Below are 55,908 nucleotides of genomic sequence, written 5' to 3' on the forward strand. Positions count from 1 at the left end.
GCTCCAGGGATTCCAGGGCGCGGTCGGACAGGGTGGCGAAGCCGGTCGACCATCCGGCGCGCAGCCATTTCTGGCCGCCTGCGACCACCACGTCGGCGGCGTCCCAGGGCAGGGAGGCGACACCGAACGCCTGGATGGCGTCCACGATCAGCAGCCGGCCGGGGCCGATCGCCTCGCGCAGCGCCGCCAGGTCGGCACGGAACCCGGTGCGGAAGTCCACGGCGCTGACCGACACGGCCACGACGTCGTCGGTCAGCGCGGCGCGGACCAGGTCGGGGGTGACTCCGGAGCCGGGTGCGGGGTCGATCCAGCGCGGCGTGGCCCGGCCCAGGTCCGCGGCGCGGCGCCATGGGTAGTGGTTGGCGGGGAAGTCGGTGCGTGGCGCGAGCACCACGCCCTCCCGTATGCCGAGCGCGGCGTGGAACAGACCCGTGGACGCGTTCGGGAGGAGCACGGTGTGCTGCGCGTCGGCGCCCGCGAGGCGGGCGGCCGCTTCCAGCGCGGTTTCCTCCGCGCGCATCAGGGTGTCCACGGTGGTGTGGTCGGCGCGGGCGGACGCGTCCAGGGCCCGCGCGGTGGCCGTGACGGCGTCCCGGGAGGGCGGCCCGAAGCGCGCGAAGTCGAGGTACCCGGCGGGCGTGTCGAAGTGGGCGGCGTACGACGTGAGCACGGGGCTCGTCCCTCCGGGGTGGTGCGTGCGGATCGAGTGGCGCCATGGGCGGTGGAGCAGAGTTCGGAGGCGCTCACAGCGCCCCTCGCATCTGCTCCGGCAGGCCCGAGGTGGCTTGGTGGCTCAGAGCCTGCCCGCGCATCCTGCCATAGCGCTGGAGCATCTGACTTACGGCTTCCGGGTCGCTGACGATCAGGCTTGTGCCGTGGTGGGGGAAGCGGTCGACGGTTCGGTGGAGAAGATCACGCCCGGGGGGCGCGGTCTTGGCCGGGCGGGCGGCACGCGATACGGTCTGTCCGATATCGACGACGGCGAGACGGAAGCCGGTGGGAATCCGGCACGGTCGCGCCACTGTATGCGAACGCCCCCGGGGTGTTCGTGAGTCAGACCCGTGGCTGTCGTCCTGTGTACCACCGAGATGGGACGCGAACTCCCAGAGGAGGTTCTGCCATGGCGCAGACCGTCGCCCAGCCGACCGCCGCCGCCCCCGCCCCGATGCTGCTGAAGGCGATAGCTCCCTGGGCGGTGTTCTTCGGCGTTCTCATGCTGGTCCTGCTGTACTTCGTCGGCGCCGAGCAGGGCGCCACCTCCGTGTTCAGCGGCACGGACGTCCACGAGTGGGTGCACGACGCCCGCCACCTGCTCGGCTTCCCCTGCCACTGAGGCGCGGGACGCCGCACGCTCATGAACTCCGCAACGGTAAGGAACCTCCTGGTACGGGGCATGCTCGCCGGTCTCGCCGCCGGTGTGCTCGCCCTGGTCGTCGCCTACTTCCTCGGGGAGCCGTTCGTCGACAAGGCGATCGGCCTCGAGGAGGCGCACGCCCACTCCCACTCTCATGACGAGGGGGAAGTCGTCACCCGTTCCCTGCAGTCCACCGCCGGTCTCGCCACCGGCGTCCTCGTCTACGGGGTCGCCTTCGGCGGCATCGCCGCGCTCGCCTTCTGCTTCGCGCTGGGCCGCGTGGGCCGTTTCTCCCCGCGGGCGACCGCGCTGCTGCTGTCCGGCTGCGCGCTGCTGGCCGTGTACGTCGTGCCGTTCCTGAAGTACCCGGCCAACCCGCCCGCGGTCGGCCAGGAAGACACCATCGGCAGGAGGACGACCCTGTACTTCCTGATGATGCTGCTCAGCGTCCTCCTCGCGATCGCCGCCACCATCCTGGGCAAGCGCCTCGCGCCCGCGCTGGGCACGTGGTACGCGACGGTGGCCGCGGTGGCCGCCTTCGCCGTGGTGATCGGGCCGGCGTACGCCTTCCTGCCGGCCGTCAACGAGGTGCCGGCGGGCTTCCCGGCCACCCTGCTGTGGCGGTTCCGGCTCTCCGCCCTGGCCATGCAGACCGTCCTGTGGGGCGGTTTCGGGCTGCTCTTCGGCGAGTTGGCCGAGCGGCTGCTGAATCCCAGGCCCGCGACCGCCGCGTCCGGACGGGCGGTGCCGACCGCGCACTGAACCCCTGGGGATTCAGGACACGACAGGGCCCTTCGGAACCTTCCGGGGGCCCCTGTCGCGTTCCTCAGGGCGCCGTCAGGGGCTGTCCGAGCCGCAGGTTCCAGCGGCCGGCCCGTCCGCTGAGCTCCGTGGCCGTCAACGGCGGTACGTCCAGGCGCCAGAAGCCGGCCGCGGGCAGGCCCAGTACGTGGACGACCGCGGCCCGTACGACCTCCGGCTCGACCACGGCGAGCGTACGGCCGTCCGTGTCCCGTGCCGTGTCCAGCCAGCGCCCGATCCGCTCGCACACGTCCCGCACCGACTCCCCGCCGTGCGGGGCGCAGCCGGGGTCGGCGAGCCAGCGGCCCACCGCCTCCGGCTCGGTGGCCGTCACCTCCTCCAGGGTCCGGCCCCGCCAACGGCCCGCGTCCTGACCGGCCAACTCCCGTACCACCACGCCGTCGAGGCCGAGCGCCGAGGCCGTCTCCCGGCAGCGCGCGCTCGGGGACAGGAGAACCCGGGAAGCCGAGGGCAGCGACCCGGCCGCCGAACGGGCCCTGGCCGCCCCGACGTCGTCGATCGAGTCGGTGTCGTCGAACCGGGCCTGCCGCAGCGACGGGTTCGTCGCGGGCGAGATGAGAGTGACACGACTGGTCAACGTCCCTCCTGTCGCGCGGTGTTGACGGCCGTGCCCGCGGCGCGGATCGCCTCGACCTCGCCGGGTGGCGCGGAATCGTCGGTGACCAGGGTGTGCAACCGCGTGACCGGCGCCACGAAGGCGTGTGCCGTCCGGGACAGTTTGGTGCCGTCGGCCACGGCGAGCACGCGCCGGGCGGAGCCGATCGCCGCCCGCTTCACCGCCGCGTCGTCCAAGTCGTAGGCGGTCAGGCCCTGTTGTGCCGTCAGCCCACAGCAGCCGATCACTGCGGTGTCGAAGCGCAGGGCCGCCAGGGAGGCCAGGGTCAGGGGACCGGTGAGGGCCCCCTCGCCCGGACGGGGCCGGCCGCCGGGCACGAGGAGGGTGGTCTGCCCGGGACTGTCGGCGAGCGCGTTGACGGCCTGGAGCGACAGCGGCATCACGGTCACCCGCCGGCCACGCAGCGCCCTGGCCACTTCCAGGCAGGTGGTGCCGCTGTCGAGGACGACCGTCTCCCCGTCGGCGATCAGCGCGGCCACGTCCGCGCCGATGCGCTGCTTGGCCCGGGTGCCCTCCTGCGCGCGCAGGGTGAAGGGCGGCTCCTCGCCGCGCAGCAGCAGGCTGCGGGCGCCGCCCCGGAAGCGTTCCAGCACGCCTTGGGCGGCCAGGGCCTCCAGGTCGCGGCGGATGGTCATCTCCGAGGCTCCGGTGAGTTCGGCCAACTGGCCGACGCCGAGGCTGCCCGCCTCGCGCACCGCGTCCGTGATCTGCCTCAGACGGCCCGTGTTACCCATGCCCGCGATTGAACACCATGCGTCGACGAACAGAAATACCGTGAGAACGGGTGCTTTTCAAACAAGCATCATGTTCGATACGTTCGCTCCATGCAGCGATCACTGCGCGCCGCGCGTCTGGCGACCTTCACTTACTTCATCCTCAACGGGACCTTGCTGGGGATGTGGATCGTGCAGATCCCGCCCATCGAGCACCGCGTCGGCGTCAGTCACGCCGTCCTGGGCGGCTTCCTGCTCCTGCTCGGGGCGGGCGCCTTTGTGGGGATGCAGCTGGCCGGACCGGTCGCCGACCGCCTCGGCACCCGGATCGTCGTGCCCGCCTCCGGTGTCCTGTGCAGTGCCGCCCTGGCGCTGCCCGGACTGGCCTCCAAGCCGTGGATGCTCGCCGGTGCCCTGATCGCTCTCGGTTTCGGCAACGGCTGCCTGGACGTGAGTATGAACGCCCACGCCGTCCAGGTCGAGAAGGCGTACGGACGCCCGGTGATGTCCGCGTTCCACGCCACGTTCTCCGTCGGCGGCGTGGTGGCCGCCCTCGCGGGTGCCGCCGTCGCGAGCGCGGGCTGGACCCCGGCGGCGACGCTCGGCGCGGCGGCCGTACTGGGAGCGGTGGTCTCCGTGTGCGCCGCCCCGGGTCTGCTGCCCACCACCGCGGGACCGGCCGCGGACGCCGGGTCCGAGTCCGGCGGGCCGGCCAAGCAGGCAGCCCCGGATCGTACCCGTATCTGGATCCTGGCCGTCCTCGCGCTGATGGTCATGCTGTGCGAGGGGGTCGCCAACGACTGGAGCGTGCTGCACCTGCGGACCGTCCTCGGCGCCTCCGACAGCACCGCGGCCTTCGCCTACGGTGCGTTCGCCGCGACGATGACCATCGGCCGCCTGCTCGCCGACCGTCTCTCGGCCCGCTTCGGCCCCGCCGCGATACTGCGCCACGGCGCCGCGGTGGCCGCCGTCGGCATGACGGCGGCCGCCCTGTCGCCGTGGATTGCGCTCGCCCTGGCCGGCTGGGCGCTCTTCGGCGCCGGGCTCTCCGGATGCGTTCCCCAGCTCTTCAGCGCCGCCGGTCACGCCGATGCCGACGCCGCCGGCGCCAACGTCTCCAAGGTCGCCGGACTCGGCTACCTCGGCATGCTCGCCGGCCCGGCCGTCATCGGCTGGCTCACCCGCGTGGTCCCGCTGAACCTGACCTTCTTCCTCCCCGTGGCCTGCTGCGCCGTCGCGGCCGCGACGGCGGGAGTGCTGCGGCCACGAGCGACCGCGGTCGCGGGCCGGGGGCCTGTCCCTCCGGCCGGGAGTCCGGCCGTGTCACCCCTCCGGGGTGAGCGGGGTGCCGCCGAGGGGCGAGGCGCGGGCCACTAGGGCGTGTTTCGAAAGTCCCGCCTGCCCCGCGGCGCCTGGCACGGCGCCTGTGCGGCGGACCACCGGGGTCAGCACCGCGCAGACCAGGATCGAGGCGTAGCACGGGCAGATGACGCCGGCGACGGGGAGCAGACGGGACGCGGCCAGCGTCCACACCGCCCGGGTACCGATGAAGAGACTGACGACGGCCGGCAGCGTCCGGACGCGACGCCACTGGGCCGGAGGTTCCGGGGCGGACACCGCCGACAGTGTCCGCCGACCGGGTGCCACCAGCTGCTGTTCCGCCCAGTGCACGACACGCGAACGTAATCGGATCCGGTGAGCGGCGCGCGGCGGGAGGTGAAGAGTCCGGTGTGGACGCGGTAAGAAGCCGCTTTCGGGCAGGAAGCGGTCAAGTCGCGTGGCGCGGGCGATCCTGATGTGTCGAGACGATGTCTCTTTCGGGCAGTCTCGCGACCTCTTGTCGTGCACCGTGTCGCTGTTGGGCCGAAAGGGTGACATGGCGTAAGAATTGGCTGGTGCAGGTGAGGGAAGCGAGTCAGGGCAGGGGAAGCCGGTGAACGGTCACGACGTCACTGATGAGCAGTGGGAGGGGCTCGCCCAGGTCGTCCCGCTGCGCGGCCGCGACGCCTGGCCGTCCGCGGTGAACCACCGCGTGCCCCCGGAGGCGACGACGGAGGCGCGCCGCCGCTTCGTCGTCCTGCGGGTGAATGTGTTCGCGGACGCCCGTGACGTCGCCGAGACCCTGATGGCGGGCGTCCCGGTGCTCCTCGACCTCACCGGTGCCGAGGGTGAGGTCGCCAAGCGGGTCCTGGACTTCAGCACCGGCGTCGTCTTCGGGCTGGGCAGCGGGATGCACCGCGTCGACCGCAATGTGTTCCTGCTCACGCCGCCCGGCACCGAGGTGAGCGGACTCATGCCGGGCGCGGCGGTTCCGGGCGGGTGAGCCCCGGGTTCCGCGCCGGTGGGCCCGGGGGCCGCACCGGTGGGGAGTCGCGGGTGGTAGACCTGGTGCCGTGACTGAGGAATCCGAGCGTCCGGATCTGGCCGGGTTGCAGCGGCGGCTGGCGGAGTTCGCCGCGGCGCGCGACTGGCAGCCGTACCACACGCCGAAGAACCTGGTCGCCGCGCTCAGCGTGGAGGCGTCCGAACTGGTCGAGATCTTCCAGTGGCTGACCCCGGAGGAGTCGGCCGGCGTCATGGCGGACCCGGAGACCGCACACCGCGTGCGCGACGAGGTCGCGGACGTCCTCGCGTATCTGCTGCAACTGTGCGAGGTGCTCGGCGTCGATCCGCTGGCGGCGCTGGCGGCGAAGATCGACCGGAACGAGCGGCGGTTTCCGGTGCCGGGGGAATCGGCGGAATCGGGGGAGTGAAGGGGGAAGCCCACCCTCCGTTGTCACTCTCCGAAACCATTCCCCCGACCGAAACCGTTTTGTTGTCCGCAGATTTCCGTCTTCCTCTGGCTTTTCGCCCCACGCACCTTCACTCTGGGTAGTGGACAATGGAGTTCGGGCGGACGTGCGAACAGCACGTCGTGACAGACAGGGGGCAGCGCATGGACGCGGTGCGGCTCATCCTGGCGAGCAGGCGTGCCCTGGCGGGGAGCGGCGAGGCCCCCGCCATCCTGGCCGAGGTGTGGCAGGCGCAGGCCCTGGCGCAGGCGATCGGCAGCCGCCTCGCCGTCTCCGGACCGCCCGAACTACGGGGCGAGGCATTGGGGTTGACCGAACTGGCGGGCCGGGGCTGCGGGGTCCTCGACGCGCCGGACCTCGATCCTGAGGACTTACGGGCGGCCCGGCTCACCGCACTTGACGACGCCCGGCAGGCGTTGCTGAGCCTGGACCTCCTGCTCGGCGAGGCCGGCATCGCGCTCGTCGGCATCGCGAGCTCGGCCGCCGACGAGGCCACGTACTGGCAGTGCATGGAGGCGATCGACGCGGCGGACGAGTCCCGGGACCGGGTCCGCGAGATGGTGCGGAAGCTGGCCGCGCGGGAGGAGGCGCCGCCGGAGCGGGAGGCGATTTCACCCGACCGGGGACGGGAGGGCGGCGGGCCCCGGTGAGGTCCCTGCGCCCGTGGGTCCGCCGGCGTGCAGGATGGAGGGCATGGATCTTCGCATCTTCACCGAGCCCCAGCAGGGGGCGACCTACGACACCTTGCTCACCGTGGCGAAGGCCACCGAGGACCTCGGGTTCGACGCTTTCTTCCGCTCCGACCATTTCCTCCACATGGGCGACGTGGACGGCCTGCCCGGACCCACCGACGCCTGGATCACCCTCGCCGGACTCGCCCGCGAGACCAAGCGCATCCGGCTCGGCACGCTGATGACGGCCGCCACCTTCCGGCTGCCCGGCGTGCTCGCCGTCCAGGTCGCCCAGGTGGATCAGATGTCCGGCGGCCGGGTCGAACTGGGCCTGGGCGCGGGCTGGTTCGCGGAGGAGCACAAGGCGTACGGCATCCCCTTCCCGAAGGAGAAGTTCGGCCGCCTGGAGGAGCAGCTGGCCATCGTCACGGGGATGTGGGCGACCGAGGTCGGCAAGACCTTCGACTTCCGTGGGACGTACTACGAGCTCACCGGGTCGCCCGCGCTGCCGAAGCCCGCACAGGCGAAGATCCCGGTGCTGGTCGGCGGGCTCGGAGCGACCCGCACGCCGCGGCTCGCCGCCCAGTACGCCGACGAGTTCAACATCCCGTTCGCCTCCGTCGAGGACAGCGAACGGCAGTTCGGCCGGGTCCGGGCCGCCGCGGAGGCGGCCGGCCGGCGCGCCGACGAGCTGACGTACTCCAACGCCCTCGTCGTCTGCGTCGGCCGGGACGACCGGGAGGTCGCCCGCCGTGCCGCCAAGATCGGCCGTGAGGTCGACGAACTGAAGGCCAACGGCCTGGCCGGCTCCCCGGCCGAGGTCGTCGACAAGATCGGCCGCTACGCCGGGACCGGCTCCAGCCGGATCTACCTCCAGATCCTCGACCTGTCCGACCTGGACCATCTGGAACTGATCTCCACCCAGGTGCAGTCGCAGCTTTCCTAACAGTCACGGCGGGCCGGAGGTGCGGGCGGGCGGAGGCGTGGGCGGGCCGGGCGTGACGCTGGGACTGCCCTCCCGCAGGCACACCACCGAGGCGCTCAGCGCCGCCTCGTGCAGCGCGGTGAGAGTCCGCGCACCGGCGGCGAGCGGCGTGCCGTGCGGATCGACCGGGGCGAACCAGCCGTGCCGGTCGTGCTCGGCGCTGAGCCGAACGGTCGTGTGAGCGCCGTCGGGCAGCGTGCCGCCGTAGAAGAAGCGGTCCAGGACCGGCCCGGTGCCCAGCACGTCCACGCGGTGGTCCACGCCGATCAGCCGGGGCACGGGGCCGAGTTCGACGCCCGTCTCCTCGCGCATCTCGCGCCGGGCCGTGGTCCAGGGCCCTCGCCGCGGTCCAGCACCCCGCCGGGCAGCCACCAACTGCCCGCCCCCGGATGACCGGAGCCGTAGCGCGGGAGCAGGGCGCGGCCGTCGGCGTCCAGTGCCACCACACACGCGGCGAGGAGCGCCTGCGGCTGCGTCCTCACCCATTCCTCGCGGGGCATACCCTCCACCACTGATCGCCCTCCCGGACGGTCTCGGCCGGCACCCGCGCGGCACGGGCTCGGCTCGGCTGCGCCGGGCCGGCTGTTCCCCCTTCATCCTGGCAACGACGCCCCGGCCCGCGGGAAGCGGCCGGCGAATATTGGAAGGCGCAGCTCCGGCCCCCTGTGCGAAGGTGACTGCGTCGTCCTGCCGAGCCCCCGGGATCACCGTCCTCGGGGGCTTTGGCGTACACGGCACCGCAGCCGTCCATCCAGCCGGAGAGGCCCTCCGCATGTTCCTGACCATCACCACCACCGGCACCCCCGAACACCCGGCGACCGACCTCGGTTTCCTGCTGCACAAGCACCCGGGCAAGGCTCAGGCGTTCTCCACCTCCTACGGCACCGCGCACGTCCTCTACCCCGAGGCGGACGATCAGCGCTGCACGGCGGCGCTGCTGCTGGAGGTCGACACGGTGGCCCTGGTCCGGCGGAGCAAGGGCAAGGGACGCGGCGGCGCCCCGGACGCGGCGCTCGCGCAGTACGTCAACGACCGCCCCTACGCGGCCTCCTCACTGCTCGCCGTGGCGCTGAGCGGTGTGTTCTCCAGCGCCCTGCGCGGGGTGTGCCACGCGCGGCCCGAACTCCCGGCACGGCCCCGCCCGTTGCGCATCGAGGTACCGGCGCTCCCGGCCCGCGGCGGCCCCGCCCTCGTACAGCGCCTGTTCGCGCCGCTCGGCTGGGCGGTCACCGCCGAACCGGTGGCGCTGGACGCGGAGTTCCCCGAGTGGGGCGACTCGCGGTACGTGCGGCTCGTACTGGAGTCGGAGGCGACGACCCTCGCCCAGGCCCTGCGCCATCTCTACGTCCTGCTCCCCGTCCTCGACGACGCCAAGCACTACTGGGTCGCCCCCGACGAGGTCGACAAGCTGCTCCGGGCAGGCGAGGGATGGCTGCCCGAGCACCCGGAGCAGAAGCTGATCACCAGTCGCTACCTCTCGCGCCGCTGGTCGCTGACCCGGCAGGCGATGGAGCGCCTGGAGCTGGTGCGGCTGGCCGAGACCGACGACAGCGGGGTCGAGGAGCTCGACAACGCCGTGGCGGCGGAGACCGAGACCGAGGAGAAGCCGACGCCGCTGGCAGTGCAGCGGCGGGACGCGATCGTCGCGGCGCTGCACGAGTGCGGTGCCGCCCGGGTGCTCGACCTAGGTTGCGGGCAGGGGCAGTTGGTGCAGGCGCTGCTGCGGGACGCGCGGTTCACCGAGATCGTCGGCGTCGACGTGTCGGTACGGGCCCTCACCATCGCCGCCCGGCGGCTGAAGCTGGACCGGATGGGGGAGCGGCAGGCCGCCCGCGTCACGCTCCGGCAGGGCTCGCTCGTCTACACCGACAAGCAGCTGAAGGGCTACGACGCCGCCGTGCTCAGCGAGGTGATCGAGCACCTCGACCTGCCCCGGCTGCCCGCCCTGGAGTACGCGGTGTTCGGCGCGGCCCGCCCCCGCACCGTCCTCGTGACCACCCCGAACGTCGAGTACAACGTCCGCTGGGAGGCCCTCCCCGCCGGGCACGCCCGGCACGGCGACCATCGCTTCGAGTGGACTCGCGAGCAGTTCGGCCAGTGGGCGCACACCGTGGCCGGACGCCACGGCTACGACGTCGAGTTCCGCCCGGTCGGCCCCGACGACCCCGAGGTCGGACCGCCCACCCAGATGGCCGTGTTCACCCTCACGACCACCAGGGACAGCAGAGACAACGAGAAGGAGGCGAAGGCGGCATGACCGAGACACAGACCCCCACACGACGAGGACGCGTCCTGCCCGTGACCGACCTCTCCCTCGTCGTCCTCGTCGGCGCCTCCGGCTCGGGCAAGTCCACCTTCGCCCGACGTCACTTCAAGCCCACCGAGGTCCTCTCCTCGGACTTCTGCCGGGGACTGGTCTCCGACGACGAGAACGACCAGGGCGCCACCCGCGACGCCTTCGACGTGCTGCACTACGTCGCCGGCAAGCGCCTGGCGGCCGGCCGCCGTACCGTCGTCGACGCCACCAGCGTGCAGCAGGACGCCCGGCGCCGGCTGATCGACCTGGCGAAGAGCCACGACGTGCTGCCCATCGCCATCGTGCTCGACGTGCCGGAGGAGGTGTGCGTCGAGCGCAACGCGGCCCGCACCGACCGGGCCGACATGCCGCGCGGGGTGATCCGGCGGCACACCCGCGAACTGCGGCGCTCGCTGCGGCACCTGGAGCGCGAGGGCTTCCGCAAGGTGCACGTACTGCGCGGAGTCGACGAGGTCGAGAACGCGTCGGTCGTCACCGAGAAGCGCTTCAACGACCTCACCCACCTCACCGGCCCGTTCGACGTGATCGGCGACATCCACGGCTGCTCCGCCGAACTGGAGGCGCTGCTCGCCAAGTTGGGCTACACCGATGGGGCGCACCCCGAGGGCCGTACCGCGGTCTTCGTCGGTGACCTGGTCGACCGCGGCCCGGACAGCCCGGGTGTGCTGCGCCGGGTGATGTCCATGGTGGAGGCGGGCAACGCGCTGTGCGTGCCGGGCAACCACGAGAACAAGTACGGGCGCCACCTCAAGGGGCGCAAGGTCCAGCACACCCACGGACTCGCCGAGACCATCGCGCAGATGGAGGGGGAGGGCGAGGAGTTCAGGGCGCGGGTGCGGGAGTTCATCGACGGTCTGGTCAGCCACTACGTCCTCGACGGCGGGCGGCTGGTGGTCAGCCACGCCGGTCTGCCGGAGAAGTACCACGGCCGCACCTCGGGCCGGGTGCGCTCGCACGCGCTCTACGGCGACACCACGGGGGAGACGGACGAGTTCGGCCTGCCGGTGCGCTACCCGTGGGCGGAGGACTACCGCGGCCGGGCGGCCGTGGTCTACGGCCACACCCCGGTCCCGGAGGCCACCTGGCTGAACAACACCATCTGCCTGGACACCGGCGCGGTGTTCGGCGGCAAGCTGACCGCACTGCGCTGGCCGGAGCGGGAGCTGGTCGACGTACCGGCCGAGCGGGTCTGGTACGAGCCGGCCAGGCCGCTGCGCACCGAGGCACCCGGCGGGCACGACGGGCGTCCGCTGGACCTCGGTGACGTGCACGGCCGCCGGGGCGTCGAGACGCGGCACGCCGGCCGGGTCGCCGTGCGCGAGGAGAACGCGGCGGCGGCGCTGGAGGTCATGAGCCGCTTCGCGGTCGACCCGCGGCTGCTTCCGTACCTGCCGCCCACCATGGCGCCGACGGCGACCTCGAAGGTCGACGGCTACTTGGAACACCCGGAGGAGGCGTTCGCCCAGTACCGGGAGGACGGGGCGGCCCGGGTCGTGTGCGAGGAGAAGCACATGGGCTCGCGGGCGGTGGCCCTGGTCTGCCGGGACGCGGACGCGGCGCGCGGGCGGTTCGGAGTGGACGGCCCGACCGGTTCGCTCTACACCCGCACCGGCCGTCCCTTCTTCGACGACCCGTCGGTCACCGAGGAGATACTCGGCCGGCTGCGCACGGCGGTCACCGAGGCCGGCCTGTGGGCGGACCTCGACACCGACTGGCTGCTGCTCGACGGCGAGCTGATGCCGTGGTCGCTGAAGGCCTCCGGGCTGCTGCGCTCGCAGTACGCGGCGGTCGGCGCGGCCTCCGGCGCGGTGTTCCCGGAAGCGCTGGCCGCCCTGGAGGGCGCCGCGGCGCGCGGTGTCGACGTGACGGACCTGCTGGACCGCCAGCGCGAACGGGCCGCCGACGCGGCCGCGTTCACGGCCGCGTACCGCCGCTACTGCTGGCCGACCGACGGCCTGGACGGCGTCCGCCTGGCACCGTTCCAGATCCTGGCCGTGCAGGGCCGCAGCCTGGCCGGGATGCCGCACGACGGGCAACTGGCGCTGATCGACCGGCTCGTGGAGCACGACGCCACCGGTCTGCTCCAGAGCACCCGCCGCCTGTACGTCGACGTGGCCGACCCGGAGTCGGTGCGGGCGGGCGTCGACTGGTGGCTTGAGATGACCGGCCGCGGCGGCGAGGGCATGGTCGTCAAGCCGCTGGGCGCGCTGGTGCGCGGAGAGACGGGCCGTCCGGTGCAGCCCGGCATCAAGTGCCGCGGCCGCGAGTACCTGCGGATCATCTACGGTCCCGAGTACACCCGCCCGGACAACCTCGCCCGTCTGCGTCACCGCTTCCTCAACCACAAGCGCTCCCTGGCGATCCGCGAGTACGCCCTCGGCCTGGAGGCCCTGGACCGCCTGGCCGACGGCGAACCGCTGTGGCGGGTGCACGAGGCGGTGTTCGGCGTGCTCGCGCTGGAGTCGGAGCCGGTGGACCCCCGACTGTGACGGGGACCTCCCGCCGGGGCCCGGGGGATTGCTCCCGGGCCCCGGCCGGCCCGGCGGTCCTGCCCCCGAGCGCCACAGCGCTTCCTGGCTCTCGTCAAGGTGACGAAAAAAGGAGGTGCTGGAAACAGGCGCGCGGAGGGTGAAATCGGCCGCCGTTGGCCAGGATGGAGGCATGGGATTCCATGTCGACTCCGAGGCCGGGCGGCTGCGCCGCGTCATCCTGCACCGGCCCGATCTCGAGCTCAAAAGGCTCACCCCCAGTAACAAGGACGCCCTCCTCTTCGACGACGTGCTGTGGGTGCGCCGGGCGCGTGCCGAGCACGACGGGTTCGCCGACGTGCTGCGCGACCGCGGAGTCGCCGTGCACCTCTTCGGCGATCTGCTGACCGAGGCGATGGAGATCCCGTCGGCCCGCTCGCTCGTCCTGGACCGCGTCTTCGACGAGAAGGAGTACGGGCCGCTCGCCACCGATCACCTGCGGGCCGCCTTCGAGACCCTCTCCGCCGCCGAACTGGTCGAGGCCCTCGTCGGCGGCATGACCAAGCGGGAGTTCCTGGCCGCCCACGCGGAGCCGACGTCCGTGCGCTTCCACGCCATGGAACTGGACGACTTCCTGCTCGGCCCGCTGCCCAACCACCTCTTCACCCGCGACACCTCCGCCTGGATCTACGACGGCGTGTCCATCAACGCCATGCGCTGGCCCGCCCGGCAGCGCGAGACCGTCCACTTCGAGGCGATCTACCGGTACCACCCCCTGTTCCGGGGGGAGACGTTCCATGTGTGGTCCGAGGGGCAGGCCGACTACCCGTCCACCATCGAGGGCGGGGACGTGCTCGTGATCGGCAACGGCGCCGTGCTCATCGGCATGAGCGAGCGGACCACGCCCCAGGCCGTGGAGATGCTCGCGCACAAGCTGTTCGCCGCCGGATCGGCCCGGACGATCGTCGCGCTCGACATGCCCAAGCGGCGTGCCGTGATGCACCTCGACACCGTGATGACCATGATCGACGGCGACACCTTCACGCAGTACGCCGGGCTCGGCATGCTCCGCTCGTACACCATCGAACCGGGCTCCGAGGAGAAGGAGTTGAAGGTCACCGACCATCCGGCGGAGCATATGCACCGCGCGATCGCGGCCGCGCTGGGGCTCAGCGAGATCCGGGTCCTGACCGCCACCCAGGACGTGCACGCGGCCGAGCGCGAGCAGTGGGACGACGGCTGCAACGTCCTCGCCGTCGAACCCGGCGTCGTCGTCGCCTACGAGCGCAACGCCACCACCAACACCCACCTGCGCAAGCAGGGCATCGAGGTCATCGAGATCCCCGGCAGCGAACTGGGCCGGGGCAGGGGCGGCCCGCGCTGCATGAGCTGCCCGGTCGAAAGGGACGCCGTAGCGGGGTAGCCCGCACGCGGGTGATCACGTTCCGGTGACGGCGTGGAGAGGGTCTTGTATCGCAGATCACCTCGGCGTACGGTCCGTATCACCCCAGCGAACAAAGTGTTCGCTGAAGACTTATCAGGTGTTCGCCCATGGCTGATCGTTCGTTGCCGGACCCCTTCGGTGGTGTCACCGACGGTGCCGCCGACGCGGCGCTGGGGGCCCGCATCCGGGAGTACCGGTTGATGCGGCGGATGTCGCTGCGGGCCCTGGGGGAGGCGGCGCAGGCCAGCCCCGGGTTCCTCAGTCAGCTGGAACGCGGGCAGGTGAACTGCTCCATCGGCATGCTGCGGCGGATCGCCGTGGCGCTCGGTCTGACCGTGGCCGACCTGTTCGACCAGGACGGCCGGCCCGGTCCGAGAGTGGTGCGGCGGGCCGACCGGCCGATGCTGCACACCGCTCCAGGCAGTCGCAAATTACTCATTTCGCAGCGCCCGCTCAGTCATCTCGAGGTGTACGCGGGCGAGTTCGACCCAGGGGCCTCCACCGGTGACGACGCCTACACCCATGGCGACTCGCAGGAGATCCTCCTGGTGATCAGCGGCGCCGTGCGGGTCGAACTCGACGGCCGGGCCCACGACCTGGAGGCCGGCGACAGCATCGAATACCGCTCCTCGGTACCGCACCGCGTGGTCAACGGCCACGAAGAGCCCGCCGAGATCCTCTGGATCATCAGCCCGCCGACCCCGGACTGACCCCTCCCCACCCGCACCCCATCCGCCCGCAATCCCTCCCCACTCCTGCCCGCGGCGCGCCCGCCCCCTCTTCACCGTGCCCCTCCCGCGCGGCGCGCCGCCGTGCCCTGCAGCCGTGCGCTCCGCGCCGCGCTCTCTCGGTCCCCTTGTGTCTTCACCGTCCTCCTTGGAGACAGTCATGCCCGGAATATCACGCAAAATCATGGGGTGTGCCGCTGCCGCCGGCGCCCTGCTGCTGACCCTCACCGGCTGCGCCGGCACCGGCCCGGCCGCCGCCGACGTCGACCTCGGCCCCGGCCCGGCCGTGGCCGGCAAGGTGAAGAAGGGCGCGCTCGACGGCGTCACCCTCACCTTCGCCTCCTACGGCGGCATCTACCAGGACGGCCAGGAGTCGGCCGCGGTCAAGCCGTTCGCCACGGACTCCGGAGCGCGGATGCTCTCCGACGGACCGACCGACTACACCAAGCTCAAGGCGCAGGTCGACGCCAAGAACGTCACCTGGGACGTGGTGGACACCGACTCCATCTGGGCCGAACGCCAGTGCGGCAAGCTGCTGATGCCGCTCGACAGCGCCGTCGTCGACACCTCGAAGCTGCCCAAGGACATGGTGGGCAAGTGCTCGGTGCCGGCCATGACGTACGGCATGGTGCTGATGTACGACAAGTCCAAGTTCGGCGACAACCCGCCGAAGAGCTGGGCGGACTTCTTCGACACCGCCAGGTTCCCCGGCAAGCGCGGCATCCCGGGCGTGCCCTCGGACGCGGCCCCCGGCCCGCTGGAGGCGGCGCTGATCGCGGACGGGGTCGCCCCCGATAAGCTCTTCCCGCTCGATGTCGACCGGGCCCTGAAGAAGCTCACCAGCGTGCGTTCCTCCCTGGTCTTCTGGGACACCGGCGCCCGCTCCCAGCAGCTGCTGGAGTCGGGTGAGGTCTCCATGGCGATGGTGTGGACCGGCCGTGCCTACTCGGCCGTGAAGAACGGCGCCAAGTTCGCCCCGCAGTGGAACCAGTTCATGCCGATCGCGGACTCCCTCGCGGTGCCCAAGGGCGCCAAGAACCCCAAGGCCGCCATGGCGCTCATCAACTACTACCTGGGCGCCGACCAGCAGGCCAAACTCACCGAGCTGACCTCGTACTCGCCGATCAACTCCGACGCCAAGCCCAAGGTCGACGCGATTGCGAAGGAGTACCTCACCTCCACCCCCGAGCGCCAGGCGCAGGCCCTCAAGCTGGACAACGCCTGGTGGGCCGAGAACCAGGAGCAGGTCATCCCGAAGTGGTCCGACTGGCTGGCGCGGTAACCCATGACAGCCCTGATCGAGATCGCCTCCCCGGCCACCGGCGGCCGGCCCCGCAAGGGCGCCGGCGGCCGGTGGGGGTGGCTGCTGCTGCCCGCGCTGGTCCTGCTGGCCGTGCTCTTCCTGGTGCCGCTGGGCCTGATGGCCTGGCGCAGCGTCAGCGAACCGGCACCCGGCGCGGGCAACTACTCCTGGTTCTTCACCAGCGATGTCGCCCTCGCCACGCTCGTGCGCACACTGGCCGTCGGCGCCGTCGTCACCCTGGTGACCCTGGTGCTCTCCTACCCGTACGCCTACCTGATGACCGTGGTCGGCGCCCGGGCGCGGATCTGGCTCACCCTGCTGGTGCTGCTGCCGTTCTGGACCAGTCTGATGGTGCGCACCTTCGCCTGGGTGGTGCTGCTCCAGGACAGCGGCGTGGTCAACCAGATCCTCGGCACCGTGGGGCTGGGCCCGCTGCAACTGATCCGCACCCCCGCCGGCGTGGTGATCGGCATGTCGCAGGTGCTGATGCCGTTCATGGTGCTGCCGCTGTACGCGGTGATGAGCGGCATCGACCGCCGTCTCCTCGACGCCGCGCAGGGCATGGGGGCGCGCCCGGTCACCGCGTTCCTGCGGGTCTTCGTGCCGCTGTCGCTGCCCGGTGTGGGCGCCGGCGCGCTGACCGTGTTCATCACCTCGCTCGGCTTCTACGTCACCCCGGCGCTCCTGGGCTCGCCCGACCAGGCACTGATCTCGCAGCAGATCTTCACCCAGGTCAACGGGCTGCTCGCGTGGGGCCGCGGCGGAGCGATGGGCGTGGTGCTGCTGGCGGTGACGCTGGTCCTGCTGGGACTGGTCGGCGTCGTCCTGCGGTTCACCCGCAACAGGGGAGGTGCCCGATGAGGACCGCACCCGCGCGGATCGCGCTGTGGGCGTTCAGCGCGCTGGTGGGCCTCTGGCTCATCGCGCCGACGCTCGTGGTGATCCCGCTGAGCTTCACCGACAAGGCGTCCCTGGTGTTCCCGCCGAGCGGCTGGTCCACCCGCTGGTACACCAACTTCTTCACCGACCCCCGGTGGACCGAGGCGCTGCTCTCCTCGCTCCAGGTCGGCGCCCTGGTCGCGGTGGTGGCCACCGTCCTGGGCACGGCCGCCGCGATCGCGCTCACCCGGTCCGGATCACGCTGGGTGAAGGCGTCGTACGGGCTGCTGCTGGCCCCCATGATCGTGCCGACCGTGGTGGTCGCGATCGGTGTGTACGCGCTCTTCCTCCAGTACAACCTGCTGGGCACCCTGCTCGGCTTCGTCACCGCCCACACCGTGCTGGCCCTGCCGTTCGTGATCATCCCGGTCACGGCGAGCCTGCGCGGCTTCGACCGGCGGCTGGAGGACGCCGCACTGATCTGCGGCGCCACCCGGTGGGGCGCCATCCGGCAGGTGACCCTGCCGATGATCGCCCCGGGCGTCGTCTCCGGTGCCCTGTTCGCCTTCGTCACCAGCTTCGACGAGGTCGTGGTCTCGCTGTTCATCCAGAGCCCCTACCTGCAGACCCTGCCGGTCAGGATGTTCGCCAGCGTGACCAGGGACACCGACCCCACCATCGCCGCGGCCGCCACCCTGATCATCGTCTTCACCACGGTGCTCGTGCTGGCCGCCACCTTCGCCACCGCCAGGAGGAACCGTGTCCGCTGAGACCAGCCTCATCAAGGCGCGCGGAGCCCGTATCGAACTGGCGCAGGTGCGCAAGGAGTACGCGGACTCCGTCGCCGTCGACGACGTCTCCCTGGTCATCGAACCGGGCGAGTTCATGACCCTGCTGGGCCCCAGCGGTTCCGGCAAGACCACCACCCTCAACATCATCGCCGGATTCACCGCCGCCACCTCCGGCACCTTGACCATCGGCGGCAGGCAGATGCAGGACCTTCCGCCGCACCGGCGCGACATCGGCATGGTCTTCCAGCACTACGCGCTCTTCCCGCACATGACCGTGGCGGAGAACGTCGCCTTCCCGCTCAAGCAGCGCAAGGTGCCGGGGGCCCGCCGCGCCGAGATGGTCGAGGCGGCCCTGGAGACGGTACGGCTCGGCGGCTACGGCCACCGCAGGCCGCGCGAACTCTCCGGCGGACAGCAGCAGCGGGTCGCCCTGGCCCGGGCCGTGGTCTACGAGCCGAGCGTGCTGCTGATGGACGAGCCGCTCGGCGCTCTCGACAAGAAGCTGCGCGAATCCCTCCAGCTGGAGATCAAGCGGGTGCACCAGGAGGTCGGCTCCACCTTCGTCTTCGTCACCCACGACCAGGAGGAGGCGCTGGTCCTGTCGGACCGCATCGCCGTCTTCAACGACGGGGGCGTCCAGCAGGTCGGCACGGCGAGCGAACTCTACGAAAAGCCCCGCAGCCTCTTCGTGGCCGAGTTCCTCGGCGAGTCCTCCACCGTCCGGGGACGCGTCGAGCCGGACGGCGACGACTCCTGCCTGCGCGTCGGCGACCGCACCGTACGCGTCGCCGGACGGCTGCCCGAGGGCGGTGCGGCCGCCGTCGTGGTCCGCCCCGAGCACCTGCGGGTGCAGCCGCCCGCCGAGCCCGTCGCACCCGAGGTCAACGCGCTGTCCGCCCGCGTCACCCAGGAGATATACCTGGGCTCCGGCCGCAAGCTCGAACTCGCCCTGCCCGACGGCACCGTGCTGCTCGCCCGCGAGCAGGCCGACCGGCTCTCCGGCGTCCGCCACGGCGACGAGGTCACCGTGGTCTGGGACGTCGAACGGGGCGTCCTGCTCGACGACCCCTCCGGCACCACCCACCCACCCACTTCCGGTGACCGGATCCCGGTCGCCGCCACGGAAGAGAGCGGACGATGAGCACCACCCCGGCCACCACCCCCACCTTCGTCAACGGCGACGTCTCCTTCTGGTTCCGGGAGAGCGGCGTCCCCGCCCGCCGCCCCGCCCTGCCCGGCGACCTGGACGTCGACGTCGCCCTCGTCGGCGGCGGCTACACCTCCCTGTGGACCGCCTACTACCTCAAGCAGGCCCAGCCCGACCTCCGGATCGCCGTCCTGGAGAAGGAGTTCGCCGGCTTCGGCGCCTCCGGTCGCAACGGCGGCTGGCTCAGCGCCGAGCCGCCCGGCCAGATGCGCCGCTACGCCAAGTCGCACGGCCGGGAGCCGGCCGTCGCCATGCAGCGGGAGATGTTCTCCTCCGTCGACGAGGTCATCCGGGTCGCCGCCGAGGAGGGCATCGAGGCCGACATCCAGAAGGACGGGCTGCTGCACGTCGCCACCAACGCCGCGCAGGAGCGGCGGCTGCGCGAAGGGCTGCCGACGCTGCGCACCGAGGGCTGGGGCGAGGACGACCTGGTCGAACTCGACGTGGACCAACTCGCCCAGCGGGTCCGCGTGGCCGGCGCCCGCTACGCCCAGTGGAGCCCGCACTGCGCCCGCATCCAGCCCGCCAAGCTGGTCCGGGGCCTGGCCGACGTCGTCGAGCGGATGGGCGTCGCCGTCTACGAGGGCACCGAGGTCACCGAGATCCGACCGCGCGAGGCGGTCACCACCCACGGCACCGTCCGGGCGTCGTACGTGATCCGGGCACTGGAGGGGTTCACCGCCGGGCTGCGCGGCCACCGCCGGGTCTGGCTGCCGATGAACAGCAGCATGATCGTCACCGAGCCGCTGCCCGCCTCCGTGTGGGAGGAGATCGGCTGGCGCGGCGCCGAACTGATCGGGGACGAGGCCAACTCGTACTGCTACATCCAGCGCACCACCGACGGCCGCATCGCCATCGGCGGGCGCGGCATCCCGTACATGTTCGGCTCCCACGTCGACCAGCGCGGCGAGACCCGGGCCGCCACTCAGACGCAGCTCCAGGCCATCCTCAGGCAGCACTTCCCGGCCACCGAGGGCGTGGCGATCGACCACACCTGGTCCGGAGTGCTGGGCGTGCCGCGCGACTGGTGCGCCACCGTCCACCTGGACCGGGACACCGGCCTCGGCTGGGCCGGCGGCTACGTCGGGCACGGCGTGACCACCACCAACCTCGCCGGACGCACCCTGCGCGACCTGATCCTCGGTCAGCGGACCGACCTCACCCGGCTGCCCTGGGTCGGCCGCAAGGTGCGCGGCTGGGAGCCGGAGCCGCTGCGCTGGCTCGGCGTGCGCAGCCTCTACGTCGCCTACCGCGCCGCCGACCGGCACGAGAACTCCGGTCTGGAGCGCACCTCCGTCATCGCACGCGTCGCCAACGTCATCAGCGGACGCTGAAAGGAGCAGACCCCGATGGACACCACCGCCCTCGTCCCCGCCGTCGCCTTCCTCGCCGACGCGGCGAGCGCCGACCTGCCCCCCGTGACGCCCAAGCCCACCAGCACCACCGGCCAGCAGGAGACCACCCGCACTCTGTGGCAGTCGCCCGACGGGCTGGTCGAGGTCGGTGTCTGGGAGTGCGACCCCGGCCACTTCACCGCCACCCGCGAGGGCTACGACGAGGTCTGCCAGGTGCTGACCGGATCCGCCACCGTCCGTACCGAGGGCGGTGCGGACGTCGAGCTGCGCCCGGGCGCCACCCTGACCATGCCGGCCGGCTGGCGCGGCACCTGGCAGGTCCACGAGACCCTCCGCAAGGTGTACGTGGTGCGCACCCACGGGGCCGACACATGACCCTCGTCCTGCACGGCGGCCGGGTGTGGACCGGCGATCCGCGGCGCCCCGACGCGACGGCCGTCGCCGTGTCCGGCGGCCGGATCACGGCCGTCGGCACCGACGCCGAGGTACGCCGGGCCGCCGACCGTCCGTCCGAGACGTTCGACCTGGCCGGCCGGACCGTGGTGCCCGGCCTCCAGGACGCGCACATCCATCCGGTCTGGGGCGCCCTGGAGGCGCTGCGCTGCGACCTCACCGGCGCCGCCGACGCCGCGAGCTGCCTCGCGGCCGTCCGCGAGTACGCGGCCGCCCACCCGGGCCGGCCGTGGATCCTGGGCGGCGGCTGGAGCATGGACTGCTTCCCCGGCGGCTGGCCCACCCGGGAACCGCTGGACGCGGTCGTAACGGACCGGCCGGTGTTCCTGCCCAACGCCGACCACCACTCGGCGTGGGTCAACTCGGTGGCACTGGAGCGCGCCGGGATCGACGCGGCCACCCCGGACCCGCCGGCCGGGCGGATCGAGCGCGACGCGGCCGGCCGGCCCACCGGGGTGCTGCACGAGAGCGCCATGGACCTGGTGGCCCGGCTGCTCCCGCAGGACACCGTCGAGGACCAGCTCGCGGCGCTGAGCCACGCGCAGACGCACCTCTTCCGGTACGGCGTCACCGGCTGGCAGGACGCCATCGTCGGCGCCTACGGCGGGGCCGGCGACACGCTCGCCGCCTACCGGCGGGCCGACGCGGAGGGGCTGCTGAGGGCCCGGGTCGTCGGTGCCCTGTGGTGGGACCGCGACCGCGGCCTGGAGCAGCTCGACGACCTGGTGGCGCGGCGCGGCGAGCCCGGCCGCCGCTTCCGGGCCGGTGCGGTGAAGGTGATGCAGGACGGTGTGCTGGAGAACGGCACCGGTGCCCTGCTGGAGCCGTACCTGGATTCCTGCGGGTGCGCCACCGGCAACCTCGGCCACTCCAACGTGCCCGCCGCACTGCTCGCCGAGGCGGTGACCCGGCTGGACGCCGCCGGCTTCCAGGTGCACTTCCACGCGATCGGCGACCGGGCGGTGCGCGAGTGCCTGGACGCGGTCGAGGCCGCGGCCGGTGCCAACGGGGCGCGGCAGCGGCGCCATCACATCGCCCATGTGCAGTTGGTCGACGACGCGGACATCGGCCGCTTCGCCGCGCTGGGGGTGGCGGCCAACGTCCAGTCGCTGTGGGCGAGCCACCACCAGCAAACCGACGAGCTGACCAACCCGCTGCTGGGCGAGGCGCGGGCCGGCCGGCAGTACCCCTTCCGCCGGCTGCTGGACAGCGGCGCGCGGCTCGCCGGGGGCAGCGACTGGCCGGTCACCACGGCCGACCCGTGGCAGGCCATGCACGTCGCCGTGCACCGCACCGAACCGCCCGGTTCGGCGCACGCCGGATGGCCGGGCGCCGACCGCCCGTTCGTGCCCCACGAACGGCTGGAGCTGACTGACATCCTGAGCGCCTACACGGCCGGCTCGGCCTGGGTGAACGGCAACGACGACGAAGTCGGCCTGCTGCGCGAGGGCATGGCCGCGGACCTCGCCGTCCTCGACCGGGACATCCTCGCCCCCGACACCCACGTCTGTGGCACCCGCGCCGTGCTCACCCTGGTCGCGGGGGAGGTCGTCCACGCCGAGTGAGCGGCCGGGCGGCGCGGTGGCGTCGCGGACGGCCCTCCGGCGGTGAGTGGTCTAGACGACATCTGGTTCCTGTGCGAGCGTGACGCCCGGAAGTCTTCGTCCACCTGTGGTCCCGGTGAGTGCTGCCCGGAGAGGAGTGAGGAGGCTCGATCTGCCGTGCGCCAGTGCGGCCGACGGTCAAACCGTCGGCCTCACGGCGTTGTTGAGCACCGCCGGGAACGCCGTCCCAGGTCACCCGTGCGGCAAGGCCGTGCCCCCGGCGCCCCGGACCGGCGGTGCCGACGACGGCCTTCGCCAACGGTGGCACCGCTTAGAGGAATTGGACATCCATGAAGCACGCATCCGTGAAGAACCGCCGTTCGCTGCTCACTTCCTGTCTCCTGGCCGCGGGCCTGACGGCCGGACACCTCGCACTGGTCCCGCAGGCCCACGCCGAACCCGCACGCGCGCCGGGGCAGGGGCTGCCCGCCGTCTCACCGGTCCCGCAGTCCCTCTCCCGCGCCGGGGCCGACGCCGACGTCACCGGGCGGGTGGTCGTCGTCGCCGACGACGGCACAGACACCGCCGCCCGGGACCGTCTCGTGCGCGAGCTGCGGGCCCACGGCGCCGACCGCGTCGACGTCGTCACCCCGGACCGGGCCGTCCCCGCGGGACTGCTCACCGTACGCCTCGGCCCCGCCACCAGACCCGACATCGCCGAGGCACTCGGCGACACCCGCGTTCCCGGACACACCGAGGGGTACGCGCTGCGGGTCGACACGAGCGGGCCGCAGCGCCAGGTCGCGCTCGGCGGCACGGACGCCGCCGGGCAGTTCTACGCCGTGCAGACCCTGCGGCAGCTGTTCGTCCGCGGCGGAGACGAGTGGCGCATCGCGGGCGCCGAGGCAAGTGACCACCCGTCGATGCCGCTGCGGGGCACCATCGAGGGCTTCTACGGTCAGCCGTGGTCCGCCGCCGAACGGCTGGACCAGATGGACTTCTACGGCGACGTCAAGGCCAACACCTACGTCTACGCCCCCAAGGACGACCCGTACCACCGGGACAAGTGGCGCGAGGCGTATCCGGCCGGCAAACTCGCCGAGCTGGGGACCCTGGTGCGGCGCGCGAGCGCCAACCACGTCCGGTTCACCTTCGCGGTCTCCCCGGGCGGGTCCATCTGCTACTCCGACCCGGCGGACCGCGCGGCGCTCAAGGCGAAGCTCCAGGCGGTGTACGACCTGGGCGGGCGGGCCTTCTCCATCCCGCTGGACGACATCAGCTACACCCGGTGGAACTGCGACGGCGACCGGCAGAAGTTCGGCGCGCCGGGGCAGGCCGCCGCCGCCAGGGCGCAGGTGGACCTCCTCAACGACGTCCAGCGCACCTTCGTGGACACCCACGAGGGCACCCAGGCCCTCCAGATGGTGCCCACCGAGTACGGCGACCTGACCGACACCGCGTACAAGCAGACCATGCGGGCCACCCTGGACCCGAAGGTCGTCGTGATGTGGACCGGGACCGACGTCGTCCCGCCCTCCATCACCAACAGCCAGGCGGACGCCGTGTCGAAGCTGTTCGGCCGGAAGGTCTTCGTCTGGGACAACTATCCCGTCAACGACTTCGGCAACACCCGGGGGCGGCTGCTGCTCGCGCCCTACGACAAGCGGGAGGCGGGACTCGGCGACCACCTCAGCGGCATCGTCGCCAACCCCATGAACCAGCCCTACGCCAGCAAGGTCGCGGTGTTCGGAACGGCCGACTTCACCTGGAACGACCGTGCCTACGACGCGGCGTCGAGCTGGCCCCGCGCCCTGTCCTACCTCGCCGGGGGCGACCACGCGGCCGCCGGGGCACTGGCCGTCTTCGCCGACCTGAACCACCTCGCCCCCACGTTCGGCGCGAAGCCGTGGCAGCCGCAGGCCCCGGCGCTCGACGCCCGGGTCAAGCGGTTCTGGCAGGAGTGGGACGCGGGCCGGCGCACCGAGGCACTGGCCGAGCTGCGGGACTACGCCGCCGCCATCGCCGACGCACCCGCCGTCATCCGCGGCGGAGCCGTGGAGCCGGGCTTCGTGGCCGACGCGGAGCCCTGGCTGAAGGCGACCGAGCAGTGGGGGCGGGCGACCATCGCCATGGTCGACGCGCTCGCGGCCCGGCAGGCGGGCGACGCGGACCGTGCGCAGCAGCTGCTCACCACCTCCCGCGACCTCCAGCGCCAGGCGGCGGCCGTACGGGTGGACCCGGCCCGCAACACCTGGGGCAGCGTCCAGCCGAAGATCGGTGACGGCGTCCTGGACACCTTCCTCGTCCAGGCCGACGTGCGCCTCGGCCTGTGGGACGTGGCGGGCGGCACGGAGAACCTGGCCCTGGCGGGCACGGCGACCGCGTCCAGCGTGGAGCAGGACCTCGACCGGCTGGCCGCTCGGTACATCAACGACGGTGACATGGGCACCCGTTGGGCCTCCGGCTACCAGGACGACGCCTGGGCGCAGATCAAGCTCGCCGCACCCGCGAAGGTAGCGGCCGTGACCCTCGCCTGGGAAGCCGCGTGCGCCGAGCGGTACCGGCTGGAGACCTCCGCGGACGGTGTCAGCTGGACCACCGCCGCGACCATGGCCCCGGCCGAGTGCGGAACCGACGTCATCCGGCTGACGGGCGACGAGCCTGTGTCCTACATCCGGATGCAGGGCGTCGAGCGCCGCACGACCTGGGGCTACTCGATCTACGAGATGGCCGTCTACGGCAAGCCGGTGGCCTGAGCCGGGCGGGCCGTGGGCGACTTCGGCAAGGAGTCGCTCACCAGTCGACGGCGCTCACCAGTTGACCGGAAGGGTGAGGGGTGACTTGCTCGGTGAGTCGTCCTCCCAGATGGGGTGGTGGTCTTCGGCCGGACGCAGGTTCGGGAGCCGGTCGAACAGGGCCTCCAGGCACACGGTCATCTGGGCGCGTGCCAGGTGGGAGCCGATGCAGTTGTGTGCTCCGCGGCCGAAGGTGAGGTGGGGGTTGTCCGCGCGGCACAGGTCGAGCCGGTCGGCGTCGGTGAACACGCTCTCGTCGCGGTTGGCCGCGGCGAGGACGGGCAGCACGGCGTCGCCGGCGCGGATCGTCCGGCCGCGCACCTCGATGTCCTCGACGGCCTGGAGGACGACGACGCCGTTCATCACCGGTACATAGCGCAGGAGTTCCTCCACCGCGCCCGGCATGAGGGCGCGGTGGTCGCGCAGGCGTGCGTACGCGCCGGGCACGGTCAGCAGGGTCAGCACCGCGTCGGCCAGGAACATGGTGCTCGTGCGGTAGCCGGCGACCAGCATGGACAGCCCGAAGCTCACCGCGCTCTCGTGGTCCAGAGCGCCGCGCTCGCACGCGCGGACCAGCGGGGTGAGCATGTCGTCGCCGGGCTCGCGCCGCTTCCGGTCGAGCAGCGAGGTGATGTACTCGCGCAGTTGGGAGGTGGCCTCGCGGCCCTCCTCCAGCGTGAGGATGGCCCCGAGCGCGGCGTCCGCCCTGGGCAGGAAGTAGTCGCTGTCCTCGTAGGGGATGCCGACGAGATCGCACATCACCATGACGGGGAACGGCTCCAGGAACCGGACGACCAGGTCGCCGGGCTGGTCGCTGCCGACGAACGGATCGAGCAGCCGGTCGGCCGACCGCCGGATGCGCGGCAGCCTGCTCCGCACGGACCGGACGCTGAACGGCTCGCTCAGGGTTCTGCGCAGGGCGGCGTGCCGGGGGCCCTCCAGCTCCATCATCGTGATCAGGCCCGGCTCGTCACCGGGGACATGGCCAGGGCGGGCCGGCCAGTCGGTGATGCTCGGCCTGATCAGCCGGGCGTCGGCGATCAGTTCCTTGACGTCGTCGTAGCGGGTGGCGTACCAGGCGGTGGCGCCGATCGGCAGCCTGACCTTGGCCAGGGGGCACTCCTGGCGCAGCCGGCGGTACTCCTCGGGCGGGCCCATGGTGCCCGGCGGCGGGAGAGGCAGGTCGATGACGGGCACGTCGACGACGGGTTCCGGAGTTGTGTTCACGGGTGGACCTCCCCTGGTGCCTGCGGGTCGGCTCACCAGCTGACCGGGAGCGTCAGCGGTGACTTGGTGACGGACTGGTCGTCCCAGAGGGGCTGTCGCCCCTCGGCCGGACGCAGTCGCGGGAAGCGGTCGAGCAGTGTCTCCAGTCCCACGGTCAGTTCGGCGCGAGCCAGGTGCGCGCCGACGCAGTTGTGTGCTCCGCGGCCGAAGGCGAGGTGGGGGTTGTCCGCGCGGCACAGGTCGAGCCGGTCGGCGTCGGCGAACACGCTCCCGTCGCGGTTGGCGGAGGCCAGCACGGGGATGACGGCGTCGCCCCGGCGGATGGTCTGCCCGCCCACCTCGATGTCCTCGGTGGCCAGCAGCAGCACGGTGCCGTTCATCACCGGCGTGTACCGCAGGAGTTCCTCCACCGCGCCGGGCATGAGGTCGCGGTGGTCGCGCAGCCGGGCCCAATGGTCCGGCCGTTGCAGCAGGGTGTGCACCGAGTCGGCCAGGAAGAAGCCGCTGATGCCGAAGCCGACCGTGAGCATGGACAGCCCGAAGGCAGTCACCTCGTCGTCGGTCAGTGCCCCGTCCTCGCACTGGCGGACCAGCAGGGTCAGCACGTCGTCGCCGGGCCGGCTCCGCTTCCGCGCGATCAGCTCGGCCACGTACGCGCGCAGCAGGTCGGTGACCCTGCGTCCCTCCTCGGCGGTCACCATGCCGTCCAGGGCGGCGTCCAGGACCGGCAGGAACCAGTCCCGGTCCCGGGAGGGAATGCCCACCAGGTCGCACAGCACGAGCAGCGGGAACGGCTCGGTGAATCCGGCCACCAGGTCGCCGGGAGGGCCGCCTTCCTCGAACTGCTCCAGCAGCCGCTCGGCGAGTTCGCGAACGCGCGGCAGCCGGTCCCGTACGGCCCCGGCGCTGAACGCCGAAGCCACGGACCTGCGCAGCGCCAGGTGCCGGGGGCCGTCCAGTTCCGCCATGGTGACCAGGCTCGGCCCGTCGTCGGCGGCCGGGCCGGGACGGGGCGGCCAGTCGTTGATGGTCGGCCTGACCAGCCGGGGGTCGGCGAGCAGCGCCCGGACGTCCTCGTACCGGGTGACGTACCAGGCGGTCGCGTCCATCAGCAGCCCGACCCTGGCCACGGGGCGGCTCTCGCGCAGCTGCGCGCACCTCTCGGGCGGCCCCATGGTGCCCGGCGGCGGGAGCGGGAAGTCCAGGACGTCGGTCTCGGGGCCGGGTGCCCGCGCGCCGGGTGGCTCTGGGGTCATGCTCACTCCTCCGCTGAGGCGGCGTCGGCTACAGGTTCTCGACCGCGGTCGTTCGACTACGGGCGCTCGATGTAGCCGGTGGCGTAGAAGTACTCCAGATAGCGGTCCAGGAGTTCGGCGTCGACGGGCGGGCAGCGCAGGCCCGTGCCGGCCAGGTCGCGCTCGACGTTGGCCCGCCCCACGGACGGGAAGGTGCCCTCGAAGTACATCTCCTTGACGGACATGTCCGCCTGCTTGCAGCGGTCCACGCACAGGGAGACGAACGGGGCGGTGGGGCTCGTGGGGTGCCGCGCGACATGGCGGACGAGGTCGTCCACCCACTCCTCGTAGGGGAGCCGCCGGATCCGGTGGCCGCCCGCGTCCATCCGGTCGAGCATGTCGCGCAGGCTCGCCGGGCGGGGGTTGGTCATGTGGTACGTCCGGTGGCCGGCGCGGTGCGCGGTGGCGATGTGCACCACCGCCTCGGTGAGGAAGTCCACCGGGACGAAGTCCAGCGGCAGCGGGATGTCGGGGGCCAGCCCGGTCTCGGTGATCGTCTTGAACAGTGAGCAGATCGCGGTGTCGGTGTTGCACGCCCCGGTGCGCCGGTCACCGGTGATCTCGTACGGCCGGTGGACCGCCACCGGCAGGCCCTGGCCGGCGGCGTCGCGCAGCACCTCCTCGGCCACCCACTTGCTCTCGGCGTAGCCCATGGTGAGCTGGTCGGCATGGTCGAGCGGCAGGTCCTCGTCCACGTGCCGTACACCGGCGGTGCCGAAGCCGGCCAGCACCGCGATGGTGGAGAAGAAGTGCACGGGCACGGCGCGTTCGGCCGCCAGGCGTGCGAGCTGCCGGGTCCCCTCCACGTTGGCGCGGCTCAACGCCTCGTACGGGTAGAGGAAGTTGACCTGCGCGGCGGCGTGGATCATCAGGTCGAGGGCGTCGGCCAGCTCCTCGGCGCGGTCCGGTTCCAGACCGAGGCCGGGCTCGGCGAGGTCCGCGGGGAAGCACACGACGCGGTCGGCGGCCTCCGTGGTGGCGAGTTTGAAGCGGGCCAGGTTCCGCATCACCTTCTGCCGGGCGTGCGCGGCGTCGCGGCCGCGCACCGGGCAGTGCACACGGGCGCCGGTGCGACGCAGCAGCCGGTCCAGCAGGAAGGCGCCGACGAAGCCGGAGGCGCCGGTCAGCAGCACCTCCCGGGGGTGCCGCCAGTCCGGTTCCGGACCGCGCGGCGGTGGCAGGGCGAAGCCCAGCCGCGCCTCCGCGCGGAAGTCCACGGTGCCGGCGTCGGGGGCCGCTCGAGCCCGCTGGTCCTCGACCGAGGTGAGGGCGGCGACGGCGGCGGCGAAGTCCTCCAGGGTGGGGGAGCGCAGCAGACTGCGGACCAGGGTGCGGCCGTGCCGGACGTCGAGGCCGAAGGCGGTGAGTGTGCGGGTGACGACCTCGGCCGCCAGCAGGGAGTCGCCGCCGATGTCGAAGAAGCTGTCCCCGGGCGTCGGGTGCACGCCCAGCACCACCTGCCACACCTGCGCCGCCGACTCCTGCGGACCCGGCCCGGGGTGCTGCCCGGGCGCGGGGGCGGTGGCCGTGTCCGCGGCCGCCAGCAGGCGCAGCCGGCGGCGGTCGACCTTGCCCCCCGCGCTCATCGGGAACCGCCCCACCTCCACCAGCCGCGCGGGCACCGCGGCCGCGGGCAGCCACGCCGCGAGACCGCCGCGGATGCGGTCCAGCGGAAGCGCCCGGCCGGGCCGGGCCGGTGTCACGTACCCGATGAGGGTGTCGCCCTCCAGCTCGACGACGGCCTCGCCGACCGCGTCGTCCGCCCGCAGCCGCGCCTCTATCTCGTCCGGCTCGATGCGGTGCCCGCGCAGTTTGATCTGCCGGTCCACCCGCGCCCGGTACTCCAGTACGCCGTCCGCGCGCCGGACCACCCGGTCGCCGGTGCGGTAGAGCCGCGTACCGGGCTCGAAGCGGTTGTCGACGAAGCGCTCGGCGGTCAGCTCGGGGTCGCCGAGGTACCCCAGTGCGAGCCCGTCCCCGCCGACGAGGAGTTCGCCTTCCTCGCCGGCGTCCGCGAGCGTGCCGTCCGCCCGCACCACGTAGCAGGTGGAGTTCTCCAGCGGCCGGCCGATCGGCACCGCCGTCGCCTCGGGAGGCAGACCGTCCACCAGGTGCGCGGTGGAGACCACACTGTTCTCGGTCGGGCCGTAGAAGTTGACCACGGTGGTGTCCGGGCAGGCCGCCACGATCGCGCGGGCCAGCTCCGGGTCCATCGCCTCGCCGCCGGCCGAGGCGAACCGCAGGGACCGCAGGGCCGACGGCCTGGTGCGCCCGATGTGGTGGAACACCCCGGTGGTCAGGTAGGCGATGCTGACCCGCTCGGACAGCAGCCGGGACTCCAGGGCGGCCGGTGACAGCAGCTCCTCCTGATCCGCGATCACCACGCAGGCCCCGGCGAGCAGAGTGGACCAGATCTCGATCGTGGAGGCGTCCGAGGAGAGGCCGTAGGCGTGGAGCACCCGCTCACCGGGCCGAGGCCGCTGCCACACCAGATCGGAGGCGGCCAGCCGGACCACGCCGCAGTGCGGGACCGCCACGGGTTTGGGACGGCCGGTCGAGCCGGAGGTGAACATCACATAGGCGCAGTCCCCGGGGCGTGCCCCGGTTCTCGGGAGCGCGGCCGGCGCGGCCGGCGCCGAGCCGTCCAGGGCGATGCGGGTGCGCACCCGCCGGATGCGGCAGACACTGCCGGGCAGCGTCACCACGGTGTGCACCCCGGCGTCCTCCGCCATCGCCTGGAGCCGCCCGGGCGGGGAGGCGTCGTCGAGCGGGACGTAGGCCGCACCGGTCTTGAGGATGCCCAGAAAGGCGACCAGCGCTTCCAGCGACCGGCCCCCGCACACGCCGACCCCGTCGCCGTGCCGCACCCCGGAGTCGAGCAGCCGGGCGGCCAGTGTGTCGGAGCGGCCTCTCAGCTCGCCGTAGCTGATGCTGCGGCCGTGCTGTACGGAAGCGGTCGCCCGCGGGCGCAGCGCGGCCCGGGAGTCGAACAGCTCATGCAGACAGCGATCGCGCGGGTACCACGCCGTCCCCGCGTTCCACGCCGGCGTCACCGGAAGCGTGATCGGGTCAGTGACCATCGGGATGTCCCGTCTGTGCTGCGCGTGAACCGCTCGCCGCACGGAGGAGGACTAGGTGTCGAACTCGGCGGCGAAGGCGGAGAAGTCGGCCGTCCTCCATCTCTCGGGCCGCATGCGGATGAGGACGTCGTCGACCAGCTGCTCCTGGTTGGCCGCCAGGTACGCCGACGCGGTGTCCGCGTCCAGGTACCGGTGGGCCAGCGCCTCGTGCTCGGCCGGGGGCACCGGATCCTCGACGCCCACGACCGGCCCCTCCACGCTCACGTAGCGGTACGGGGCCGACTCGTCCTGCACGCAGAGGCTGAACCGCCCGGCGGCGCGGACGAGGCGGGCCTTCAGCGTCTTCCGCCCGGTCTCGATCGCCACCAGCCCACCGGGCCGGTAGGAGTACCAGAGCGGGACCAGCAACGGCCCACCGCCGTCACGATGATCGTTCACCCCCAGGATTCCCACGTGGAGGCCGGCAAGGAACTCCTCCCGGGCTTCGACCGACATCCTGAGATCCACGGGTACCACCTCGATCGGGCAGAGAGCCGCGCATGGCATCCTCGGGCGATGCGGGGGCCCTGCGGGTCCCGGCGGCCGAGCCGACGCAGGAGGCCGAAACGGGCCTTGACTTCCAGAGTTCAACAGACCCGGGCGGTTCGCATCCCGGACCCCGGCGAGGTCCTGTATATAAATGTGGAACATCGTATAGACTTCCATAGTCCGCTCTCCTTCCACCGCCCCAGGAGCTCCCCGATGGTGCACGTCCCGACCGGTTTCGCCGGCCGCCACTTCCTCAAGGAGCTGGACTTCACCAAGGAGGAGTTCCGCGCCCTGGTCGGGCTGGCCGCCGAGCTGAAGGCCGCCAAGCGGGCCGGGACCGAGACGCCGTACCTGCGGGGCCGCAACATCGCGCTGATCTTCGAGAAGACCTCGACGCGCACCCGCTGCGCGTTCGAGGTCGCCGCCGCCGACCAGGGCGCCTCGACGACGTATCTCGATCCGTCCGGGTCGCAGATGGGGCACAAGGAGTCCGTGAAGGACACCGCCCGTGTCCTCGGCCGGATGTTCGACGCGATCGAGTACCGGGGCGACAGCCAGGACACGGTCGAGGAGCTGGCCGCGCACGCCGGCGTTCCCGTCTACAACGGACTCACCGACGACTGGCACCCCACGCAGATGCTCGCCGACGTGCTCACCATGACCGAGCACTGCGGCAAGCCGCTGGCGGAGACCGCCTTCGCGTACCTCGGCGACGCCCGCTTCAACATGGGCAACTCCTACCTGGTCACCGGCGCGCTGCTCGGCATGGACGTCCGGCTCGTCGCCCCCAAGAGCTACTGGCCCGCCCAGGGGATCGTCGACCGGGCCCGCGAGCTGGCCGCCGCCGGCGGCGCGCGCATCACCCTCACCGAGTCCCTGGAGGAGGGCGTACGCGACGCCGACTTCGTCGCCACCGACGTCTGGGTCTCCATGGGGGAGCCCAAGGAGGCCTGGGACGAGCGGATCGAGGCCCTGGCCCCGTACGCCGTGACGATGGACGTGCTGCGCGCCACCGGAAACCCGGACGTGAAGTTCCTGCACTGCCTGCCCGCCTTCCACGACCTCGGCACCGAGGTCGGCCGCGGGATCCACGAGCGACACGGCCGCACCTCCCTGGAGGTGACCGACGAGGTCTTCGAGTCGGCCCACTCGGTCGTCTTCGACGAGGCGGAGAACCGGCTGCACACCATCAAGGCGATCATGGTCGCCACCCTGGCCTGACCGGCCGTCCGTCCAAGCCGCGGCCCGGAGCCACCCCTTCCGGCGCCGCAACGCGACCCTTCCCCGAGCTCCCACGAGCAGGGGGCACCCCGCGGTCGCCCCGCACCACCAGAAACGAGCACCACCCCCGCATGTCCGCTCCTCGCATCAAGTCCCCGGCCCTCCTGGTCGCCGAGTCCGGCGCCGACCGCGCGGGCCACGGCCTCAGGCGCACGATGGGCCTGTTCCAGCTCGTCTGCTTCGGCGTCGGCGCGATCGTCGGCACCGGCATCTTCGTCGGCCTGTCCGACTCGGTCGCCCAGGCCGGTCCCGCCGTCGTCGTCTCCTTCGTGCTGGCCGCGATCACCTGCGTGTTCACCGCCTTCTCCTTCGCCGAGCTCGGCGGCGCCATCCCCGTCTCCGGATCCTCGTACTCCTTCGCCTACGCGGGCCTCGGCGAGACCACCGCCTTCCTGGTCGGCTGGTGCCTGCTGCTGGAGTACGGCATCTCGATCTCCGCGGTCGCCGTCGGCTGGAGCCAGTACGTCAACGAGCTGCTGCACAGCCTCACCGGATGGCAGCTCCCGGCCGACCTCTCCGCCGGCCCCGGCGACGGCGGGATCGTCAACCTCCCGGCCGTCCTCGTCATCGCCATGGCCTGCCTGCTGCTGGTGCGCGGCGTGCGCGAGAGCGCCCGGGCGACCGCGGCGATGGCCGTGCTCAAGCTCGCCATCCTCGTCGCCTTCTGCGCCATCGGGTTCTCCGCCTTCAAGCACGGCAACCTCACCCCGTTCTCGCCGGCGGGCCTCGGCGGCATCGGCGCGGGCACCACGGCCGCGTTCTTCTCCTACATCGGCTTCGACGCGATCACCACGGCCGGGGAGGAGGCCAGGAACCCACGCCGGGACATCCCCGTCGCGATCCTCGTCTGCATCGGCCTGGTCACCCTGCTGTACTGCGCGGTCGCGCTCGCCGCGATCGGCGCCATCGGCGGCGGCCAGGTCGGCGGCCGGCCCGCGGCGCTGTCGTACGTCGTCAACTCGGTCACCGGCTCCTCGGTCGGCGGCGCCGTGATCGCCTTCGGCGCGGTCGTCGCCATCGCCTCCGTGGTGCTGACCGTGACGTACGCCCAGTCCCGCATCCTGATGTCGATGTCCCGTGACGGGCTCGTGCCGCCCGTCCTCCAGAAGGTCTCGCCGCGTACCTCGGTGCCCGTCGCCGGCACCCTGATCGTCGGCGTGGTCTTCGCGATCCCCGCCGCGTTCGCGTCGCTGGACGTCGTGGTCAACCTGTGCACCATCGGCACGCTCGCCATCATGGGCGTCGTCAACATCGCCGTGATCACGCTGCGCCGCCGCGAGCCGGGCCTCGCCCGCTCCTTCCGGGTGCCGCTCTACCCGGTGCTGCCGGTGCTCGGCGTCGGCTGCTCCCTGTACCTGATGTACGAGACCGGCTGGACGACCTGGCTCCAGTTCGCCGGCTTCCTCGCGGCCGGGCTGCTGGTGTACGTCGGCTACGGACGCCGGCACTCCCGGCTTGCGGCGCGGGCCGGGGACGCGGAGGTCACGCCGGGCGCAGTCGAGGTGGAACCGCGGACAGCCTGAACCACACCGCCTTGCCCGACGCGGTCGGGCGGTGCCCGCAGGCGGAGCTGAGGGCGCGGATCAGCAGCAGGCCGCGCCCGTGCTCCTGCCAGGGGTCCGGGGCCGCGAGGCCCGGCCGGGTCAGACCGCCGGGCGGGGCCGGGTCCGGGTCGTGCACCTCGACGTGGCAGCCGGCCGGCAGCAGCTCCACCACCAGCTCTATCGGGCCCCGGCCCGCGGTGTGCTCCACGGCGTTCGCGACCAGCTCGGCGGTGAGCAGCTCCGCGGTGTCGCTGTCGGCCGTGTTCTCCAGCTCGGTCAGCGCCGTCCGGACCAGGGCGCGGGCCACGGGCACGGCGGCCGCCGAGTGCGGCAGCGCGACGCGCCAGGACGGAAGGGGCGGCACGAAGTGCCTCCGTGAGGGGCGGTGGCCGGGCGACGGGTGGGCTGGGGCTGAAGGGGGTTCGTGCAAGGTGTGTCCGTTCGTGGCGGGGGGCGTCCCGGTGATGACCATCAGGTTGTCCCGCTTTCAACGAGGGGAATGGTACGGGGGCCGTTCGCGGGGACTTTCAGCGGCCTCGCCTTCGGGGCCGCCGGGCCCGGCACGGTCGGCCTACCCGCAGCGACGGCCGTCCTCCCACGGCCACTCCCGTCGTTACCGCCCTGTCGACGAGCTGTGGCCAAGTGACGGGTACCGGTCACAGCGGCGCGACTATATCGCGCACTCGTGACGACAGTCATGAACAGGTGATAACTTCGGGGGAGAGCCGTCGAGGCAGAGGCCGGCCCAGTGAGACCGAGGCCCAGCGCGGCAGAGGTTCGTGGCAGTCCCCGAGGAGGCCCCACGTCATGAGTCCCTTCACCGGCTCCACCGACCGCACCGCCCACTGGCGCCATCTGCGCGTCGAGCGCGCCGACGGCGTCGCCACGGTCACCCTCGCCCGGCCCGACAAGCTCAACGCGCTCACCTTCGGCGCCTACGCCGACCTGCGCGACCTGCTCGCCGAACTGTCCCGCGAGCGGGCCGTGCGCGCCCTGGTGCTGGCCGGCGAGGGCCGCGGTTTCTGCTCCGGCGGCGACGTGGACGAGATCATCGGCGCCACCCTGAGCATGAACACGTCCGAGCTGCTCGACTTCAACCGGATGACCGGGCAGGTCGTGCGGGCCGTACGGGAGTGCCCGTTCCCGGTGATCGCGGCGGTGCACGGGGTGGCGGCCGGAGCGGGAGCGGTCCTGGCCCTGGCGGCGGACTTCCGGGTCGCGGACCCCACCGCCCGTTTCGCCTTCCTCTTCACCCGCGTCGGCCTGTCCGGCGGCGACATGGGCGCCGCCTATCTGCTGCCCCGGGTGGTCGGGCTCGGCCACGCCACCCGGCTGCTGATGCTCGGCGAGCCGGTGCGGGCGGCCGAGGCCGAGCGGATCGGCTTGATCAGCCACCTCACCGACGAGGGCAGCGCCGACGAGGCCGCGCGGTCCCTGGCCCGCAGGCTTGCCGACGGCCCCGCCCTCGCCCACGCCCAGACCAAGGCCCTGCTCACCGCCGAACTGGACATGCCCCTGTCCGCCGCGGTCGAACTGGACGCCTCCACCCAGGCCCTGCTGATGAACGGCGAGGACTACGCCGAGTTCCACGCGGCCTTCACCGAGAAGCGCCCGCCGAAGTGGCGGGGGAGGTGACCGGGGGTGACCGGTGCCATGAGGGTCGCGGTCATCGGCGGCGGACCCGGGGGCCTGTACGCCGCGGCCCTGCTCAAACGGCTCGACCCGGCCCGTGAGATCACCGTCTGGGAGCGCAACGCGCCCGACGACACCTTCGGGTTCGGTGTCGTGCTCTCCGACGAGACGCTCGGCGGCATCGAACACGCCGACCCGGTGGTGTACGAGGCCCTGCGCCGGGAGTTCGTGCGCTGGGACGACATCGACATCGTGCACCGGGGCGTCCGGCACACCTCCGGCGGCCACGGCTTCGCCGCGCTCGGCAGACGGCGCCTGCTGCGCATCCTGCACGAACGCTGCCGCGCGCTCGGCGTCGAACTGCGCTTTTGCACCGAGGCGCCGGACCCGGAGCGGCTGACGCGGACGTACGACCTGGTCGTCGCCGCCGATGGCGTGCACAGCGCCACCCGCGAGGCCTGCGCCCACGTCTTCCGGCCCCGGGTGACCGGCCACCGCTGCCGCTACATCTGGCTCGCCGCCGACTTCGCCCTCGACGCCTTCCGCTTCGAGATCGCCGAGACCGAGCACGGCGTGACGCAACTGCACGGCTATCCGTACGCGCCGGACGCCTCGACCGTCATCGTCGAGATGCGCGAGGAGGTGTGGCGCGCGGCCGGTTTCGACGCCATGGACGAGCAGGAGTCCGTGGAGCGCTGCGCCAAGATCTTCGCGGACGCGCTCGGCGGGCGGCCGCTGCGCTCCAACAAGTCCGCGTGGACCACCTTCCGCACGGTCGTCACCGAGCGCTGGTCGCACGGCAACCTGGTGCTGCTCGGCGACGCCGCCCACACCGCCCACTTCTCCATCGGCTCCGGCACCAAGCTCGCCGTCGAGGACGCCCTCGCGCTCGCCGCCTGCCTGGACGAACAGCCGTCCCTGACCGAGGCACTCACCGCCTACGAGGAGGAACGCAAACCGGTCGTCGCCTCCACCCAGCGCGCGGCCCGGGCCAGCCTCGAGTGGTTCGAGAACCTGGACCGCTACCTCGGGCAGCCGCCCCGCCAGTTCGCCTTCAACCTGCTCACCCGCAGCCGCCGCGTCACCCACGACAACCTCCGGCTGCGCGATCCCCGCTTCACCGACGCCGTGGAGCGCGAGTTCGGCTGCCCGCCCGGGACGCCGCCGATGTTCACCCCGTTCCGGCTGCGCGGACTGACCCTGCGCAACCGGGTCGTCGTCTCACCCATGGACATGTACTCGGCCGCCGACGGCGTCCCCGGCGACTTCCACCTCGTCCACCTGGGCGCCCGGGCGCTCGGCGGCGCGGGCCTGGTCATGACCGAGATGGTCTGCGTCAGCCCTGAGGGCCGGATCACCCCGGGCTGCGCCGGCCTGTGGACCGGGCGGCAGGCCGAGGCCTGGCGGCGGATCACCGACTTCGTGCACGGGCAGGCCCCGGACACCGCGATCGGCGTGCAACTCGGCCACAGCGGACGCAAGGGCTCGACCAGGCTGATGTGGGAGGGCATGGACGAGCCGCTGCCGGAGGGCAACTGGCCGCTGGTGGCCGCATCCCCGCTGCCGTACCGGCCGGACAGCCGGATCCCGCGCCGGCTCACCCGGGCCCAGCTCACCGACATCCGCGAGCAGTTCACCACCGCCGCCTGGCGTGCCGCCCGGGCCGGCTTCGACCTGCTCGAACTGCACTGCGCCCACGGCTATCTGCTCTCCGGCTTCCTCTCCCCGCTGACCAACCAGCGCACCGACGCCTACGGCGGCTCACTGGACAAGCGGCTGCGTTTCCCGCTGGAGGTCTTCGACGCCGTACGCGGAGTGTGGCCCGAGGAGCGCCCGATGACCGTGCGCGTCTCCGCCACCGACTGGGCCGAGGGCGGTACGACCGCCGCCGAGGCCGTGGAGATCGCCCGCGCCTTCGCCGCGCACGGCGCCGACGCGATCGACGTGTCGACCGGACAGGTGGTCGCCGACGAACGCCCCGAGTTCGGGCGGTCGTACCAGACGCCGTTCGCCGACCGGATCCGCCACGAGGCGGGCGTACCGGTGATCGCGGTCGGCGCGATCTCCTCCTGGGACGATGTCAACTCCCTGATCCTGGCGGGGCGCACGGACCTGTGCGCGCTCGCCCGCCCGCACCTGTACGACCCGCACTGGACGCTGCACGCGGCCGCCGAGCAGGGCTACGCGGGCCCGGCCGCCGTCTGGCCCGCGCCCTACCGGGCGGGCAGCCGCCGCCCGCAGACGGGCCGTACGGACGCGCCCAAGCCGCGCCTGGCACTGGGTGGTTGACCGGCGTCAGAGCCCGGCGAACTCGGCCCCCGCGTCCCGCAGCCGCTCGTGCAGTCCCTGGAAGACGGCGGCCGAGCGGGCACCGGGCCAGTCGGCGGGCAGCAGCCGGGCGGGCAGGCCCGGGTCTGCGTAGGGCAGGTGGCGCCAGGAGTCCAGGGCGAGGAGGTAGTCGCGGTAGGCCTCCTCCGGCGGGGTGTCCGCGCGCTTCTCCCAGGCGCGCAGCACGCGCGCGTGCCGGTCCAGGAACGCCTCGTGCTGCTCGGCGATCGCCGCCAGGTCCCACCACCGGCCGACCGCCTCCGCGGTCGGCGTGAAGCCCAGGTGCTCGCCGCGGAAGAAGTCCACGTACGGGTCCAGGTCCAGCCGCCGCAGCGTGTGCCGGGTCTCCTCGTACAGACGGGCCGGGGCGATCCACACGCCGGGCGCCGCCGTGCCGAAACCGAGCCCGGCCAGCCGGGAGCGCAGCACGTGCCGCTTGTTGCGCTCCGACTCGGGCACGGAGAACACGGCGAGCACCCAGTCCTCGTCCCCCGGCTGCGCCGTGGCATAGATACGGCGGTCGCCGTCGTCGAGCAACTGCCGGGCCTCGGGGGACAGTTCGTATCCCGCCGCGCCCTGTGCCGTACGGGCGGGCAGCAGCAGCCCGCGCCGCTTGAGCCGCGACACCGAGGAGCGCACGGACGGCGCGTCCACCCCCACGGCGGCCAGCAGCCGGATCAGCTCGGCGACGGGCACGGGGCCGGGCGCGAAGCGGCCGTAGGCGCCGTAGAGCGTGACGATGAGGGACCTCGGGGCATGTAGCGCCTGCTGCTCGGACACGTTGATCATTTTAGGTCTTCGGCATCACCGCTGGTCACCGACGCCGCTGTGGGCCGTCACCGCTGGGCACCGTCACGGTTGATCACCTCACCGCTGTGCGGCGTCACCGCTGAACGCCGTCGGCGCGCAGCCGGAACCGCTGGAGCTTGCCGGTGGCCGTGCGCGGCAGCGCGTCCAGGAAAGCGATCTCGCGCGGGCACTTGTACGGGGCCAGCTCGGACTTGAGGTACGCGCGCAGCGCCTCCGCGTCCCGCCCCGCGCCCTGCCTCAGGACGGCGTAGGCGACCACGACCTGCCCGCGATCCTCGTCGGGCCGCCCGACGACCGCCGCCTCGACCACGTCCGGGTGGCGCAGCAGGGCGTCCTCGACCTCCGGACCGGCGATGTTGTACCCGGCCGAGATGATCATGTCGTCGGCGCGGGCGACGTAACGGAAGTAGCCGTCGGGCTCGCGGACGTAGGTGTCGCCGGTGACGTTCCAGCCCCCTCGCACGTACACGCGTTGCCGGGGGTCGGCGAGGTAGCGGCAGCCGACCGGCCCCTGGACGGCGAGCAGCCCCGGCACTCCGTCCGGCACCGGCTCGCCGTGCTCGTCCTGCACGCGCGCGTGCCACCCCGGTACGGGCACTCCGGTCGTGCCGGGCCGGACGTCCTCGTCCGCCGCCGAGATGAAGATGTGCAGCAGCTCGGTGGCGCCGATGCCGTTGACGATGCGCAGCCCGGTCCGCTCGTGCCAGGCGTGCCAGGTGGCCGCGGGGAGGTTCTCCCCGGCGGACACACACCGCCGCAGGGAGGAGATGTCGTGCGAGTCGAGTTCGTCGAGCATCGCGCGGTAGGCGGTGGGGGCGGTGAACAGCACGGACACCCGGTGCTCGGCGATCGCGGGCAACAGCTGCCGTGGGTGGGCCTGTTCGAGCAGGAGCGCGCAGGCGCCGGCGCGCATCGGGAAGACCACGAGCCCGCCGAGCCCGAAGGTGAACCCGAGCGGGGGACTGCCCGCGAACACGTCGTCCGCGTGCGGCCTGAGCACATGTCTGGAGAAGGTGTCCGCGATGGCCAGCACGTCCCGGTGGAAGTGGACGCAGCCCTTGGGCCGCCCGGTGGTGCCCGAGGTGAACGCGATGAGCGCGACGTCGTCGGCGGCGGTGTCCACGGCCGGGTACGGCGTGCCGGGCGCCGGGCGGCGCAGCAGGTCGTCGGGGGAGTCACCGCCGTAGGTGGCCACGGCGAGCCCGGGTACCTCGGCCTTGGCCAGGTCGTCGACGCACCGGACGTCGCACAGCGCGTGCCGGACCCGGGCGATCTCGCACATCGTGCGCAGCTCGTGCGGGCGCTGCTGGGCCAGCACGGTGACGGCGACCGCGCCGGTCTTCAGCACGGCCAGCCAGCAGGCCGCCAGCCAGGGCGTGGTAGGGCCGCGCAGCAGGACGCGGTTGCCGGGGACGACGCCGAGGTCGCCGGTCAGGACGTGCGCGATGCGGTCGACGCGGGCGCGCAGATCGCCGTAGGTCCACGTCTCCCCGGCGGGAGTACGGAACACGGAACGCCCGGCATCAGCGTGGTCCAGCAGCTCGGCGGCGCAGTTCAGCCGGTCGGGGTAGCGCAGCTCGGGCAGGTCGAAGCGGAGCTCGGGCCACTGGTCCGGGGGCGGGAGGTGGTCGCGCGCGAAGGTGTCGACGTGGGCCGAGGCCGTCGGCGGCCGGGTGTCGGTCCTGCTCGGGTCCATGGCGGGTCGCCCCCTTGTCGTGGTGGGCTCGCACAGGGAGCGTATCGCGTTGGTGACGACAGTCAATGCTACGCGATACGGTGACCGTGCCCCGGTTGGTTGCCTGGGAAGGATCCTGGAGCAGGGAGGACCGGCGAATGCCCGCATACTCGCTCGAACCGGAACAGGCGGCCCGGTGCGCCGAGTTGCGCGCCCTGGCCGCCGACCGGCTGCGCCCGCTCGCGGACAAGGGCGAGCCGGGTCATGTCAACCGTGAGCTGCTCACCGAACTTGGCCGGCTCGGCCTGCTGGAGCGTCTGTTCACCGCGGGCGCGCTGGACCTGTGCCTGATGCGGGAGTCCCTGGCTTACGCCTGCACCGAGGCCGAGACGGCCCTCGCCCTCCAGGGCCTCGGCGCCCACCCCGTCCATGCCCATGGCACACCGGCCCAGCGCGCCCACTGGCTGCCGCGGGTGACGGACGGCAGCGCGGTGGCGGCCTTCGCCCTGAGCGAGCCGGGCGCGGGCTCGGACGCGGCGGCACTGGCGCTGGCGGCCCGCCCGGACGGACCCTCCCGCTGGCGGCTCACCGGCGAGAAGTGCTGGATCTCCAACGCCCCCGAGGCCGACTTCTACACCGTCTTCGCGCGTACGACACCGGACGCGGGCTCCCGTGGCGTGACCGCGTTCCTCGTAACCGCCGACCGCCCGGGACTCACCGGCACCGCACTGGAGATGCTCTCCCCGCACCCCATCGGCGCGCTCGACTTCGACGGCGTTCCCGTCACGGCCGAGGACGTGATCGGCGAGACCGACCGCGGCTTCCGGGTGGCCATGGGCACCCTCAACCTGTTCCGCCCCAGCGTCGGCGCCTTCGCGGTGGGCATGGCGCAGGCGGCGCTGGACGCGGCGCTGGCCCACACCGCCCGCCGGGACGCCTTCGGCGGCAAGCTGAGAGACCTTCAGTCAGTCGCCCACCAGGTCGCCGAGATGGCCCTGCGCACGGAGGCGGCCCGCCTGATGGTGTACGCGGCGGCGACGGCGTACGACGACGGCGCCCTCGACGTTCCCAAGCGCTCCGCCATGGCGAAGCTGCTCGCCACCGAGACCGCGCAGTACGCCGTCGACACCGCCGTCCAGCTGCACGGCGCCCGCGCCCTGCGCCGCGGCCACCTCCTCGAACACCTCTACCGCGAGGTGCGCGCGCCCCGCATCTACGAAGGGGCGAGCGAGGTGCAGCGGGAGATCATCGCCAAGGAGCTGTACGCCGAGCAGCACACGACCAGGGAGGCCCCGTGACCACCGAGCGCGTCAACCCGCCCGAACTGTCCCCGCCCTCCGGCTTCTCCCACGCGGTGGTCGCCACCGGCTCCCGGCTGGTGTTCCTGGCGGGCCAGACGGCACTCGACGCCGACGGCAAGGTGGTCGGCGACAGCCTCCCCGGGCAGTTCGAACGAGCCCTCACCAACCTGCTCACCGCCCTGCGCGCGGCCGGCGGCACCCCCGCCGACCTCGCCCGCGTCACGGTCTACGCCACCGACCTCGCCGCCTACCGCGCTCACGCCCCTCGACTGGGCCGTCTCTGGAAGAAGCTGGCCGGCCACGACTACCCGGCGATGGCGGTCGTGGAAGTCGTCCGCCTGTGGGACGAACAGGCGCTGGTGGAACTCGACGGCTTCGCGGTCCTCCCCTGAAGCGGACTCGCCACCACGGCACGTCGCCGTGATCGGCGCCGGTCCGACCGCGAGCGCTGGGGGCCTGGAACCACGGCAAGGTCGGGGTCGAGGGTGAGACCCGCTGCTTCGTCACCTACTACCTGGGCCGGCTGCACGACTTCACCGCCGAGCACGACTACTTCGTCACGCTCGACCCGGCGCGCCCGCCGGCGCCGGAGACGGTCATCGCCTCGTTCGACCACACCCACCCCATCATCGACGTGCCGCCGTGCGAGAGCCAGAGCCGGATCCACGCGGCCAACGAGGGCACCCGAGTGAAGCCGTGCGGGTCCTACTTCCACTCCAAGGAGCTGGGGCAAGGCCTCGGGTGCCAACAACACCGTCCGCGAGATCGGCGGTGCACTCGGCACCGCCGCCCTGAGCAGCGTCTTCCTCCACTACGGAAGCCCTCGCAGCGCCCAGGAGTTCGTCGAAGGCATGCGCCCGGCGATCTGGATCGGTGTCGCCGTGGTGTTCGTCGGCGCCCTGTGCGCGCTGGCCATCCCCCGGAAGGCACCGGACGCACAGCAGCCCGCCGTGGTTGACGCACAGGAGAGCGAGCTGAGCCCGAGTTCGGTCGGCCCGTGAATTCGGCCGCCGTTCCGAGACCCTGCCCGAGCAGTTCGAGCGGGCGCTCACCAACCTGCCGACCGCGCTCGCGGCGGCCGGCGGCAGCACCGCGTCGGACCCGGCCAGGGTCACCGTGTACCACCACGGATGTCGCCGCCTACCGCGTCCACGCCGCCGGACTCGGCCGTGTGTGGCGCCGGCCGGCCGACCGTGACTGTCCCGCGATGGCGATGGTCGGGATCGTACGGCTGTGGGACGAGCGTGCCCTGGTCGAACTCGACGGCTTCGCGGTGCTGGGCGACGGCTGATCAGGCGGTGTCGGCCAAGTGGTCGACGGGCACGCGCCGCCGAAGAGTGATGATCACGGCCATCCCCAAGGGCGCCGGGTACGAGTGGAAGCTCCTGTCCCAGCCACCCGGGAGGTTCTTCTTCCATGCCCCTGCGTCCCGTTCTCGGAGCCCTGGCCGCGGCGGCGGCCACCGTGCTCATGCTGAGCACGCCCGCCACCGCCGCTCCGGGCGACAACGTGACCATCGACCGGACGGCCCGCCTGTCGGTGGACGGCACCGTCACCGTCTCCGGCACCTACCGCTGCGTCGACGCCAACGGCCCGGTCTTCGTCGGCGCCGCCATCAGCCAGGACCCCTCGGCCACCCGGTACGGCATCGGCGGCACCCGCGCCGTGTGCGACGGCGCCTACCACCGCTGGCAGAACTCCGGCACCGTGACGCCGAACCGGCTCGCGCCCGGCCCGGCCCGCGTGGAGGCCGCCCTCGTGGAACTGCGCCCCCACAGCGGCCTGCCGCTGCCGCACTTCCACGCCTCGCGCGAGCAGGACGTGACGCTCCTCGCGGACTGAGCCCCCGCCTGGTCGCCCGGCACCCCAGGGGGCCGGGCAACCAGGCGTACGGCGACGGCCGGCGGTCAGCGGCCGGCCCGCTGGTCGATGCCGGCGTCGTCGGGAGGGCCCGGAGCGTCGAGGACGGAGGTCTCCACCTCGCCGACGCCCCATCCGTACGCCAGCTTGTGCACCTCCAGCACGAAGAAGGATTCCGTGGCGACGATCCCGTCGATCAGATGGAGGCGCCGCGTCATCAGGTCGGTGAAGTGCGCGGTGTCCCGGCAGATCACCTCGGCCATGATGTCGAATCCGCCCGCCGTCATGATGACGTACGCGGTCTCGGGAAGCTCTCGCAGCGCCCGGCAGACCGACTGGGCGGTACCGGGCCGTACCCGGATGCCGATCATCGCGAGCCGGTCGAACCCGATGGTCAGCGGGTTGGCGATGCCGACGACTTGCAGGATCCCGGCGTCCTTCAGCCGTTGTACCCGATAGCGCACGGAGGAGGCCGGGATGCCCACGTCCGAGGCGATCAGACTGTAGGCGCGACGTCCGTCGGTCTGCAGGATGGCGATGATGCGCCGGTCGATGTCGTCGAGCGGACTCGGGGAGGACATACGGCTGCTCCGGAGGTCGCGTCCAAGAGTGTGGACCGGACCGGTGGCAGCCCCTCGGCACGGGGACGGCCACCGGGTCCGGCCGGTCCAGGGGTACGGAGCCCCGCGGAGCGGGCCGGTCACCAGCCCGGATCAGAGGCTCATGACGCCCGTACGGAGGTCGGACATGTCGAGCAGCGTGTGCTTGCCGCCGATCCGGCCCCAGCCGGTGCCGCGGTTGCCCGCACCGCCGAACGGCATGTTGACGTCCCAGAAGCAGGTGCTGTCGTTGACGATGACCTGACCGACGGCCAACTCCTCGACGAACCGGTACGCCGAGGCCATGCTCTGTGTGAACACCGCGCCCTGGAGGCCGAGTTTGTCGTCGTTGGCGATCCTGAGCAGTTCGTCGTCGCTGCCGCCGGTGATGATCGGCACGACCGGGCCGAAGGACTCCTCGCGGGACAGCAGGCTGTCCTCGGGCACCCCGTCCACCACGGTGAACTCGTAGTAAAGATCGGTGGGTTGGTCGGCGCGGCGCTGCCCGCCGAGCAGGACCCGCGCACCGCGCTCCCGGGCGTCGGCCATGTGCCGGTCCATCTTGGCCGCGACACCCTCGTTGTTGAGCGGGCCGAGGTTCGTCGCCGCGTCGAACGGGTCGCCGAGAACGACGTCCTCGGCGGCGCGGAGCACGGCCTCGACGAAGCCGTCGTGGGCGTCGGCGTGCACGACCACCCGCTCCGTGGCACAGCACACCTGTCCGGAGCACAGGTACGCTCCGTACACCGCGGCGCGGGCCGCCGCGTCCAGATCGGCGTCGGCGAGCACCACCAGCGGGCCGTTGCCCGAGCACTCCATGAGGGAGCGCTTGAGCCCGGCGGCGGCCGCGACCTTTGCGCCGGTCGCCGAGGAGCCGATGAAACCGATGGCGTCGACACCAGGGTGGCGCACGAGCATGTCCCCGGCCGCGCCCTCGCCGGGCAGGACGTTCACCAGGCCCGCCGGGACTCCCGCCTCGACCATCGCCTCCATGGCCTTCAGCACGGTCAGCGGGGTGTTCGCCGGCGGTTTGACGACGTGCGCGTTGCCGGTGGCCAGGCCGGGGGCGACGAACTCGGCGAGCATCAGCAGCGGGAAGTTCCAGGGCGTGATGATGCCCCAGGTGCCGACCGGCCGGTAGAAGGTCCACATCCGCTTGGTGCTGTCCGTGGACGGCATCGTCTCACCGTGCAGCCGCACCGCGTCCTCGGCGTGCAGATGGAACAGCTGCGCCGCCTCCTCGACGTCGGCGACCGACTCGGCGAGCGGCTTGCCCTGCTCCAGCGTCTGCAGGCGGGCAAGTTCCTCCACCCGGGCGGACAGGGCGTCGCCGACACGGTGACAGATCTCCGCCCGCTGCCAGACGTTGACCTTCGCCCAGGCCTGCTGCGCCTCGTTCGCGGCCTTCACGGCGGCGTCCAGGTCGGTGGCGGAGGGGAGTGGGACGGTGCCGATGCGCGCGCCGGTGACCGGGCTGACGACGTCATAGGTCTCGGTACCGGTGCTGTCGGCGTAGTCGCCGTTGACGAAGAACGGGTGCACGGCAGACATGAAGAACCCTTCCGGTCGTAACGGGGAGAGCGCAGAGGAGGAGTGGTTCCCACACCATCGGGTGGGCAATGAAAGGCTGTCAATAGGTCAGAACACGCAATTCAAAGGCCAGTTGATTGCTGAATCAGCAGGCTCAAGCCATTGACACTGCGAAATCGGTGGCCCTACGGTGCGGGGCTCATAGGAAACAGGGCCCAGCCCCGGGTACGCCTTCCCGCTCTCTCCCCGGCTCTCTCCTCCCGGCTCTTCCTGCTCCGCGCTCCTCCCGGCTCTTCCTGCTCCGCGCTCCCCGGCTCTGTCACCGCTCTCCGCCCGAAGGAGACACCCATGTCCGAGCAACCCGCCCTTGCCAAGAAGATGCGCTGGTACGACGGCTTCGCCATGTCACTGACCATGCCGGCGGCGCTCATCGCGTCCCTGGGGGCCTCCATCGGAGGGCTCGGCGCATGGGGCGCGATCGCCCTGTGGACGGTGTCCATGGTGCTGGCCACCGCCACCAACTGGATCTACACCGAACTGGCCGCGATGTTCCCCGACTCCTCGGGCGGTATCGCGCACTACGCCACCGAGGGCTGGCGCAGCCGCGCACCCGTCGTCGGAGCCCTGGCAGGCGTCGGCTACTGGCTTCCCTGGACGACCGCCCTGTCGGTGTACGCGGGGATCATCGGCTCCCTGGTGCAGGCGCAGTGGTTCCCCGACCAGACCTGGACGCTCGACCTGGGCGTGGCGGAGCTGAGCCTGCCGATCGTGGTGGGGCTCGTCGTCATGGGGCTGCTGTACGCGGCGGCGATGTACGGGCTGCACGCGGCGATGTGGGTGGTCTACGTGACCGGCGGGATCCTGCTGATCCCGCTCGCGGTCTTCATCGTGGGGCCGTTCCTCTCCGGTGGCTGGAGCACGGCCGGCCTGCACTGGAACCTGCACGGCATGAGCGGGCTCCGCGAGGCCCTGGTGTGGCTGTACATCATGGCCTGGACCTCCTTCGGCGTGGAGGTGTGCGCGACCTTCGCGCCCGAGTACAGGGAGACCGTGCGGGACACCTCCCGGGCGCTTCGCGCGGGAGTGCTGTTCTGCCTCGGCGTCTTCATCCTGCTGCCGCTGGCGCTCTCCGGATACGTCGGCGAGAAGAAGATCGGCGAGGACCCCACCGCCTTCTACGTCGGCGCCTTCCACGACCTGGTCGGCGGCGCCGCCGACCTGATGATCGTGTTCCTCATCGCCTCACTGCTGCTCATCATGATCACCGGGCTGGCCGACGGCTCACGGGTGCTGTACGACATGGGCCGAGAGGGGGTGACGATCCGTCAGGTGGGTGTGCTCAACCGGCGCGGTGTACCGGCTCGCGCGCTCACCGTCGCCCTGGTGGTCAACGTGATCGTCCTGGTGGTGCTCAAGACGCCGCTGGCGATCATCGTCACCGGCAACCTGGGCTACATCCTGACCCACATCCTGGCGATCTCCGGTTTCGCGCTGCTGCGCCGGGACCGGCCCGACCTGGCACGCCCGATCCGGCTCCCCGACTTCTTCGTGCCGCTGGCCTGGTTCCTCACCGCACTGCTGGCCGTCATCCTGGTCGTCGGCGCCACCGGCTTCTCCATCACCGGCTACGGCGGCTTCAGGGAGCTGGCCATCGCCCTGGGCGTACTGGCCGCGGCGGCCGTGCTGTGGGAGTACCGCCGCCGCGTCCAGGACCGCGCCGTCCCGGCACCCACGGACACATCCGCCGCCCACACCGACGGGGCCCCGCCCCACGACGAGGCGGAGGAACCCCCCCGCCGCTGAACGTCTCGCTGCCGTGACCGTCCGGCCGCCGAGAGCCTTGCTCCCCCCACTCCCCGCCGCATCCCCTTCCCGAGCCGTGCCGCACGCACGGCGTCACGCACGACCCAACCCCCCACCGTCCCCCGACCGGCGGATTCGTGCGCCGCGGCCGCCGCTCACCACTCCCCCTCACAGGCAAGGGACTTCGGCATGGCAGGTTTCCAGGGGCGTACCCGCCTCAGCACCCACATGCGCGCGATGTTCTCGGCACACCGCGAAGCGGCCCGCACCGGCGTGCCGGTGGAAGAGATCCAGGGCAGGCGGGCCGCCGCCGCAGCCGAGGGCGCGAGCCGCAGGCAGTTCCTGCGCGGTGCCGCGAGCGGACTGGCGGTCGCCGCGGCCGGCGGGCTCGGCGTCCGCTCGCTGCTCCAGGCTCCGGCGGCCAACGCCGCCACCGCACCCAGAGTGGTCGTCGTCGGAGCCGGCCTGGCCGGTCTGCGGGCCGCCCACGACCTGTACCGCAGGAAGGGCATCGCCGCCACGGTCTACGAGGGCAACACCCGCGCCGGCGGCCGGTGCTGGAGCCTGCGCGACTTCTTCGACGCGGGCCATGTCGTCGAACACGGCGGCGCCTTCATCAACACCGACCACACCGCCGCTCTCAACCTGGTCAAGGCGCTCGGCCTCAGGACGATCACCGTCAGCGGCGGGAACTATGGGAACTACGGGGACAAGTACTGGATCGACGGGGCGCTCTACAGCATCACGGAGGCCAACAACGACTGGAAGGTGGTCCAGCCGAAGTTCGCCGCCGAACTGAAGGCGGCTCCCTATCCGCAGACCTACGGCAACCACACCGCACGCGGCCGCGAGCTGGACCTGATGACGGTCGACGAGTGGCTGGCCGCCAACGTCCCCGGCGGCCTCGGCAGCCGGTTCGCCAAGCTCATGCAGTCCAACGTGCTCTCCGAGTACGGCCTCGACCCCAGCCGGCAGCCTGCGCTGAACCTGATCTACCTGCTGGGCTGGAACAGCCCCGGCTCCCTCGCTCCGATCACCGGCGGTGACGAGAAGTACTCGATCCTCGGCGGCAACGACCAGCTCGTCTCCGGGATGATCGGCCAACTGCCGCCCGGCACGGTGCAGTACGGCAAGAGGCTCACCGCGCTCCGGTCCAACGCCGACGGGACGGTCACCTGCACGTTCAGCGACGGCCTGGCCGTCTCCGACGTGACCGCCGACAAGGTGGTCCTGGCCTTGCCCTTCACCACACTGCGGGACTGCGACCTCACCAACGCCGGGTTCTCCGCGCTGAAGACACAGGCGATCCAGCAGCTCGACCTGGGCACCAACGCCAAGCTCCACGTGCAGTTCACCAGCCGGCCGTGGGTGGCGCAGAAGTACGGCGGCGTCGCGTACACCAACCCCGACGCCCTGCAGACGGTCTGGGACGACAGCGTGGGCCAGGCGCTGCCCCAGGGCATCCTGTGCCAGTTCCCGGCCGGTTCCGCCGTGACGAGCGGCTGGACGGGAGCGGCCTTCGGCACCGCCCCGGCGGCGGCGGTCAACACCTTCCTGACCGGGATGGAGCCGATCTTCCCCGGAGTGACGGCCGCCTACAACGGCAGGGCGTACCGCGACGTCTGGTACCTCAACCCCTGGTCCAAGGGTGCGTACAGCTGCCCCCGCGTCGGCCAGTACCGACCCTCTGGGGAGCCCAGCCCGGAGCCGAGGGCAACGTGCACTTCGCCGGCGAACACACGTCCCTGGACAACTTCGGCTTCCTCGACGGCGCGATCGCCTCCGGGGAGCGGGTGTCGAAGGAGATCTCCGCCTGACACCGGCAGGGACCACGGCGTGGCCCCCGGAGGAGCCTCCTGGGCCACGCCGTGGTCCGACCGGAGCTGTGGCCTCCACCACAGCGAGCCAGGCCCGGACCTGATGGGGTGATCGGCATGTCTGACGGAATCACCTGGCTCGCCGAGCCGAACGCCATCGACTGGACCGGCCACAGCGTCGTCATCGCCCGGGACCTCGCGGGAGAGGAACTGGCCAGGAGGGTCGCCGCGACCCGGTTCGGATTCGCCAGGGACAAACAGGAACCGCGGTTCATCGGCGAACTCACCGCACAGCAGGCCGAAGACGTCATGACGGGCCTGTTCGGCCACAGCCACGATGCGATCGCCCTGCGCCACGGTGAGGTCGGCGAGTGGGCCTTCGTGGTCCAACACGGCGGCTGGTACGGACAGTTCGGCTCCGAGCCGCCCGTGTCACGGGGCGGCGCCCACGTCTTTCACCTGTCGTACGAGGAGGAGAACGGCAAACCCGTGCCGCCCGACTTCGCCTACCAGCACGACGGGCGCACTCTCTGCTTCTTCAACCTGCACCTGGACTCCTCGTGGGGCTTCGACGGAGTCACCGGCGACGACCCGGAACTCTGCGCGGCCCTCGAAGCGGACCTGACCGCCGCCGGGCTGTCCCTCGACGCCGCCGAGGAACAGTCGGAGAACCCCGAGGCGGTCCACCGCACCTGCCTGAAGGTCATCGAGCAACGCTTCGGCCTGACCCTGCCCCGCGACCAAATCCTCAACGGCCCGCTGCCCACGTCGCTGATGAAGGCGAACGTCACGAACTGCCCGTTCTGCGGCACGAAGCGGCCCTGAGCGGCGCCTTGGAGGCAAGCGCCGCCCTTGGACGGAGCACTGGCGCAGGCCCGGACATCCCGTCCGGGCGCTCACGGTTTCAGATCTTGATCACGGTGGCCCGTCCGCCGCACAGCGTGATCAGGTCCTCGGGGTCCGAGGTGAGGATCGTGACCGGGCCGGGGGCGGCGAGGGCGGTGGCGCTGAGCATGGCGTCGATGGCGTACTTGTGGCCGTGCAGACCGGCGTCGGTGAGGAGGGCGGCGGCGTGGCGGGCGATGGGCTCGCTGACCGGTTCGACGACGAGTCGGGACAGCGTCCACTCCAGCGCCGGGCGTTTGATCCGGGGGTGGACCACCTCCACCAGGGTGGCCGCAGAGGTGATCACCCGGAGATCGTCGGCTCGGGCCAGGGCGAGCCAGCCGGTGACCGCACGGTCGCGCAGCACGGCCTTGGCCAGCCCCTCGCTGTCGAGGACCAGGGTGCCGCCGGGAACGGCGGGGGAGCGAGTCACGCGGCGTTCGTCCCGCCCTGCTTCCGAGCGGTCTGCTCGCGGCGTGCCTGGTGGAGCTGATCGCGCAGCGCCTGGATCTCCTCATCGGTGACGGGACCGTGCTCGGCCTCGGCGACCTGGATGAGTTCGTTGAGGTTGTCGCGCTCGATCTGCCGGGCCACGGCGGCCGCCACGTAAGCGGACAGGCCGGAGGGACCGCTACGGGCCTTGGCGGCCTCGGCGATGTCGCGCGGCATGGTGATCGAGTACTTGCCGGTAGGCTCACTCATGCCACTTATCCTACTCCCAGTGTGCTCGCTGCCGTATTCTTCGGATGGGGCGCGCCGCAGCTCCATGTGGCCGCCTGCGACCGCCGCCGTGCGCTGCCCGAACTGCGCCACTTCAGCCGCCGGCTGGGAGTCCCCGCGTGACCGAGCCGACCGCCCGGGACAAGAAGTTCTTCCTGTGCGTCCTCGTCTGCGCGAGCGGGATCGCCGGCGAGGTCGGCACCCTGATCAACGCTGCGCGGCGACGGCACTGGGACGTCGGAGCCGTCGCCGCCCCACAGGGACTGGGCTTCCTCGACGCGGAAGTGATCGAAGCGCGGACCGGCTATCCGATCCGGTCCGCCTGGCGCACACCCGGACAAGCCCGTCCCCTTCCTCCCGCCGACGCCGACGCCGTCGCCGTGGCCCCGGCCACGTTCAACACGTCCAACAAGTGGGCCGCCGGAATCTCCGACACCCTTGCCCTGGGAATCCTGTGGGGGGCGTACGGCACGGGCATCCCCATCGCTGTCCTGCCCTGCTCCAACGCCGCCCAGGCCGCCCACCCGGCCTACCGGCAGAGCCTGGAACGGCTGGCCGGGACGGGCATCCGGGTCGGCTCGTACGAACCGCACCGGCCGAAGGCCGGGGGAGGCGCCGACCGCTTCCGCTGGACGGAGGCCTTGGACCTGCCGGAGCCCGAGCTGGCGGCTAGCGTCATATCCGCGATCGGCCTTCGACCTGAAAGGGGCACGCGACCGCTCGTCGCGGCGTTCGACCTCAGATGTCCCGGAACTCCTATACGAAGTATCTGACCTGCGCAAACGAACCGTCCGAAGATCATCTTGCACGGATGTTGCACAAGCCGAACAGTGCAGGAGTCACGCGGCCCTCGTGTAGGCACTCCGGACCGCGATGCGGATCTTGGAGCCGGCTCCCACGATCCGGTGCACGTACTTACGCAGAGTAAACGCAGGGTCGGCGTGTCCGAGCCGATCCGCGAGTGTGTACACGTCTACCCCGCCGTTGATCATCATCGACGCGTACAGGTGTCGAAGGGCGTGCATCATCTTGTCGCGGGACTTCTCCCAGCGCCGGCCCTTCGCGTTGGGGTCAAGGGGCTTGATGAGGCCGGCCGCCGCCAGAGCGGGCTTCCAGCGGTAGGAGTTGAACCAATTCGACTGAATGGCGGTCTTCTCCCGAGTGTAGAAGATCAGCTGCACCGTGACCGGGCCGCCGCCTTTGCTGCCCCACGGTCGGGTCACCTCGACGGGCGGGTACTTCTCCATGTGCTCGCGCAGGGGGATGGCCACGTCGTCGGTCAGTTCGACCCACCGATCCTTCGGGTCCTCGTCGTCTCCGCCCTTGGGGAGGGCGTATACCAGGAACGATCCGTCGTGGACTACTTGCCGTTGCACGTGCACCATCGGGCCGTCCGGATGTGCCCAGTCGATGTCTGCTGGTGACAGGCCGAATATTTCTCCTTGACGAAGGCCCAGGCCACGACCGCAGTCGACGAGTGCCTTGTAGCGGTCGGGAAGTTCGGCGCGGATCTTCTCGGTGTCCTCCCACGTCAGGGTCAGCTCTGCCCGTCCGCCATCTCCTCGCTTCGGCTTGGCGTCCTGCACCGACTTGGCGAGGCATGGATTTTTGGGTATCAGGCTGTCGTCCACGGCCAGGTCAAAGACAGCCCGAAGATTGTCGAAGACCAGGCGCAGCGTGGAACTTTCGAGCAGCCGACGACGGTCGTGCAGCCAGTCCAGCAAAGACGACGCGTTCACGTCCTTTACGCGCATCTTCCCAACTGCGGTGGGGATGATGTGTAGGTGAACCCGTTCCCTGTGGCGTCGGTATGTGCGCGGATTCTTGTGCTCGTGCCCCTTGAGCCACGTGAGGGCGAGTTCACCGACCCTGACCTCTCCGGCGCGAGGGTTGATGTATGACCCGTCGTCCACTCCGGACCGCATCTTGGTCTCGTGCCTGCGGGCTTCGGCCTCGGTGCGGAACAACTCCGTCTGCTGGATGCCTTCCCGGTTACGCCAACGGGCCTGCCACCGCTTCCCGACCCCGTGATCCATCGTCGGAACCTTGCCGTGTTCCCTGCAGGCCGACTCTCCGGCTTTCGGACGTGCCTTGTGCCAACGGTCGTACGGCATGGACTTAACTCCTAATTGGCGGGCGGCCCTGATGTTGTTGGTGGGGTTCTCTTGTATCAGGGTCGTCATCGACGGTGAGATCGTGTGGCCGTTCATCGCGGCTTGAGTGAATGGAATGTTGATCCAGGAAAACGGAAATGTCAAACGTATTCTCTGGATCATTGCGGCATAGGGGCCCAGAGTGGTGGGGAAGGATCTCGCCCTAGCTGAACCCTCGCTGAGGTATCAGTGAGGGTTCGACGAGTCCTCGCCGAGAATTCGTTGATGTCCTTCGAGAGTTCTGCAGAGTCTCAGGAACTGCACCGCAAGTTCTTTTATTTGGCGCGGCTGGAATCTCATGTCACTGTTCCGTGCACCACCGCAGTGGGCAACCGTTCGCGTGGTTCTTTCCTGCCCGTTTCCGAGATTCTGGAGTATCCATGCGTCGAACCACTGCCCGTGCGACAGATGCCGCCAGTGGCGCGAGGGACCGTCGCCCGCTGATGAGCGCTGAGGAACTGGCCGACTTTCTCGGCGTGCCGCTGAACACGGTCTACGTATGGAATCACCGACGTCAGGGTCCCCGAGCCCACAAGGTCGGCCGCTATTTGCGCTACCGCTGGCCGGAGGTGGAGGCGTGGCTGGAAGCTCAGGCGGTGGATCGCGCGGTCTGAATTGGCGGAGTACGCCTGTGCCTTTGCGTCGGGAGGGCGACCCTACCAGCGCGGACAACGCCGCGGCGGAGAGCTTCAATGCCGCCTTCAAGAGAGAGGCACTCAAGGGCCGCAAAAGCTGGTCGAACGAGCACGAGGCGCGACTCGACGCCTTCCGCTGGCTGACCCGATACAACACCCGCCGCCGGCACTCCCGCCTTGGTCAGCGATCCCCGATCGCCTACGAGAACGACTTGCAACCAGCAGCAACTACCCTGGCCCAAGCCGCATAGACGTGTTCAACATCCGGGGGGCAAGGCCCGGCGTACCTGGGCAGGAGCCGTGGCCGTACTTCGCTGATGAGGGCAGGGTCTGGGTGTGAGCGGAGGAGGTTGAATCACTGCGCCACCTCGTAGCGGTACCAGCCGTCCTGGTCGGCACAACTGGACACGCTCCAAACTTCGGGGCCCGCACCCCTTTGGTGGAATAGGGGTGCGGGCACCTGCTGTGCTGTCTCCTCATCGCCAGCTTCTCCGTGACTGACCTGCAGCCCGTTGGACGTCAACTGCGTCGGCGTCTCTCGCACTGGGGTCCGTGAACACCCCGCGGACACCACATCCAGCCGGTCCCGCATCAGCATCACCGGCGTCCCCCTCGGACACGCCGCCCACGCCGTGCGGACCGTCATCGGAGGAATCCGCTGGAAAATTGCCGGACGCATCGACACCGTTCACCGCCCCAAACCGAGGCCGCCCCGCCACCGACCAGCCAACCACCAGCGACCGCCGTCACCACCCCGCCAAGATCACCAACAGAGGCACGGCATTGGCTCTAGTACTCCAGCCGTAGATCGTGATCTCGATGGTGAGGGGCGCTGAGGCGGCAGGTGGCCAGCGTCGATCATCTGGCCGATATCGCCACGCCGTCGCGGGCGTCGGCTCCTTCTCGTCTACCCGAGTTCACCGAGACGGAGGGCGTCCCTTATCTCGCTGAGCTTCGCGGTTGTCGCTGGGGTCCGCTCCTGCGCTTGTTCAGCGAGTCGGAGGGCGTCGTCAATCTCGCTGAGCTTCGCGGAGGACAGGACGGCCGCCCGCTCTATCAGGTCGTCCCGGGACACAGTGGTCAGCCATGTGCACGGGGTGAAGCCTGGGCGCGGGAACGCGAGCCGCAGCACGCCTTCGAACGGCAGTCCTTCACCGGCGCCAACCATCACTTCGATGCCCAGACCGCTGATGTCGACGCCCGCCGGAGCGACGACCTGCATCACCCGGATCCCGGACGTGTCGTCTCCCGACACGAACATCTCTAAAGACAACCGTCAGGTTCGTCTGAGCTTCCTCGGCTGACCAAGATCGCTGCCGGGGGCCGTGCCGCCAATTCTCCGTACCATGCGTGCGCGAACGGAGAGAAACTTGCGCGGTACGGACCCAAGTGTGATCGAACGCCCCTATGACGGATGCGGCAAATGTCTGCTCGGAGTGAGGCGGCTGTCGCGCGTGAAGCTGGCGACGTCGTCCCCCGAGCGTCAGCGGGAGAACGTGCTCACTGCCGCCGCCTCAGTCGGCGCGCACATTGTCGGCTGGGCGGACGACTGGGAGGTCTCGGGCGCCACCGACCCCATGACACGCCCGAAGCTCGGCCCCTGGCTCCGCGATGAGAGTGGACCTTACGACGGCTTGGTGGCGGCCGCGGTGGACCGGCTCGGCCGTAACGTCGTCGACTGCCTGAACACCGGATACAAGATGCGGGACGAGAAGAAGATGCTCGTCACGTATGGGCATGACGGCGCCTGGGATCTTGATGACCCCGCTGACGAGAATCGCTTCACCATGGAAGCGTGGGGCGCACAGATGGAACTCCGCGCGATCCAGCGCCGGAACCGCGATGCGACGATCAAGACCCGTGCGGCCGGCCGCCCCAAGGGCAAGCCGTCCTATGGCTTCCAGTACGTGCGGAAGGTGATGGGAGGCAAGATCGACCACGTCGAACTGCACCCGCATGCCTCCGAGG

The 55,908-nt window shown here is 71.6% G+C and carries 52 protein-coding genes, 2 pseudogenes and 1 riboswitch (2 of these 55 only partly in view); of the genes and pseudogenes, 36 read left to right on the forward strand and 18 right to left on the reverse strand.

The genetic code is table 11. The features are described from left to right. Positions 1-670: the 5' portion of an aminotransferase class V-fold PLP-dependent enzyme gene (locus ACFY4A_RS03505; protein ID WP_390827766.1), read on the reverse strand. 443 nt of this gene lie to the left of the window's left edge; the window shows 670 of its 1,113 coding nt (coding positions 1-670); the start codon lies at positions 668-670; its stop codon lies off the left edge, out of view. 272 nt (positions 671-942) lie between these two features. Then, a riboswitch (cobalamin riboswitch) is annotated at positions 943-1,084 on the forward strand. A gap of 36 nt (positions 1,085-1,120) precedes the next feature. Between ACFY4A_RS03505 and ACFY4A_RS03510 the strand changes: the two genes are divergently transcribed. Together ACFY4A_RS03510 and ACFY4A_RS03515 are read left to right on the forward strand one after the other, a co-directional pair. Next, on the forward strand, positions 1,121-1,333 hold the full coding sequence (locus tag ACFY4A_RS03510; protein WP_390827767.1) for a CbtB-domain containing protein: 213 nt from the start codon (positions 1,121-1,123) through the stop codon (positions 1,331-1,333). A 21-nt stretch (positions 1,334-1,354) separates the two neighbouring features. Next, a complete protein-coding gene (locus ACFY4A_RS03515; RefSeq protein ID WP_390827768.1) occupies positions 1,355-2,116 on the forward strand; it encodes a CbtA family protein in 762 nt (253 codons plus the stop codon). Positions 2,117-2,180: 64 nt separating this feature from the next. Here ACFY4A_RS03515 and ACFY4A_RS03520 read toward each other — a convergent pair whose 3' ends face one another. Together ACFY4A_RS03520 and ACFY4A_RS03525 are read right to left on the reverse strand one after the other, a co-directional pair. Beyond that, positions 2,181-2,753, reverse strand: a complete 573-nt coding sequence (locus tag ACFY4A_RS03520; protein WP_390827769.1) for a histidine phosphatase family protein — start codon at positions 2,751-2,753, stop codon at positions 2,181-2,183. Next, entirely contained in the window at positions 2,750-3,526 is a 777-nt protein-coding gene (locus ACFY4A_RS03525) for a DeoR/GlpR family DNA-binding transcription regulator (RefSeq protein ID WP_390827770.1), read from the reverse strand. Before ACFY4A_RS03525 ends, ACFY4A_RS03520 begins: the two co-directional genes overlap by 4 nt. A gap of 90 nt (positions 3,527-3,616) precedes the next feature. On the opposite strand from ACFY4A_RS03525, the gene ACFY4A_RS03530 reads away from it, so the two are divergent. Beyond that, a complete protein-coding gene (locus ACFY4A_RS03530) occupies positions 3,617-4,882 on the forward strand; it encodes an MFS transporter (RefSeq protein ID WP_390827771.1) in 1,266 nt (421 codons plus the stop codon). Here ACFY4A_RS03530 and ACFY4A_RS03535 read toward each other — a convergent pair. Beyond that, complete coding sequence (locus tag ACFY4A_RS03535; protein ID WP_390827772.1) at positions 4,829-5,176, reverse strand: hypothetical protein; 348 nt, start codon at positions 5,174-5,176, stop codon at positions 4,829-4,831. The two genes, ACFY4A_RS03530 and ACFY4A_RS03535, sit on opposite strands and share 54 nt — an antisense overlap. 262 nt (positions 5,177-5,438) lie before the next feature. Between ACFY4A_RS03535 and ACFY4A_RS03540 the strand changes: the two genes are divergently transcribed. The 4 genes from ACFY4A_RS03540 to ACFY4A_RS03555 all read left to right on the forward strand — a co-directional run bounded on the left by ACFY4A_RS03540 (position 5,439) and on the right by ACFY4A_RS03555 (position 7,914). Beyond that, on the forward strand, positions 5,439-5,828 hold the full coding sequence (locus ACFY4A_RS03540) for a cell division protein SepF (protein WP_390827773.1): 390 nt from the start codon (positions 5,439-5,441) through the stop codon (positions 5,826-5,828). A 70-nt stretch (positions 5,829-5,898) separates the two neighbouring features. After that, positions 5,899-6,258 (forward strand): nucleotide pyrophosphohydrolase, encoded by a 360-nt coding sequence (locus tag ACFY4A_RS03545; protein WP_390827774.1) that lies wholly within the window; start codon positions 5,899-5,901, stop codon positions 6,256-6,258. Positions 6,259-6,440: 182 nt separating this feature from the next. Further along, on the forward strand, positions 6,441-6,947 hold the full coding sequence (locus ACFY4A_RS03550) for a DUF6099 family protein (protein WP_390827945.1): 507 nt from the start codon (positions 6,441-6,443) through the stop codon (positions 6,945-6,947). Positions 6,948-6,990: 43 nt separating this feature from the next. After that, positions 6,991-7,914 carry an LLM class F420-dependent oxidoreductase gene (locus ACFY4A_RS03555; RefSeq protein WP_390827775.1) on the forward strand — a complete coding sequence of 308 codons (924 nt, stop codon included), beginning with the start codon at positions 6,991-6,993 and terminating at the stop codon, positions 7,912-7,914. 3 nt (positions 7,915-7,917) lie between these two features. On the opposite strand, the gene ACFY4A_RS03560 is transcribed toward ACFY4A_RS03555, so the two are convergent. Beyond that, entirely contained in the window at positions 7,918-8,265 is a 348-nt protein-coding gene (locus ACFY4A_RS03560) for a hypothetical protein (protein WP_390827776.1), read from the reverse strand. Positions 8,266-8,725: 460 nt separating this feature from the next. Between ACFY4A_RS03560 and ACFY4A_RS03565 the strand changes: the two genes are divergently transcribed. The 12 genes from ACFY4A_RS03565 (at position 8,726) to ACFY4A_RS03620 (ending at position 25,198) form a co-directional block, all read left to right on the forward strand. Continuing rightward, positions 8,726-10,210 carry a 3' terminal RNA ribose 2'-O-methyltransferase Hen1 gene (locus tag ACFY4A_RS03565; protein ID WP_390827777.1) on the forward strand — a complete coding sequence of 495 codons (1,485 nt, stop codon included), beginning with the start codon at positions 8,726-8,728 and terminating at the stop codon, positions 10,208-10,210. Next, entirely contained in the window at positions 10,207-12,759 is a 2,553-nt protein-coding gene (locus ACFY4A_RS03570; RefSeq protein WP_390827778.1) for a polynucleotide kinase-phosphatase, read from the forward strand. The genes ACFY4A_RS03565 and ACFY4A_RS03570 overlap by 4 nt, the downstream gene beginning before the upstream one ends. Positions 12,760-12,931: 172 nt before the next feature. Continuing rightward, positions 12,932-14,161 carry an arginine deiminase gene (locus tag ACFY4A_RS03575; protein ID WP_390827779.1) on the forward strand — a complete coding sequence of 410 codons (1,230 nt, stop codon included), beginning with the start codon at positions 12,932-12,934 and terminating at the stop codon, positions 14,159-14,161. A 128-nt stretch (positions 14,162-14,289) separates the two neighbouring features. Further along, complete coding sequence (locus ACFY4A_RS03580) at positions 14,290-14,892, forward strand: helix-turn-helix domain-containing protein (protein ID WP_390827780.1); 603 nt, start codon at positions 14,290-14,292, stop codon at positions 14,890-14,892. A 178-nt stretch (positions 14,893-15,070) separates the two neighbouring features. Continuing rightward, positions 15,071-16,192, forward strand: a complete 1,122-nt coding sequence (locus tag ACFY4A_RS03585; RefSeq protein WP_390827781.1) for an ABC transporter substrate-binding protein — start codon at positions 15,071-15,073, stop codon at positions 16,190-16,192. Positions 16,193-16,195: 3 nt separating this feature from the next. Further along, on the forward strand, positions 16,196-17,074 hold the full coding sequence (locus tag ACFY4A_RS03590; protein ID WP_390726387.1) for an ABC transporter permease: 879 nt from the start codon (positions 16,196-16,198) through the stop codon (positions 17,072-17,074). Further along, a complete protein-coding gene (locus ACFY4A_RS03595; protein ID WP_390827782.1) occupies positions 17,071-17,862 on the forward strand; it encodes an ABC transporter permease in 792 nt (263 codons plus the stop codon). The genes ACFY4A_RS03590 and ACFY4A_RS03595 overlap by 4 nt, the downstream gene beginning before the upstream one ends. Further along, on the forward strand, positions 17,852-19,024 hold the full coding sequence (locus tag ACFY4A_RS03600) for an ABC transporter ATP-binding protein (protein WP_390827783.1): 1,173 nt from the start codon (positions 17,852-17,854) through the stop codon (positions 19,022-19,024). The genes ACFY4A_RS03595 and ACFY4A_RS03600 overlap by 11 nt, the downstream gene beginning before the upstream one ends. Next, the gene (locus tag ACFY4A_RS03605; protein ID WP_390827784.1) at positions 19,021-20,424 is read left to right on the forward strand and encodes an NAD(P)/FAD-dependent oxidoreductase; all 1,404 of its coding nucleotides are present in this window, start codon (positions 19,021-19,023) and stop codon (positions 20,422-20,424) included. Before ACFY4A_RS03600 ends, ACFY4A_RS03605 begins: the two co-directional genes overlap by 4 nt. Positions 20,425-20,439: 15 nt before the next feature. After that, positions 20,440-20,820, forward strand: a complete 381-nt coding sequence (locus ACFY4A_RS03610; protein WP_390827785.1) for a cupin domain-containing protein — start codon at positions 20,440-20,442, stop codon at positions 20,818-20,820. After that, positions 20,817-22,463 (forward strand): amidohydrolase, encoded by a 1,647-nt coding sequence (locus tag ACFY4A_RS03615; RefSeq protein ID WP_390827786.1) that lies wholly within the window; start codon positions 20,817-20,819, stop codon positions 22,461-22,463. Before ACFY4A_RS03610 ends, ACFY4A_RS03615 begins: the two co-directional genes overlap by 4 nt. Before the next feature lie 329 nt (positions 22,464-22,792). Further along, a complete protein-coding gene (locus tag ACFY4A_RS03620; protein ID WP_390827787.1) occupies positions 22,793-25,198 on the forward strand; it encodes a beta-N-acetylglucosaminidase domain-containing protein in 2,406 nt (801 codons plus the stop codon). 54 nt (positions 25,199-25,252) lie between these two features. Here the strand turns inward: ACFY4A_RS03620 and ACFY4A_RS03625 are convergent, their stop codons facing one another. Genes ACFY4A_RS03625 through ACFY4A_RS03640 form a run of 4 tightly spaced genes read right to left on the reverse strand, consistent with a single transcriptional unit; the run spans position 25,253 to position 31,346 of the window. Next, entirely contained in the window at positions 25,253-26,464 is a 1,212-nt protein-coding gene (locus tag ACFY4A_RS03625) for a cytochrome P450 (protein ID WP_390827788.1), read from the reverse strand. A gap of 32 nt (positions 26,465-26,496) precedes the next feature. After that, complete coding sequence (locus ACFY4A_RS03630) at positions 26,497-27,720, reverse strand: cytochrome P450 (protein ID WP_390827789.1); 1,224 nt, start codon at positions 27,718-27,720, stop codon at positions 26,497-26,499. A gap of 56 nt (positions 27,721-27,776) precedes the next feature. Then, entirely contained in the window at positions 27,777-30,839 is a 3,063-nt protein-coding gene (locus tag ACFY4A_RS03635) for an amino acid adenylation domain-containing protein (RefSeq protein WP_390827790.1), read from the reverse strand. Positions 30,840-30,890: 51 nt separating this feature from the next. Next, a complete protein-coding gene (locus tag ACFY4A_RS03640; RefSeq protein ID WP_390827791.1) occupies positions 30,891-31,346 on the reverse strand; it encodes a pyridoxamine 5'-phosphate oxidase family protein in 456 nt (151 codons plus the stop codon). 234 nt (positions 31,347-31,580) lie between these two features. Here ACFY4A_RS03640 and argF point away from each other — a divergent pair, with 234 nt between their 5' ends. Continuing rightward, entirely contained in the window at positions 31,581-32,588 is a 1,008-nt protein-coding gene (gene argF / locus ACFY4A_RS03645) for an ornithine carbamoyltransferase (RefSeq protein ID WP_390827792.1), read from the forward strand. Positions 32,589-32,719: 131 nt separating this feature from the next. Then, positions 32,720-34,171 (forward strand): amino acid permease, encoded by a 1,452-nt coding sequence (locus ACFY4A_RS03650; RefSeq protein ID WP_390827793.1) that lies wholly within the window; start codon positions 32,720-32,722, stop codon positions 34,169-34,171. On the opposite strand, the gene ACFY4A_RS03655 is transcribed toward ACFY4A_RS03650, so the two are convergent. After that, complete coding sequence (locus tag ACFY4A_RS03655) at positions 34,131-34,664, reverse strand: ATP-binding protein (protein ID WP_390827794.1); 534 nt, start codon at positions 34,662-34,664, stop codon at positions 34,131-34,133. The genes ACFY4A_RS03650 and ACFY4A_RS03655 overlap by 41 nt on opposite strands. A gap of 335 nt (positions 34,665-34,999) precedes the next feature. Between ACFY4A_RS03655 and ACFY4A_RS03660 the strand changes: the two genes are divergently transcribed. Then, entirely contained in the window at positions 35,000-35,827 is an 828-nt protein-coding gene (locus ACFY4A_RS03660) for an enoyl-CoA hydratase family protein (protein ID WP_390827795.1), read from the forward strand. An 18-nt stretch (positions 35,828-35,845) separates the two neighbouring features. Beyond that, complete coding sequence (locus ACFY4A_RS03665) at positions 35,846-38,113, forward strand: bifunctional salicylyl-CoA 5-hydroxylase/oxidoreductase (RefSeq protein ID WP_390827946.1); 2,268 nt, start codon at positions 35,846-35,848, stop codon at positions 38,111-38,113. A 6-nt stretch (positions 38,114-38,119) separates the two neighbouring features. On the opposite strand, the gene ACFY4A_RS03670 is transcribed toward ACFY4A_RS03665, so the two are convergent. Together ACFY4A_RS03670 and ACFY4A_RS03675 are read right to left on the reverse strand one after the other, a co-directional pair. After that, positions 38,120-38,941 (reverse strand): PaaX family transcriptional regulator C-terminal domain-containing protein, encoded by an 822-nt coding sequence (locus tag ACFY4A_RS03670; protein ID WP_390827796.1) that lies wholly within the window; start codon positions 38,939-38,941, stop codon positions 38,120-38,122. Positions 38,942-39,035: 94 nt separating this feature from the next. Continuing rightward, complete coding sequence (locus ACFY4A_RS03675) at positions 39,036-40,658, reverse strand: AMP-binding protein (protein ID WP_390827797.1); 1,623 nt, start codon at positions 40,656-40,658, stop codon at positions 39,036-39,038. 137 nt (positions 40,659-40,795) lie between these two features. Between ACFY4A_RS03675 and ACFY4A_RS03680 the strand changes: the two genes are divergently transcribed. The 5 genes and pseudogenes from ACFY4A_RS03680 (at position 40,796) to ACFY4A_RS03700 (ending at position 43,780) form a co-directional block, all read left to right on the forward strand. After that, complete coding sequence (locus ACFY4A_RS03680) at positions 40,796-41,935, forward strand: acyl-CoA dehydrogenase family protein (protein ID WP_390827798.1); 1,140 nt, start codon at positions 40,796-40,798, stop codon at positions 41,933-41,935. Continuing rightward, positions 41,932-42,330, forward strand: coding sequence for a RidA family protein (locus tag ACFY4A_RS03685; protein ID WP_390827799.1), 399 nt, complete (start codon positions 41,932-41,934; stop codon positions 42,328-42,330). The genes ACFY4A_RS03680 and ACFY4A_RS03685 overlap by 4 nt, the downstream gene beginning before the upstream one ends. 459 nt (positions 42,331-42,789) lie before the next feature. Continuing rightward, entirely contained in the window at positions 42,790-42,939 is a 150-nt protein-coding gene (locus ACFY4A_RS03690) for a hypothetical protein (RefSeq protein ID WP_390827800.1), read from the forward strand. A gap of 16 nt (positions 42,940-42,955) precedes the next feature. Further along, positions 42,956-43,229, forward strand: a pseudogene (locus ACFY4A_RS03695) (RidA family protein); the annotation flags it as partial. A gap of 125 nt (positions 43,230-43,354) precedes the next feature. Beyond that, entirely contained in the window at positions 43,355-43,780 is a 426-nt protein-coding gene (locus tag ACFY4A_RS03700) for a DUF6299 family protein (protein ID WP_390827801.1), read from the forward strand. A gap of 65 nt (positions 43,781-43,845) precedes the next feature. Here ACFY4A_RS03700 and ACFY4A_RS03705 read toward each other — a convergent pair whose 3' ends face one another. Both ACFY4A_RS03705 and ACFY4A_RS03710 read right to left on the reverse strand, forming a co-directional pair. Further along, positions 43,846-44,379 carry an Lrp/AsnC family transcriptional regulator gene (locus ACFY4A_RS03705; protein WP_390827802.1) on the reverse strand — a complete coding sequence of 178 codons (534 nt, stop codon included), beginning with the start codon at positions 44,377-44,379 and terminating at the stop codon, positions 43,846-43,848. Positions 44,380-44,511: 132 nt separating this feature from the next. Beyond that, the gene (locus ACFY4A_RS03710; protein ID WP_390827803.1) at positions 44,512-45,948 is read right to left on the reverse strand and encodes an aldehyde dehydrogenase family protein; all 1,437 of its coding nucleotides are present in this window, start codon (positions 45,946-45,948) and stop codon (positions 44,512-44,514) included. Between the two features lie 327 nt (positions 45,949-46,275). Here ACFY4A_RS03710 and ACFY4A_RS03715 point away from each other — a divergent pair, with 327 nt between their 5' ends. From ACFY4A_RS03715 to ACFY4A_RS03730, 4 genes and pseudogenes are all read left to right on the forward strand, one after another. Next, a complete protein-coding gene (locus ACFY4A_RS03715) occupies positions 46,276-47,730 on the forward strand; it encodes an APC family permease (RefSeq protein ID WP_390827804.1) in 1,455 nt (484 codons plus the stop codon). 237 nt (positions 47,731-47,967) lie between these two features. Further along, positions 47,968-49,314 (forward strand): annotated as a pseudogene (locus ACFY4A_RS03720) (flavin monoamine oxidase family protein); the annotation flags it as partial. Further along, on the forward strand, positions 49,197-49,547 hold the full coding sequence (locus ACFY4A_RS03725) for an FAD-dependent oxidoreductase (RefSeq protein ID WP_390827947.1): 351 nt from the start codon (positions 49,197-49,199) through the stop codon (positions 49,545-49,547). The pseudogene ACFY4A_RS03720 and the gene ACFY4A_RS03725, both read left to right, overlap by 118 nt. A gap of 117 nt (positions 49,548-49,664) precedes the next feature. Further along, entirely contained in the window at positions 49,665-50,372 is a 708-nt protein-coding gene (locus tag ACFY4A_RS03730; protein ID WP_390827805.1) for a DUF6461 domain-containing protein, read from the forward strand. Positions 50,373-50,451: 79 nt separating this feature from the next. Here the strand turns inward: ACFY4A_RS03730 and ACFY4A_RS03735 are convergent, their stop codons facing one another. Both ACFY4A_RS03735 and ACFY4A_RS03740 read right to left on the reverse strand, forming a co-directional pair. Then, on the reverse strand, positions 50,452-50,865 hold the full coding sequence (locus ACFY4A_RS03735) for a PIN domain-containing protein (protein ID WP_390827806.1): 414 nt from the start codon (positions 50,863-50,865) through the stop codon (positions 50,452-50,454). Continuing rightward, entirely contained in the window at positions 50,862-51,134 is a 273-nt protein-coding gene (locus tag ACFY4A_RS03740) for a CopG family transcriptional regulator (protein WP_390827807.1), read from the reverse strand. Before ACFY4A_RS03740 ends, ACFY4A_RS03735 begins: the two co-directional genes overlap by 4 nt. Positions 51,135-51,271: 137 nt before the next feature. On the opposite strand from ACFY4A_RS03740, the gene ACFY4A_RS03745 reads away from it, so the two are divergent. After that, a complete protein-coding gene (locus tag ACFY4A_RS03745) occupies positions 51,272-51,925 on the forward strand; it encodes a flavoprotein (RefSeq protein ID WP_390827808.1) in 654 nt (217 codons plus the stop codon). 66 nt (positions 51,926-51,991) lie between these two features. Here ACFY4A_RS03745 and ACFY4A_RS03750 read toward each other — a convergent pair whose 3' ends face one another. After that, on the reverse strand, positions 51,992-53,428 hold the full coding sequence (locus ACFY4A_RS03750; RefSeq protein WP_390729995.1) for a tyrosine-type recombinase/integrase: 1,437 nt from the start codon (positions 53,426-53,428) through the stop codon (positions 51,992-51,994). A gap of 320 nt (positions 53,429-53,748) precedes the next feature. On the opposite strand from ACFY4A_RS03750, the gene ACFY4A_RS03755 reads away from it, so the two are divergent. Together ACFY4A_RS03755 and ACFY4A_RS03760 are read left to right on the forward strand one after the other, a co-directional pair. Further along, positions 53,749-53,919, forward strand: coding sequence for a helix-turn-helix transcriptional regulator (locus ACFY4A_RS03755; protein ID WP_385948420.1), 171 nt, complete (start codon positions 53,749-53,751; stop codon positions 53,917-53,919). 17 nt (positions 53,920-53,936) lie between these two features. After that, positions 53,937-54,191 (forward strand): integrase core domain-containing protein, encoded by a 255-nt coding sequence (locus tag ACFY4A_RS03760; RefSeq protein ID WP_390827809.1) that lies wholly within the window; start codon positions 53,937-53,939, stop codon positions 54,189-54,191. Positions 54,192-54,847: 656 nt separating this feature from the next. On the opposite strand, the gene ACFY4A_RS03765 is transcribed toward ACFY4A_RS03760, so the two are convergent. Continuing rightward, the gene (locus ACFY4A_RS03765; RefSeq protein ID WP_390729993.1) at positions 54,848-55,201 is read right to left on the reverse strand and encodes a hypothetical protein; all 354 of its coding nucleotides are present in this window, start codon (positions 55,199-55,201) and stop codon (positions 54,848-54,850) included. A 130-nt stretch (positions 55,202-55,331) separates the two neighbouring features. Here ACFY4A_RS03765 and ACFY4A_RS03770 point away from each other — a divergent pair, with 130 nt between their 5' ends. Continuing rightward, positions 55,332-55,908 carry the beginning of a recombinase family protein gene (locus ACFY4A_RS03770; protein WP_384439453.1) on the forward strand. It continues 944 nt past the right edge of the window, so 577 of the gene's 1,521 nt are visible here — the first part of the coding sequence; the start codon lies at positions 55,332-55,334; its stop codon lies beyond the right edge, outside the window.

This window comes from Streptomyces sp. NPDC001292, from assembly GCF_042896465.1.
Classification (GTDB): Bacteria; Actinomycetota; Actinomycetes; order Streptomycetales; family Streptomycetaceae; genus Streptomyces.

Excerpts from the sequence above, each read along its gene's own strand:
- ACFY4A_RS03575 (WP_390827779.1), top strand. The coding sequence starts at position 12,932 with ATGGGATTCCATGTCGACTCCGAGGCCGGGCGGCTGCGCCGCGTCATC.
- ACFY4A_RS03595 (WP_390827782.1), top strand. The coding sequence starts at position 17,071 with ATGAGGACCGCACCCGCGCGGATCGCGCTGTGGGCGTTCAGCGCGCTG.
- ACFY4A_RS03635 (WP_390827790.1), bottom strand. The coding sequence starts at position 30,839 with ATGGTCACTGACCCGATCACGCTTCCGGTGACGCCGGCGTGGAACGCG.
- ACFY4A_RS03580 (WP_390827780.1), top strand. The coding sequence starts at position 14,290 with ATGGCTGATCGTTCGTTGCCGGACCCCTTCGGTGGTGTCACCGACGGT.
- ACFY4A_RS03755 (WP_385948420.1), top strand. The coding sequence starts at position 53,749 with ATGAGCGCTGAGGAACTGGCCGACTTTCTCGGCGTGCCGCTGAACACG.
- ACFY4A_RS03550 (WP_390827945.1), top strand. The coding sequence starts at position 6,441 with ATGGACGCGGTGCGGCTCATCCTGGCGAGCAGGCGTGCCCTGGCGGGG.
- ACFY4A_RS03570 (WP_390827778.1), top strand. The coding sequence starts at position 10,207 with ATGACCGAGACACAGACCCCCACACGACGAGGACGCGTCCTGCCCGTG.
- ACFY4A_RS03560 (WP_390827776.1), bottom strand. The coding sequence starts at position 8,265 with ATGCGCGAGGAGACGGGCGTCGAACTCGGCCCCGTGCCCCGGCTGATC.
- ACFY4A_RS03750 (WP_390729995.1), bottom strand. The coding sequence starts at position 53,428 with ATGATCCAGAGAATACGTTTGACATTTCCGTTTTCCTGGATCAACATT.
- ACFY4A_RS03740 (WP_390827807.1), bottom strand. The coding sequence starts at position 51,134 with ATGAGTGAGCCTACCGGCAAGTACTCGATCACCATGCCGCGCGACATC.
- ACFY4A_RS03650 (WP_390827793.1), top strand. The coding sequence starts at position 32,720 with ATGTCCGCTCCTCGCATCAAGTCCCCGGCCCTCCTGGTCGCCGAGTCC.
- ACFY4A_RS03660 (WP_390827795.1), top strand. The coding sequence starts at position 35,000 with ATGAGTCCCTTCACCGGCTCCACCGACCGCACCGCCCACTGGCGCCAT.
- ACFY4A_RS03555 (WP_390827775.1), top strand. The coding sequence starts at position 6,991 with ATGGATCTTCGCATCTTCACCGAGCCCCAGCAGGGGGCGACCTACGAC.
- ACFY4A_RS03590 (WP_390726387.1), top strand. The coding sequence starts at position 16,196 with ATGACAGCCCTGATCGAGATCGCCTCCCCGGCCACCGGCGGCCGGCCC.
- ACFY4A_RS03585 (WP_390827781.1), top strand. The coding sequence starts at position 15,071 with ATGCCCGGAATATCACGCAAAATCATGGGGTGTGCCGCTGCCGCCGGC.
- ACFY4A_RS03690 (WP_390827800.1), top strand. The coding sequence starts at position 42,790 with ATGCGCCCGGCGATCTGGATCGGTGTCGCCGTGGTGTTCGTCGGCGCC.
- ACFY4A_RS03730 (WP_390827805.1), top strand. The coding sequence starts at position 49,665 with ATGTCTGACGGAATCACCTGGCTCGCCGAGCCGAACGCCATCGACTGG.
- ACFY4A_RS03705 (WP_390827802.1), bottom strand. The coding sequence starts at position 44,379 with ATGTCCTCCCCGAGTCCGCTCGACGACATCGACCGGCGCATCATCGCC.
- ACFY4A_RS03680 (WP_390827798.1), top strand. The coding sequence starts at position 40,796 with ATGCCCGCATACTCGCTCGAACCGGAACAGGCGGCCCGGTGCGCCGAG.
- ACFY4A_RS03605 (WP_390827784.1), top strand. The coding sequence starts at position 19,021 with ATGAGCACCACCCCGGCCACCACCCCCACCTTCGTCAACGGCGACGTC.
- ACFY4A_RS03565 (WP_390827777.1), top strand. The coding sequence starts at position 8,726 with ATGTTCCTGACCATCACCACCACCGGCACCCCCGAACACCCGGCGACC.
- ACFY4A_RS03710 (WP_390827803.1), bottom strand. The coding sequence starts at position 45,948 with ATGTCTGCCGTGCACCCGTTCTTCGTCAACGGCGACTACGCCGACAGC.
- ACFY4A_RS03665 (WP_390827946.1), top strand. The coding sequence starts at position 35,846 with ATGAGGGTCGCGGTCATCGGCGGCGGACCCGGGGGCCTGTACGCCGCG.
- ACFY4A_RS03630 (WP_390827789.1), bottom strand. The coding sequence starts at position 27,720 with ATGACCCCAGAGCCACCCGGCGCGCGGGCACCCGGCCCCGAGACCGAC.
- argF (WP_390827792.1), top strand. The coding sequence starts at position 31,581 with ATGGTGCACGTCCCGACCGGTTTCGCCGGCCGCCACTTCCTCAAGGAG.
- ACFY4A_RS03510 (WP_390827767.1), top strand. The coding sequence starts at position 1,121 with ATGGCGCAGACCGTCGCCCAGCCGACCGCCGCCGCCCCCGCCCCGATG.
- ACFY4A_RS03655 (WP_390827794.1), bottom strand. The coding sequence starts at position 34,664 with ATGGTCATCACCGGGACGCCCCCCGCCACGAACGGACACACCTTGCAC.
- ACFY4A_RS03515 (WP_390827768.1), top strand. The coding sequence starts at position 1,355 with ATGAACTCCGCAACGGTAAGGAACCTCCTGGTACGGGGCATGCTCGCC.
- ACFY4A_RS03525 (WP_390827770.1), bottom strand. The coding sequence starts at position 3,526 with ATGGGTAACACGGGCCGTCTGAGGCAGATCACGGACGCGGTGCGCGAG.
- ACFY4A_RS03530 (WP_390827771.1), top strand. The coding sequence starts at position 3,617 with ATGCAGCGATCACTGCGCGCCGCGCGTCTGGCGACCTTCACTTACTTC.
- ACFY4A_RS03610 (WP_390827785.1), top strand. The coding sequence starts at position 20,440 with ATGGACACCACCGCCCTCGTCCCCGCCGTCGCCTTCCTCGCCGACGCG.
- ACFY4A_RS03700 (WP_390827801.1), top strand. The coding sequence starts at position 43,355 with ATGCCCCTGCGTCCCGTTCTCGGAGCCCTGGCCGCGGCGGCGGCCACC.
- ACFY4A_RS03670 (WP_390827796.1), bottom strand. The coding sequence starts at position 38,941 with ATGATCAACGTGTCCGAGCAGCAGGCGCTACATGCCCCGAGGTCCCTC.
- ACFY4A_RS03620 (WP_390827787.1), top strand. The coding sequence starts at position 22,793 with ATGAAGCACGCATCCGTGAAGAACCGCCGTTCGCTGCTCACTTCCTGT.
- ACFY4A_RS03675 (WP_390827797.1), bottom strand. The coding sequence starts at position 40,658 with ATGGACCCGAGCAGGACCGACACCCGGCCGCCGACGGCCTCGGCCCAC.
- ACFY4A_RS03765 (WP_390729993.1), bottom strand. The coding sequence starts at position 55,201 with ATGTTCGTGTCGGGAGACGACACGTCCGGGATCCGGGTGATGCAGGTC.
- ACFY4A_RS03715 (WP_390827804.1), top strand. The coding sequence starts at position 46,276 with ATGTCCGAGCAACCCGCCCTTGCCAAGAAGATGCGCTGGTACGACGGC.
- ACFY4A_RS03615 (WP_390827786.1), top strand. The coding sequence starts at position 20,817 with ATGACCCTCGTCCTGCACGGCGGCCGGGTGTGGACCGGCGATCCGCGG.